This is a genomic window from Metapseudomonas resinovorans, assembly GCF_002003485.1.
GTDB classification, from domain to species: Bacteria; Pseudomonadota; Gammaproteobacteria; order Pseudomonadales; family Pseudomonadaceae; genus Metapseudomonas; species Metapseudomonas resinovorans_D.
In genome coordinates this window covers 114351-169736 of the sequence record NZ_BDMA01000027.1, presented here as the reverse complement: position 1 = coordinate 169736, position 55386 = coordinate 114351, and the positions used below count along the sequence as shown (strand labels likewise).

54 protein-coding genes (2 of these 54 running past the window's edge) are annotated in these 55386 nt (G+C 64.2%); 22 read left to right on the top strand and 32 right to left on the bottom strand.

Annotated features, from left to right (window positions below; all coding sequences use genetic code 11):
- The 5 genes from MnOB_RS09330 to MnOB_RS09310 form a co-directional block, all read right to left on the bottom strand.
- Positions 1-470, bottom strand: the beginning of a protein-coding gene (locus MnOB_RS09330) for an ABC transporter ATP-binding protein (protein WP_077523941.1). Its footprint begins 520 nt before the window's first position; the window shows 470 of its 990 coding nt (coding positions 1-470); it begins with the start codon at positions 468-470; its stop codon lies beyond the left edge, outside the window.
- Positions 467-1264 (bottom strand): ABC transporter permease, encoded by a 798-nt coding sequence (locus MnOB_RS09325; protein WP_077523940.1) that lies wholly within the window; start codon positions 1262-1264, stop codon positions 467-469. Before MnOB_RS09325 ends, MnOB_RS09330 begins: the two co-directional genes overlap by 4 nt.
- A complete protein-coding gene (locus tag MnOB_RS09320; RefSeq protein WP_077523939.1) occupies positions 1251-2093 on the bottom strand; it encodes an ABC transporter permease in 843 nt (280 codons plus the stop codon). The genes MnOB_RS09325 and MnOB_RS09320 overlap by 14 nt, the downstream gene beginning before the upstream one ends.
- Complete coding sequence (locus tag MnOB_RS09315) at positions 2090-2893, bottom strand: alkaline phosphatase family protein (protein ID WP_077523938.1); 804 nt, start codon at positions 2891-2893, stop codon at positions 2090-2092. The genes MnOB_RS09320 and MnOB_RS09315 overlap by 4 nt, the downstream gene beginning before the upstream one ends.
- Positions 2894-3045: 152 nt before the next feature.
- A complete protein-coding gene (locus tag MnOB_RS09310) occupies positions 3046-4104 on the bottom strand; it encodes an ABC transporter substrate-binding protein (protein ID WP_077523937.1) in 1059 nt (352 codons plus the stop codon).
- A 301-nt stretch (positions 4105-4405) separates the two neighbouring features.
- Here MnOB_RS09310 and MnOB_RS09305 point away from each other — a divergent pair, with 301 nt between their 5' ends.
- A complete protein-coding gene (locus MnOB_RS09305) occupies positions 4406-5122 on the top strand; it encodes a UTRA domain-containing protein (RefSeq protein ID WP_077523936.1) in 717 nt (238 codons plus the stop codon).
- A gap of 380 nt (positions 5123-5502) precedes the next feature.
- Here the strand turns inward: MnOB_RS09305 and lpcA are convergent, their stop codons facing one another.
- From lpcA to minC, 7 genes are all read right to left on the bottom strand, one after another.
- Entirely contained in the window at positions 5503-6090 is a 588-nt protein-coding gene (lpcA, locus tag MnOB_RS09300) for a D-sedoheptulose 7-phosphate isomerase (protein ID WP_077523935.1), read from the bottom strand.
- Between the two features lie 17 nt (positions 6091-6107).
- Positions 6108-7397, bottom strand: coding sequence for a M18 family aminopeptidase (locus tag MnOB_RS09295; protein WP_077523934.1), 1290 nt, complete (start codon positions 7395-7397; stop codon positions 6108-6110).
- A 227-nt stretch (positions 7398-7624) separates the two neighbouring features.
- Positions 7625-8200 (bottom strand): class I SAM-dependent methyltransferase, encoded by a 576-nt coding sequence (locus tag MnOB_RS09290; protein ID WP_077523933.1) that lies wholly within the window; start codon positions 8198-8200, stop codon positions 7625-7627.
- A 38-nt stretch (positions 8201-8238) separates the two neighbouring features.
- Entirely contained in the window at positions 8239-8874 is a 636-nt protein-coding gene (locus tag MnOB_RS09285; protein WP_077523932.1) for an RluA family pseudouridine synthase, read from the bottom strand.
- Positions 8875-8937: 63 nt separating this feature from the next.
- Positions 8938-9192, bottom strand: a complete 255-nt coding sequence (gene minE, locus MnOB_RS09280) for a cell division topological specificity factor MinE (protein WP_016491219.1) — start codon at positions 9190-9192, stop codon at positions 8938-8940.
- Positions 9189-10004 carry a septum site-determining protein MinD gene (gene minD, locus MnOB_RS09275; RefSeq protein WP_077523931.1) on the bottom strand — a complete coding sequence of 272 codons (816 nt, stop codon included), beginning with the start codon at positions 10002-10004 and terminating at the stop codon, positions 9189-9191. Before minD ends, minE begins: the two co-directional genes overlap by 4 nt.
- A gap of 101 nt (positions 10005-10105) precedes the next feature.
- Entirely contained in the window at positions 10106-10852 is a 747-nt protein-coding gene (gene minC / locus MnOB_RS09270; protein WP_077523930.1) for a septum site-determining protein MinC, read from the bottom strand.
- 121 nt (positions 10853-10973) lie between these two features.
- Between minC and MnOB_RS09265 the strand changes: the two genes are divergently transcribed.
- A complete protein-coding gene (locus MnOB_RS09265) occupies positions 10974-11894 on the top strand; it encodes a lipid A biosynthesis lauroyl acyltransferase (RefSeq protein ID WP_077523929.1) in 921 nt (306 codons plus the stop codon).
- 43 nt (positions 11895-11937) lie between these two features.
- The gene (locus MnOB_RS09260) at positions 11938-13140 is read left to right on the top strand and encodes a patatin-like phospholipase family protein (RefSeq protein ID WP_077523928.1); all 1203 of its coding nucleotides are present in this window, start codon (positions 11938-11940) and stop codon (positions 13138-13140) included.
- A 243-nt stretch (positions 13141-13383) separates the two neighbouring features.
- On the opposite strand, the gene MnOB_RS09255 is transcribed toward MnOB_RS09260, so the two are convergent.
- Together MnOB_RS09255 and MnOB_RS09250 are read right to left on the bottom strand one after the other, a co-directional pair.
- Entirely contained in the window at positions 13384-14127 is a 744-nt protein-coding gene (locus MnOB_RS09255; protein WP_371579284.1) for an MlaA family lipoprotein, read from the bottom strand.
- Between the two features lie 13 nt (positions 14128-14140).
- Entirely contained in the window at positions 14141-15436 is a 1296-nt protein-coding gene (locus MnOB_RS09250) for an alpha/beta fold hydrolase family protein (protein WP_077523926.1), read from the bottom strand.
- 267 nt (positions 15437-15703) lie between these two features.
- On the opposite strand from MnOB_RS09250, the gene MnOB_RS09245 reads away from it, so the two are divergent.
- Positions 15704-16087 (top strand): hypothetical protein, encoded by a 384-nt coding sequence (locus MnOB_RS09245; RefSeq protein ID WP_077523925.1) that lies wholly within the window; start codon positions 15704-15706, stop codon positions 16085-16087.
- 160 nt (positions 16088-16247) lie between these two features.
- On the opposite strand, the gene MnOB_RS09240 is transcribed toward MnOB_RS09245, so the two are convergent.
- Complete coding sequence (locus tag MnOB_RS09240; protein WP_077523924.1) at positions 16248-17798, bottom strand: glycoside hydrolase family 17 protein; 1551 nt, start codon at positions 17796-17798, stop codon at positions 16248-16250.
- A gap of 113 nt (positions 17799-17911) precedes the next feature.
- Positions 17912-18136, bottom strand: a complete 225-nt coding sequence (locus tag MnOB_RS09235) for a DUF2061 domain-containing protein (protein WP_077523923.1) — start codon at positions 18134-18136, stop codon at positions 17912-17914.
- A 224-nt stretch (positions 18137-18360) separates the two neighbouring features.
- On the opposite strand from MnOB_RS09235, the gene MnOB_RS09230 reads away from it, so the two are divergent.
- Both MnOB_RS09230 and MnOB_RS09225 read left to right on the top strand, forming a co-directional pair.
- Complete coding sequence (locus tag MnOB_RS09230) at positions 18361-18669, top strand: DUF485 domain-containing protein (protein ID WP_077523922.1); 309 nt, start codon at positions 18361-18363, stop codon at positions 18667-18669.
- Entirely contained in the window at positions 18669-20327 is a 1659-nt protein-coding gene (locus MnOB_RS09225; protein WP_077523921.1) for a cation acetate symporter, read from the top strand. The genes MnOB_RS09230 and MnOB_RS09225 overlap by 1 nt, the downstream gene beginning before the upstream one ends.
- Positions 20328-20501: 174 nt before the next feature.
- Here MnOB_RS09225 and MnOB_RS09220 read toward each other — a convergent pair whose 3' ends face one another.
- Complete coding sequence (locus MnOB_RS09220) at positions 20502-20657, bottom strand: DUF3309 family protein (RefSeq protein WP_107504050.1); 156 nt, start codon at positions 20655-20657, stop codon at positions 20502-20504.
- 135 nt (positions 20658-20792) lie between these two features.
- On the opposite strand from MnOB_RS09220, the gene MnOB_RS09215 reads away from it, so the two are divergent.
- The 6 genes from MnOB_RS09215 (at position 20793) to cls (ending at position 26033) form a co-directional block, all read left to right on the top strand.
- Complete coding sequence (locus MnOB_RS09215; RefSeq protein ID WP_077523920.1) at positions 20793-21161, top strand: DUF2784 domain-containing protein; 369 nt, start codon at positions 20793-20795, stop codon at positions 21159-21161.
- A 104-nt stretch (positions 21162-21265) separates the two neighbouring features.
- Complete coding sequence (locus MnOB_RS09210; protein WP_077523919.1) at positions 21266-22075, top strand: SDR family oxidoreductase; 810 nt, start codon at positions 21266-21268, stop codon at positions 22073-22075.
- 304 nt (positions 22076-22379) lie between these two features.
- Entirely contained in the window at positions 22380-23534 is a 1155-nt protein-coding gene (locus MnOB_RS09205) for an MFS transporter (RefSeq protein ID WP_077523918.1), read from the top strand.
- Between the two features lie 75 nt (positions 23535-23609).
- Complete coding sequence (locus MnOB_RS09200; protein WP_077523917.1) at positions 23610-24038, top strand: hypothetical protein; 429 nt, start codon at positions 23610-23612, stop codon at positions 24036-24038.
- 39 nt (positions 24039-24077) lie between these two features.
- Complete coding sequence (locus MnOB_RS09195) at positions 24078-24410, top strand: YnfA family protein (RefSeq protein ID WP_077523916.1); 333 nt, start codon at positions 24078-24080, stop codon at positions 24408-24410.
- Between the two features lie 327 nt (positions 24411-24737).
- A complete protein-coding gene (gene cls, locus MnOB_RS09190; RefSeq protein ID WP_234358226.1) occupies positions 24738-26033 on the top strand; it encodes a cardiolipin synthase in 1296 nt (431 codons plus the stop codon).
- Positions 26034-26045: 12 nt separating this feature from the next.
- Here cls and MnOB_RS09185 read toward each other — a convergent pair whose 3' ends face one another.
- On the bottom strand, positions 26046-27131 hold the full coding sequence (locus MnOB_RS09185) for an alpha/beta fold hydrolase (RefSeq protein WP_234358225.1): 1086 nt from the start codon (positions 27129-27131) through the stop codon (positions 26046-26048).
- A gap of 156 nt (positions 27132-27287) precedes the next feature.
- Positions 27288-27650: a hypothetical protein gene (locus tag MnOB_RS09180; protein WP_234358224.1), complete on the bottom strand. Its 363-nt coding sequence runs from the start codon at positions 27648-27650 to the stop codon at positions 27288-27290.
- Between the two features lie 528 nt (positions 27651-28178).
- On the opposite strand from MnOB_RS09180, the gene MnOB_RS28795 reads away from it, so the two are divergent.
- Positions 28179-28481 carry a hypothetical protein gene (locus MnOB_RS28795; protein ID WP_158713785.1) on the top strand — a complete coding sequence of 101 codons (303 nt, stop codon included), beginning with the start codon at positions 28179-28181 and terminating at the stop codon, positions 28479-28481.
- Positions 28469-29938, top strand: a complete 1470-nt coding sequence (locus MnOB_RS09175) for a multiheme c-type cytochrome (RefSeq protein ID WP_077523914.1) — start codon at positions 28469-28471, stop codon at positions 29936-29938. The genes MnOB_RS28795 and MnOB_RS09175 overlap by 13 nt, the downstream gene beginning before the upstream one ends.
- Before the next feature lie 210 nt (positions 29939-30148).
- Here MnOB_RS09175 and MnOB_RS09170 read toward each other — a convergent pair whose 3' ends face one another.
- The 7 genes from MnOB_RS09170 to mnmC all read right to left on the bottom strand — a co-directional run bounded on the left by MnOB_RS09170 (position 30149) and on the right by mnmC (position 41025).
- Entirely contained in the window at positions 30149-30379 is a 231-nt protein-coding gene (locus tag MnOB_RS09170) for a YheU family protein (RefSeq protein ID WP_077523913.1), read from the bottom strand.
- A gap of 49 nt (positions 30380-30428) precedes the next feature.
- The gene (locus MnOB_RS09165) at positions 30429-33206 is read right to left on the bottom strand and encodes a hybrid sensor histidine kinase/response regulator (protein ID WP_077523912.1); all 2778 of its coding nucleotides are present in this window, start codon (positions 33204-33206) and stop codon (positions 30429-30431) included.
- A 160-nt stretch (positions 33207-33366) separates the two neighbouring features.
- The gene (locus MnOB_RS09160; RefSeq protein ID WP_077523911.1) at positions 33367-34560 is read right to left on the bottom strand and encodes an osmoprotectant NAGGN system M42 family peptidase; all 1194 of its coding nucleotides are present in this window, start codon (positions 34558-34560) and stop codon (positions 33367-33369) included.
- 81 nt (positions 34561-34641) lie between these two features.
- Positions 34642-36381, bottom strand: a complete 1740-nt coding sequence (ngg, locus tag MnOB_RS09155; RefSeq protein ID WP_077523910.1) for an N-acetylglutaminylglutamine synthetase — start codon at positions 36379-36381, stop codon at positions 34642-34644.
- 4 nt (positions 36382-36385) lie between these two features.
- On the bottom strand, positions 36386-38155 hold the full coding sequence (locus tag MnOB_RS09150) for an N-acetylglutaminylglutamine amidotransferase (protein WP_077523909.1): 1770 nt from the start codon (positions 38153-38155) through the stop codon (positions 36386-36388).
- Positions 38156-38302: 147 nt separating this feature from the next.
- The gene (locus MnOB_RS09145) at positions 38303-39052 is read right to left on the bottom strand and encodes a sulfite exporter TauE/SafE family protein (protein WP_077523908.1); all 750 of its coding nucleotides are present in this window, start codon (positions 39050-39052) and stop codon (positions 38303-38305) included.
- Between the two features lie 2 nt (positions 39053-39054).
- A complete protein-coding gene (mnmC, locus tag MnOB_RS09140; protein ID WP_077523907.1) occupies positions 39055-41025 on the bottom strand; it encodes a bifunctional tRNA (5-methylaminomethyl-2-thiouridine)(34)-methyltransferase MnmC2/FAD-dependent 5-carboxymethylaminomethyl-2-thiouridine(34) oxidoreductase MnmC1 in 1971 nt (656 codons plus the stop codon).
- Between the two features lie 200 nt (positions 41026-41225).
- On the opposite strand from mnmC, the gene pap reads away from it, so the two are divergent.
- Positions 41226-42713, top strand: a complete 1488-nt coding sequence (gene pap, locus MnOB_RS09135) for a polyphosphate:AMP phosphotransferase (RefSeq protein WP_077523906.1) — start codon at positions 41226-41228, stop codon at positions 42711-42713.
- A gap of 104 nt (positions 42714-42817) precedes the next feature.
- Positions 42818-44002 carry a thiolase family protein gene (locus MnOB_RS09130; protein ID WP_077523905.1) on the top strand — a complete coding sequence of 395 codons (1185 nt, stop codon included), beginning with the start codon at positions 42818-42820 and terminating at the stop codon, positions 44000-44002.
- A gap of 178 nt (positions 44003-44180) precedes the next feature.
- Here MnOB_RS09130 and MnOB_RS29190 read toward each other — a convergent pair whose 3' ends face one another.
- Positions 44181-44390, bottom strand: a complete 210-nt coding sequence (locus MnOB_RS29190; protein ID WP_077523904.1) for a DUF6316 family protein — start codon at positions 44388-44390, stop codon at positions 44181-44183.
- A gap of 221 nt (positions 44391-44611) precedes the next feature.
- Here MnOB_RS29190 and MnOB_RS09120 point away from each other — a divergent pair, with 221 nt between their 5' ends.
- Positions 44612-45580, top strand: a complete 969-nt coding sequence (locus MnOB_RS09120) for a DMT family transporter (protein WP_077523903.1) — start codon at positions 44612-44614, stop codon at positions 45578-45580.
- A gap of 190 nt (positions 45581-45770) precedes the next feature.
- On the opposite strand, the gene MnOB_RS09115 is transcribed toward MnOB_RS09120, so the two are convergent.
- The 3 genes from MnOB_RS09115 to MnOB_RS09105 form a co-directional block, all read right to left on the bottom strand.
- On the bottom strand, positions 45771-46394 hold the full coding sequence (locus tag MnOB_RS09115) for an NAD(P)H-dependent oxidoreductase (protein WP_077523902.1): 624 nt from the start codon (positions 46392-46394) through the stop codon (positions 45771-45773).
- On the bottom strand, positions 46387-47781 hold the full coding sequence (locus tag MnOB_RS09110; RefSeq protein ID WP_077523901.1) for a class II fumarate hydratase: 1395 nt from the start codon (positions 47779-47781) through the stop codon (positions 46387-46389). The genes MnOB_RS09115 and MnOB_RS09110 overlap by 8 nt, the downstream gene beginning before the upstream one ends.
- Positions 47782-47853: 72 nt before the next feature.
- Positions 47854-48864, bottom strand: coding sequence for a DUF2804 domain-containing protein (locus tag MnOB_RS09105; RefSeq protein WP_077523900.1), 1011 nt, complete (start codon positions 48862-48864; stop codon positions 47854-47856).
- A gap of 342 nt (positions 48865-49206) precedes the next feature.
- On the opposite strand from MnOB_RS09105, the gene MnOB_RS09100 reads away from it, so the two are divergent.
- The 5 genes from MnOB_RS09100 (at position 49207) to MnOB_RS09080 (ending at position 53596) form a co-directional block, all read left to right on the top strand.
- Complete coding sequence (locus tag MnOB_RS09100) at positions 49207-49716, top strand: DUF2059 domain-containing protein (RefSeq protein WP_077523899.1); 510 nt, start codon at positions 49207-49209, stop codon at positions 49714-49716.
- A gap of 13 nt (positions 49717-49729) precedes the next feature.
- Positions 49730-50035, top strand: coding sequence for a BolA family protein (locus tag MnOB_RS09095; protein WP_077523898.1), 306 nt, complete (start codon positions 49730-49732; stop codon positions 50033-50035).
- Positions 50036-50245: 210 nt separating this feature from the next.
- Positions 50246-51181 (top strand): oxygen-dependent tRNA uridine(34) hydroxylase TrhO, encoded by a 936-nt coding sequence (gene trhO, locus MnOB_RS09090; protein WP_077523897.1) that lies wholly within the window; start codon positions 50246-50248, stop codon positions 51179-51181.
- Positions 51182-51210: 29 nt separating this feature from the next.
- The gene (locus MnOB_RS09085) at positions 51211-51822 is read left to right on the top strand and encodes a DsbA family protein (protein WP_077523946.1); all 612 of its coding nucleotides are present in this window, start codon (positions 51211-51213) and stop codon (positions 51820-51822) included.
- Complete coding sequence (locus tag MnOB_RS09080; RefSeq protein WP_077523896.1) at positions 51815-53596, top strand: ABC transporter ATP-binding protein; 1782 nt, start codon at positions 51815-51817, stop codon at positions 53594-53596. The genes MnOB_RS09085 and MnOB_RS09080 overlap by 8 nt, the downstream gene beginning before the upstream one ends.
- Before the next feature lie 164 nt (positions 53597-53760).
- Here MnOB_RS09080 and MnOB_RS09075 read toward each other — a convergent pair whose 3' ends face one another.
- Both MnOB_RS09075 and MnOB_RS09070 read right to left on the bottom strand, forming a co-directional pair.
- Positions 53761-54657 (bottom strand): class I SAM-dependent methyltransferase, encoded by an 897-nt coding sequence (locus tag MnOB_RS09075; RefSeq protein ID WP_077523895.1) that lies wholly within the window; start codon positions 54655-54657, stop codon positions 53761-53763.
- 153 nt (positions 54658-54810) lie between these two features.
- A protein-coding gene (locus tag MnOB_RS09070) for a helix-turn-helix transcriptional regulator (protein ID WP_077523894.1) crosses the window boundary here: on the bottom strand, positions 54811-55386 show its 3' portion. 522 nt of this gene lie beyond the right edge of the window; the window shows 576 of its 1098 coding nt (coding positions 523-1098); its start codon lies beyond the right edge, outside the window; it ends in the stop codon at positions 54811-54813.

Here is a 55386-nt window from a genome sequence, read left to right as displayed (position 1 = left end):
AGCAGCAACAGGCGCGGGCGGGTAACCAGCGAACGGGCCAGGGCCACGCGTTGGCACTGGCCGCCGGAGAGTTGGTGCGGGTAGCGCGTGGCGAAGTCGGACAGCTCCACCATGGCCAGCACTTCGTCGACCCGCCGCTTGCTGTCGGTGGCGCTGACTTTCTGCATGCGCAGGCCGAACGCGACGTTCTGCTGCACGTTCATGTTGGGAAACAGCGCGTAGCTCTGGAACACCATGCCGATGCCGCGCTTCTGGGGTGACACGGGCACCAGGTCCTGGCCGTCCAGCAGGATCTGCCCGCCATTCACGTCGGTCAGGCCGGCGATGCAGCGCAGCAGGGTGGATTTGCCGCAGCCGGAGGGGCCGAGCAGGGTGACGAATTCGCCCTTGCCTATCTCGCAATCGATGTCGGTGAAAATGGTGGTCTGGCCGTAGTTCTTGTGCAGGCCACGGATGGAAAGAAAACTCATGCGTTGTCCTTGTTCAGGCGGTTGGCTGCCCAGGTGAACAGCAGCACGAAGAAGAAGTAGGAGATCACCAGGGCGCTGTTGAAATGGCCGCTGCTGTTGCGCATGTTGTTCAGGTAGACCTGCAGGGTCTCGTAGCGGGTGCCCACCAGCAGGTTGGCGAAGACGAACTCGCCGAAGAGGAAGGAGAACGACAGGAACAGCGACACCATCAGGCCCTTGCGCAGGTTGGGCAGCACCACCAGGAAGGCCGCCTTCCAGGTGCTGGCACCGAGCAGTTGGGCGGCGTCCATCAGGTCGCGCAGGTTGATCGCCTGCAGGTTGTTGGTGATGGCGCGGTACATGAAGGGCAGGGCGATGGTGAAGAAGCAGCCGATCAGGATCCACGGCGTACCGACCATGGCCAGCGGGCCTGAACCGTAGATCTGCAACAACCCCACCGAGGACACCACCGGCGGAACCGCGAAGGGCAGCAGGATGAGGATGTTCATCAGCCCGTCGAGCCGTGGGAAGTGGTAATGCACCACGAACAGCAGCGGCAGGATCAGCACCACCGACAGCGCCAGGGCACCGAAGCACACCAGAAGCGACTGGCCGAAGGCGGTGAGAAACCGCGTGTCGCTCCACAGCGCCAGGTACCACTTGAGGGTCAGTCCGTCGGGGAGGATGGTCGCCGACCAACTGGTGGAGAGCGAGTAGAGCAACGTGCCGGCCAGCGGCAGCAGCAGTATCAGGAACAACAGCCAGACCACCACGCGATGATAGAGATCGCCGTTGCGGGATTCAGCGCGCGACATGGTAGCTCCTCTTCAGCAGCCACTGATGGACCACGGTGATCAGTGCCATCAGCCCCACCAGCACCATCGCCAGGGCGCTGGCCAGGTTGGGATTCAGCGCGATGTCACCGGCGACCATGGCGGCGATGCGGATGGTCATCACGTTGAAGTTGCCGGTGGTCAGGGCGTAGACGGTGGCATAGGCGCCGAGGGCGTTGGCCAGGAGGATGACGAAGGTGCCCAGCAAGGCGGGCGTCAGCACCGGCAGGCCGATGTGCCGCCAGAACTGCCAGGCGCTTGCCCCCAGCAGGGAGGCGGACTCGCGCCAATCCTCGCGCAGGGCGTCGAACGCCGGATAGAGCAGGAGCACGCCGAGGGGAATCTGGAAGTAGGTGTAGAGCACGATCAGGCCAGTCTTGGAGTAGAGGTTGAAGTCCTCGATCACCCCGGATTGCTTGAGCAGTATGGTCAGCGCACCGTTGAAGCCCAGCAGGATGATGAAGGCGAAGGCCAGCGGCACGCCGGCGAAGTTGCTGGTCATGTTGGAGAAGGCCATGACGAAGTCGCGCAGCTTCGAGTCCACCTTGCGCAGCGAGTAGCTGCCGATCACCGCGATGACGATGCCGAACAGGCTCGACCAGAACGCGATCTGCAGGCTGTGCTTGATGGCCTGGAGGTAGAACTTCGAGCTGAACACCTTGGTGTAGTTGGCCAGCCCCCAGCCTTCGGGCGTGTTCAGGCTGTGGATGGCGACCCAGGCCAGCGGCGCGATCTGGAACAGGATGAAGAACAAGGCGAAGGGCAGCAGGCAGAGGAGCGCGAGCCATTTGCCCCGGTTGGTTGAATTCACTTCAGCAACTCCCGGCAGACCGCCTTGTCGTGGGCGGCGCCCAGCAGCTCGCAAACGGTGCCGCACAGTTCGGTCTGCTTCGGCTGCGCCGTGGCGTCCAGGCTGAAGGCATCGCCCAGCACGAACAGCGGTACTTCACGTTCCTCGGGGAGCAGGCCGTTGTGGGAGCGGTCGTTGTTCATGCCATGGTCGGCGGTCACCAGTACCTGGTAACCGGCGTCCAGCCAGCGCTGCAGGTATTCGGCCAGCAGAATGTCGGCGACCCGCGCGCTGTTGCGGTACTGCGGCGAGTCCAGGCCGTGCTTGTGGCCGGCGTCGTCGACGTTCATCGGGTGCACCAGGAGGAAATTCGGGTTGTGGCGCTGGCGCAGACTTTCCGCGTCGGCGAACAGGTGCGAGTCCGGGTAGTGGTCAGCGTAATAGAAGTGGCCGTGCTGGATCGGCAGCTGCGGCGCTTCGGTGTGGCGGTCGCGGGCGGCGTTGAAGGGCGAGGTGTTGTACAGCTCGCTGACCCAGTGGTACGCGGCGGCGGCGGTGCTGAGTCCGGCGGCGCTGGCGTAGTGGAAGATGCTGCGTTCCTTCGACAGGCGCGACACATCGTTGTGGACGATGCCGCTCTGGATCGGTGGAACACCGGTGAGGATGCATTCATAGAGCGGACGGGACAGTGCCGGCAGCTCGCACTGGAGCTTGTAGAGCACCGCCTTGCCGGCTCCGCACCAGGCCTGAAGGTGGCCCAGCGCGTGCCGGGCCACCTCGTAGTTCAGGCCATCCAGCAGGACGAGGATGACTTTGTTCATTTTTCCTAGCCTCAAAATCGATCAAGTGCTGAGCGAGCGCAGTTCAGGCAAGGCGAACACGGGCGAGGAAGCGGAGTTTACGTCTGTAAATGAGCATTCCGAATCCGTGTTCAACGCAGCATGAGCAAGCGCAGCCAGCAATTGGGCGATTTTTATTCCATCTCGATGATCACGTGCTCTTGCCACAGCTGCGGCAGTGCCTTGGAGGTTTCTTCCCAGGCCTTGGCATCCTTGATCGGCTGGACCTTGGCGTACTGCTCGTTGGGCAGCAGCTTGGCCTTGACCTCGGCGGGCAGGGTCAGATGCTCGGCACGGATCGGACGGGCGTTGCCCTTGGCCAGGTTGATCTGGCCGGCATCGCTGAGGATGTACTCACGGGCCAGCTTCGCCGCGTTGGGGTTCTTCGCGTACTTGTTGATGATGGTGGTGTAGCCGGAGATCACCGAACCATCCGAGGGGATCAGCACGTCGAAGCGGCTGGGATCGATCTGGTCGCGGTAGGACAGGCCGTTGAAGTCCCAGACGATGCCCACTTCCACTTCACCCTTTTCCAGGGTCTGGATGGTCGGGTTGGACAGTGACAGGCGACCCTGCTTGGCGATCTCGGCGAAGAAGTCGAGACCCGGCTGGATGTTCTTCTCGTTGCCACCGTTGGCGATTGCAGCGGCGAGCACGCCGTTGACGGCCTGGGCGGCGGCGCTGACGTCACCGATGGCGACCTTGTACTTGCCCTGCTTCAGGTCGGCCCAGGACTTGGGCGACTCCTTCACCAGTTGCTTGTTGACGATGAAAGCAATGGAACCGGTATAGGCCAGCATCCAGTGGCCGTCGGCGTCCTTGGCCCAATCGGGGATCTGCGCGAAGGTGCTGGGCTTGTAAGGCTGGGTCACGCCCTGCTGGACGGCGATGGGGCCGAAGGCTGCGCCGACGTCGCCGATGTCGGCGGTGGCGTTGTCCTTCTCGGCGGCGAACTTGGCGATTTCCTGGGCCGAGCTCATGTCGGTGTCGACATGCTTCAGGCCGTACAGCTTGTTCAGGTCAACCCAGGTGTCCTTCCAGTTGGCCCAGCTGTCGGGCATGCCCACGCTGTTCACCGCGCCTTCCTTGCGAGCGGCTTGTTCAAGACTCTTCAGATCTGCATCGCTTGCCATCGCCTGGGTTCCCAGGGCGATGGCCGTTCCCATCAGTGAAGCCAGCAACAGGCGTTTCATGTGAAGCTCCTTAGCAGGTTTGGAGGTTGGTCTAGATCAGCAAGACCCAGGCCAAATCTAAAAGCCTTGGATGACGGTTTGATTTCAGGGTCACCACCCGATATGGCAGCGGCAGACGCCTGAAAAGCGTAGACCATGGCTAAGTAGCTGATTCGCGGGGCTGTCGCGATTGGCGATGGCATGACGCATGCAGGCGTTCCTGGCTGTCATCCCACAGTCATCTAGGCTGCCTAGGATGGCCGGCAAGCCCGGCCATGACGCACCCAAGTGGTGCTGGTCTATTCCAGATTGGAGTTTTTCGATGCGCGATGAGGCGCCCCGCACCCTGACCGCCATCTGTAGCGCGCTGCAGGACCAGATCGAACACGGCCTGCTGCCCCAGGGCAGCAAGTTGCCGGCTGAGCGCAAGTTGAGTGAGCTGTTCGATACGACGCGCATCACCTTGCGCGAGGCATTGGGGCAACTGGAGGCCCAGGGGCTGATCTACCGCGAGGAGCGTCGCGGCTGGTTCGTCTCGCCACCCCGGCTGCTCTACAACCCGCTGGTGCGTAGCCACTTCCACGCCATGGTGGCCGGGCAGGGCAGGGTGCCCGCAACCGAAGTGCTTGGGGCACGGCTGATTCCGGCCAGTGTGGAAATCTGCGAATTGCTGGAGCTGCCGGCGCTGTCCAGCGTCTACCAGATCCGTCGCGTGCGCCGCATCGACGGGCGCCTGGTGCTCTATGTGGAGCACTACCTGAATCCGGCCTACTTCCCCGGCATCATCGACTTCGACCTGACCCGTTCGCTGACCGAGCTGTATGACGACCAGTACGGCATCCGCTATGGCCGGGTGCGCTTCGACATGGTGCCCACCGCCCTGCATCCGGAAGCGGCGGCGCCGTTGAAGGTGTCAGCCGGAAGCCCGGCGCTGAAGATCACCCGCATCAACCGCGACCAGCATGGCCGTCTGATCGACTGCGACCTGGAGTTCTGGCGGCACGATGCGATCCACGTGAGCGTCGAAGTGCCGGAGTGATCGGGCGGCTGCGCCGCCCTTGGCGAATGAATTCGCCCCTACAGAGAACGGCGGCACTTGTAGGTTGGGTAGAGGAACGAAACCCAACGCTTCGCGGCTGATGCCGGGATTGTTGGGCCTCGCTACGCTCGGACCAACCTACGGGATCCCACAGGAAACGGAGGCATTTGTAGGTTGGGTAGAGGAACGAAACCCAACGCTTCGTGGCCGATGCCAGGATTGTTGGGCCTCGCTGCGCTCGGACCAACCTACGGGATCCCGCAGGAAGCGGAGGCATTTGTAGGTTGGGTAGAGGAACGAAACCCAACGCTTCGCGGCCGATGCCGGGATTGTTGGGCCTCGCTGCGCTCGGACCAACCTACGGTGGAGCGAAAGCAGATCTAGGCGTAGTTCTCAGGGCTGAGCTTGCGTTCCACCAGTTCGATGAGGATATGCACGACCTTGATGTGCAGTTCCTGCACGCGGTCGGCGAAGTCGCCGCCGGGTGCGCAGATGCATACGTCGGCCAGGGCTTCCAGGGCGGAGCCGGGCTTTCCGGTGAGGGCCACTACCTTCACGCCGAGGGCGCGGGCGGCTTCGGCGGCCTTGATCACGTTGGGGCTCCTGCCGCTGGTGCTGAAGGCGAGCAGCACGTCGCCTGCGCGGCCGTGGGATTCGATGTAGCGGGAGAAGATGTGGTCGTAACCGAAGTCATTGGCCACACAGCTGATATGGCTGGCATCGCTGATGGAGATGGCAGCGATGCCGGGGCGGTTCTTGCGGTAGCGGCCGGTCAGTTCTTCGGCGAAATGCATGGCATCGCACATTGAACCGCCGTTACCGCAGGAAAACGCCTTGCCCTTGTTTTCGAAGCTCTCGACCAGGAGCTCCGCCGCACGCTCAATGCTTTGCAGCGCTTGCTCGTTGGCGATGAAGTTGTCCAGCGCGGTCCTGGCTTCCTCCAGGCTGTTGCGAATATGGCTGAGCATGCGGGTTTCCTTCCTGCTCAGGGCAGGTCGTGGCTGGAGTAGAAGGCGGCCAGTACCTTCACCAGATGGGCCAGGTCATGGCTGCCGGCCAGTTCGCGGATGGAGTGCATGGCGAAGGTGGGCAGGCCGATGTCGACGGTGCGCACGCCGAGCTGGCTCGCGGTGATCGGACCGATGGTGGAGCCGCAACCCATATCGCTGCGGGTCACGAAGCTCTGTACCGGTACTTCGTTTTCCAGGCAGAGGTGGCGGAAGAAACCGGCGGTTTCGCTGTTGGTGGCGTAGCGCTGGTTGCTGTTGACCTTGATCACCGGGCCGGCGTTGAGCTTCGGGCCGTGGTTGCCGTCGTGCTTGTCGGCGTAGTTCGGGTGCACGCCATGGGCGTTGTCGGCCGATACCAGCAGCGAGCGCTGGATGACGCGGGCGAAGGCATCGCCTTCCGGCAGCACGCGGCGCAGCACCTGTTCCAGCATCGGGCCGTCGGCACCGCAGGCGGAGCAGGAACCCACTTCCTCGTGGTCGGTGCAGACCAGCACGCAGCTTTCGTCGGCCTCGGCCGCGAGCAGGGCTTGCAGGCCGGCGTAGCAGGACAGCAGGTTGTCCAGGCGCGCGCCGGCGATGAAGTCGCCGTCCAGGCCGATGACGGCCGCGCTCTGGGTGTCGTAGAAGGACAGTTCGTAGTCCAGCACCGCATCGGCGGCGACGCCGTGTTCCAGGGTCAGCTGTTCGGCCAGCAGGTCGCGGAATTCGCGGGCCTGGCCGACGGCGAGCTGGGCCAGGATCGGCGGCAGCTCGGTCTGGGCGTTGATGGCCCAGCCCTGGTTGGCTTCACGGTTGAGGTGGATGGCCAGGTTGGGGATCACGGCGATGGGCGCCTGGAAGTCCACCAATTGGCTTTCCACCATGCCGGCGGCACGGTAGGTAACGCGGCCGGCGAGCGACAGGTCGCGGTCGAACCAGGGGGCGAGCAGGGCGCCACCATAGACTTCCACGCCCAGTTGCCAGAAACCTTGCTTGTGCAGCTCCGGGTTCGGCTTGACCCGCAGGCAGGGGCTGTCGGTGTGGGCGCCGACCAGGCGCAGGCCGCCTTCCAGCACCGGGCGCTTGCCCAGCTTGATGGCGACGATGGAGGAGTCATTGCGGGTGACGTAGTAACGGCCGCCGCTTTCGATACGCCAGGCCTCACGTTCGTCGAGGCGCACATAGCCGGCGGCTTCGAGGCGCTTGGCCAGGCTGCGGGTGGCGTGGAAGGGGGTGGGCGAGGCCTTGAGGAAATCGATCAGGCCCTGGTTCAACTCTTCGCGCATTGGGGGACTCCAGACAGCAGTGGCGGGAGTTTATCCCATAGCCCCCGAGGATTAGGAGGCCGACCAGCGGTGAATTTTCCTAACAGGCCGATAGGTGGGGGGGCTACTGGCGTGTGTGAGCGATTTCAATCGCGAATGAATTCGCTCCCACAGGAAAGTCGGGCCCAGCGCACTTCGTGTCAGATGACTGCCAAGGTCAAGTAGGGTGCGCCGCGCGCACCGCTCGGTTACAGGCGTCGCGCTACCACTGAGAACAGGTGCCAGTGCTTGTTGCGGCCCTTGGCGGTGACGCCATCTTCTTCTTTCTCTTCGAGCATCAGCACATCCCAGCCCGAGAGCAGTTCTTCCAGTTGCCGGCGGCGCAGGATGGTGATGCCGTTGTTGGCCCAGTCGTCCCGTTCGCCGAACAGGTGGCCGGCGAACAGGCCGCCGGTCGGCAGGGCGCCGCAGATCGCCTGCCAGAGGGAGGGAAAGGCCTCGGGCGGACAGAGGGGCAGGGCGAAACTCGAATTGACCAGCTGAGCTGCCGGCAGCGGCATGGTTTCGAAACGGCAGCAGCGGCTCTGCAGTCGCTGGCGCTTCTCTTCGTCCACCTGGGCTTCCAGGCGGGCGAGCGCTTCGGGTTCGGCGTCCACGGCCAGCACCTGCCAGCCACGCCTGAGCAGTTCCAGGGTATCGCGTCCGGCGCCGCAGCCCAGGTCCAGCGCGTGGCCGGGCGGCCCGTCCCAGCATTCCAGGGCGGTGCGCAGGGTGACGCGTGCAGGTTGGCCTTCTGTGGCGTTGTAGAAATCGGTGAAGCTCATGGTTTTCCCGGAACTGCAGCCTTTTTCTTGAGCCTAGGTCAGAACGGCGCCGGGCACTCGAATCTCAGGCGTTCACCTGTCTGCGGATGGGTCAGGCACAGCATGCTGGCGTGCAGGCACAGACGATCATGGGCGGCCAGTGCTTCCGGGTTGGCATACAGACGGTCGCCCAGCAGCGGATGGCCGATGGACAGCATGTGCACGCGGAGCTGGTGCGAACGACCGGTGATGGGAGTGAGCTCGACGCGACTGTAATGGCCGCAACGCTCGATCACCTGCCAGAAAGTCAGGGCATGGCGACCCTGCTCGAAGTCCACCACGTGGCGCGGCTTGGTCGGCGGGTCGTAGCGCAGGGGGAGTTCGATGCGGCCGCTGTCCAGTTCCGGTTCGCCCCAGCAGAGTGCCGTGTAGGCCTTCTCGGTCTCGCGGTCGTGGAACTGGCGGGACAGTTCGCGGTGGCTGTCGGCGTCGCGGGCCAGCACGATCAGGCCGGAGGTCTCCCAGTCCAGCCGGTGGACGATGCGCGCCTCCGGGTAACCGTTCTCCTGCAGGCGCGTGATCAGGCAGTCCTTGTTGTCGTCGGCCCGGCCGGGCACGGAGAGCAGCAGGGTCGGCTTGTTGACCACCAGCAGGGCGTCGTCCTTGTGGATGAACTCGATCTGGGAAAGCGGCATGGATTGGGATGTCCGAAAAAGCAAACGGCGGCCGAGGCCGCCGTTATTGCACAACTGCGTCGATCAACGATCGGGCAGGGTGATGTTCAGCTCGAGAATGGAGCAGCTGCCCTGATTCTCCAGCAGGACCTGAACCTGCTCTTCGTCGATGTCGACGTATTTGCGGATCACGTCCACCAGGTCTTTCTGCAGGGCAGGCAGGTAGTCGGGTTGGCTACGTTGGCCACGTTCGTGGGCAACGATGATCTGGAGTCGTTCCTTAGCGATCGAAGCGCTGTTCTGCTTCTTCCGCTCGCGAAAGAAGTCGAAAATGTTCATTCACGGCCTCCGAACAGGCGTTGTAAGAGTCCTTTCTTCTGCACGTCGAGGAAGCGATGGGGCAGCTCCTTGCCGAGCAGGCGGTCGACGGCATCGCTGTACGCCTGGCCGGCGTCGCTCTGGTCGTCGAGGATGACCGGAATGCCCTGGTTGGAGGCCTTGAGTACCGCCTGGGATTCCGGGATGACACCGAGCAGGTTGATGGCGAGGATTTCCTCGACGTCTTCGACGCCGAGCATTTCGCCCTTGGTGACGCGCTCGGGGTTGTAACGGGTCAGGAGCAGGCGTTCCTTGATCGGATCTTCGCCCTTCTCGGCGCGGCGGGACTTACTGGCCAGCAGGCCGAGCATGCGGTCCGAGTCACGCACGGAGGAGACTTCCGGGTTGGTCACGACGATCGCCTCGTCGGCGTAGTACATGGCCAGGTGGGCGCCTTTCTCGATACCGGCCGGCGAGTCGCAGACCACGTACTCGAAATTCTGCTTCAGTTCCTCGATGACCTTGCCGACGCCTTCGAGGGTCAGCGCGTCCTTGTCACGGGTCTGGCTGGCGGCCAGCACGTAGAGGTTCTCAAGGCGCTTGTCCTTGATCAGGGCCTGGGTGAGGCTCGCTTCGCCATTGATGACGTTGACGAAGTCGTACACCACGCGGCGTTCACAACCCATGATCAGGTCGAGGTTACGCAGGCCGACGTCGAAGTCGACGATGACAGTCTTGTGACCACGCAGTGCGAGACCGGTACCGATTGCGGCGCTGGTGGTGGTTTTACCCACTCCACCCTTGCCGGACGTGACAACGAGGATCTTGGCCAAGGTGATTCACCCCAAATGAATAAGTAAAACCGGGAAGTTATCGGTTCGACCGAACCGTCCTTCTTCCCTTTCAGTTCCCTGAAATTTCGCGGCAGTATCCGTTAAAGGCGGGTGATGTTCAACACGTCTCCCGACAGGCTGACCTGCACTTGCTGACCCCACAGCGGATCACGGCGCAAGTCGTCCGCAACCTTGTATTGGCCGGCTACGGAGACCAGTTCGGCGGCCAATTGGCGACAGAAAATCCGCGCCTTGGTATCGCCCTTGATACCGGCCAGCGCGCGACCGCGCATCGGGCCGTAAACATGGATATTGCCGTCGGCGAGAAGTTCCGCGCCGGGGCTGACCGCGGCCAGAACTACCAGGTCGCCGCCGGGAGCATAGACCTGCTGGCCGCCGCGCACCGGAGTGGTGATGACTTTGGTCGGTTGCACCTCGGGTTTCGGCGGCTCTGCCGGTTTTTCGACTTTCTTCTTCGCCTCGGGTTCTACCGGATCGATGCGCCGCTCGCGGGCGCCGGACGGCGGCAGGACCGGGATGTCCAGGGCATCGGCGGCGGCGATGTGCTCTTCGCGGCTGGCGCGGATGGCCAGGGTGCGCAGGCCATGGCAGCGGCAGATTTCCAGCAGCGCGGGCAGGTCCAGGGGCGGTTCGCCCTCGGGCAGCTTGTCCAGCGCCATGACCAGCGGGGTGTTCTGGAAGAAATTGGGGGCCTGGGCGACTTTCTCGTCCAGTTGCCGATTGAGTCGTTCGAGGTCGTTGTGCGCCAGTTCCATCACGGTGATGGCGAGCATGCTGCCCTTGAGCTGGAACACGGGTTCTTGGTCGAGAAGGTCGGCTTGGCTCATGGTCTGCCTGCAGTCGTGAATGGCGAGGACTTATAGCGAGATCGTCCGGCGCTAGCAAGCCGGAAGGGGGCGGCGCATTTGGAGTAGAATGCGCGGTTTTCTCGCTCAAGCGGATTCAGAGATGGATAGACCTCAATTTCGCCCACAGTTCCTCCACCCGCGTTTTTGGCCGCTGTGGCTGGGACTTGGCGTGCTGTGGCTGATCACCCTGCTGCCCTATCGGGTGCAGCTGGGGATGGGGCGCGCACTGGGGGCGCTGATGCTGCGGGTGGCCGGGTCGCGGCGCAAGATCGCCCGGCGCAACCTGGAGTTGTGCTTCCCGGAGCTGTCCAGCACCGAGCGGGAAGCTCTGCTGCGGGAGAATTTCGCGTCTACCGGCATTGCCTTCTTCGAAATGGCCATGAGCTGGTGGTGGCCCAAGCCTCGTCTGGCGCAGCTCTCCCATATAGAAGGGCTGGAGCACCTGCAGAAGGCCCAGGCCGACGGGCAGGGCGTGATCCTCATGGCCCTGCACTTCACCACGCTGGAGATTGGCGCCGCACTGCTCGGACAGGTGCACACCATCGACGGCATGTACCGCGAGCACAAGAACGCGCTGTTCGACTTCATCCAGCGTCGTGGCCGCGAACGCCATAACCTGGATGCCTCCGCCATCGAGCGTGAAGACGTGCGCGCCATGCTCAAGGTGCTGCGCGCCGGCCGCGCGATCTGGTACGCACCCGACCAGGACTACGGCCGCAAGCAGAGCCTGTTCGTGCCGCTGTTCGGCATCGAGGCCGCCACCGTTACCGCCACCACCAAATTCGCCCGTCTGGGCCGTGCCATCGTGCTGCCCTTCACCCAGCGCCGCCTGGAGGATGGTTCCGGCTACCGATTGGTGATCCATCCACCGCTGTCGGACTTCCCTGGCGAAACCGAGGAGGCCGACTGCCTGCGCGTCAATCAGTGGGTGGAAGGTGCTGTCCGCGAATGTCCCGAGCAGTACCTCTGGGCCCATCGCCGCTTCAAAACCCGGCCGGAAGGCGCACCGAAGCTTTACTGATAGCTGAACCTATACTCGGAAAATCCCGCCCGGAGAGCAGTCCATGGATGCCAGCGCCGCCACCACGAAGCCCGTGACCGGGCTGATTCTTTCTGGGGGTGGTTCGCGGGCGGCCTATCAGGTGGGCGTGTTGGGTGCCATCGCCGATCTGCTGCCGGATGCGGCCCGCAATCCCTTCCCCGTGATAGTCGGCACCTCGGCCGGCGCGGTGAATGCCGTCGGCCTGGCTTGTGGCGCGCTGCACTTCAGCCAGGCCATTCGTCGCCTGAACGATGTCTGGAAAGGCTTTCGTTGTGGGCAGATCTATCGCAGCGACTGGCCCGGTGTGTTGCACCAGAGCTCGCGCTTCTTCGGCCATAGCCTGCTGGGCCTTGGCCGCGACATCCCCGCGGCCCTGCTGGACAACGCCCCCTTACGTGAATTGCTGGAGCGCGAACTGGACTTCTCCGGCATCTCCGCCGCCGTGCGCACCCGCCAACTCCGTGCGGTGGCGGTGACCGCTTTCGGTTACGAATCCGGGCAGGCGGTGACCTTCTACCAAGGCCGCGCCACCATCGATCCCTGGTTCCGCCATCGTCGTGTCGGCGTGCCGACCCGGCTGGGCGTCGAGCACCTGATGGCCAGCGCGGCCATTCCGCTGCTGTTCCCCGCGGTGCGCCTGGGCCGTGAATACTTTGGCGACGGCGCGGTGCGGCAGACAGCACCGATCAGCCCGGCCCTCCACCTGGGGGCCAACCGGGTGCTGGTGGTCGGGGTAAGTGGCAATCCGCTGGGCATGAACCCCAATCAGGAAATGCCGTTGCCCCAGAGCGGACGTCCGCCGACCCTGGCGCAGATCAGCGGGCATCTGCTGAACAGCACCTTCATCGACAACCTGGAAAGCGATATCGAACTGCTTGAGCGGATCAACCGCATGAGTCGGGCGATTCCGGCCGAGGTGCGTCCGCGAAACCTCAGTTCGGAACAGGTGGAAGTGCTGGTGATTTCCCCCAGCCGGCCACTGGATGAAATCGCCGCCCGCCATCGACGCGAGATGCCCCGCGCCATCCGCACCTTCCTGCGCGGCCCGGGTGCGACCCGGGCGAGCGGGGCAGGGGTGCTCAGTTACCTGCTGTTCGAACCGGGCTACTGCAACGAGCTGATCGAACTGGGCTACCAGGACGCCATGGCCAAGCGCGCCGAACTGCAGAGCTTCCTCGGCCTGGAGATGGCGCCGGCCTATCCCCACACCGTTCCTGCCATCTAGCCGTAGGGTGGACGTCGCTCTCTGCGCCTGGCTCATCGCCGAACGTGTAGGAGCGAGCTTGCTCGCGAACAGTCTGGGCGGGATCCTTTCGCGAGCAAGCTCGCTCCTACAGTAAATCCGACTTCAACCTGCCAATCGGAGCATTTCGATCGTCACAGGCAGAGCCGATGACTCATGACCACGTCCTAAGGACGTGGTTTCCCACGTTCAAATGAATTCGCCCCTACAAGTGCGCGTAAGGCCTTACTCGGCAACCTGCAATCTGCGTGATTCGGTGTAGACGTAGCGCAGTTTCTCGTACTCGAAGGGAGTGTTGAGCTGGCCGTAGCGGAAATTGGTGGTGTGGCGCTTGTCCACCATGCGCAGCACCGTGATTTCCGGATGATCGCTGCTGACTTCCGGCACGTTGAGGAAGTTGATCTGGTAGTCGGCCACGTAGTCCACCACCAGCCCACCGGTGTCCCGCAGGTTGGAAGGGCCGAGGATCGGCAGCATCAGGTAGGGACCATCGTTCACGCCGTAGTAGCCGAGCGTCTGGCCGAAGTCCTCGGTCTGCTTGGGCAGCCCCATGCGCGTGGCAGGGTCCCAGAGACCGACGATACCGATGGTGGTGTTCAGCAACAGGCGGCCGGTGACTTCCATGGAGCGTTGGCCCTTGAGCTGCAGCATGCTGTTCAGCAGGTTGGGCACGTCACCCAGGTTGCTGAAGAAGTTGCTCACGCCGCTGCGCACGAATCCCGGCGTGACATACCGGTAGCCGCGCACCACAGGCAGGAACACCCATTCATCGAAGCGGTAGTTGAAGTGGTAGACGCGCCGGTTCCAGGCCTCGTAGGGGTCGTAGACATTCAGCGCGTCCAGGGTCGAGCGCTCGAACTCGCGCTGGTCGAGTCCGGGGTTGAACTTCAGGTCTTTCAGCGGTTCGGTGAATCCGTCCTGATCGGGCTCCTGGGCCCAGCTCAGGCCGCTGGTCAACAGCAGGGCGATGAAGAGTGCTTTCTTAGCCACGGAAGAACTCCAGCATGGCGTCGCCGTTGACGCGGTAGTTGAGGTTGCCGCAGTGGCCGCCGTGGGGGTAGACGGTCAGGCGGTCGCCGATGGTGCGGCGCAGGAAGCCCAGGTCGCCCGGACCGAGGATGAGGTCGTCGGCGTTGTGCATCACGGCGATCTTGCTGTTGCCCTTCAGGTAATCCTCCAGCGCATAGAGGCTGACCTGGTTGATCAGCTGGGTCAGGCTGCCGCCGTCGTAGCGGGCGCGCCAGTAGGGAATCAGCTGTTCCGTCATGTAGCAGTCGAAGTCGCACTGCAGGGCACGTTTATAGAAAGGCGTCAGGCTGGTGCCTTCGCTGATCGGGTAACTCACCGGCGTGATCAGGCCGCGATGGTTGATCAAGTCCGAGGTGAAGGCGATATCCGACGAGGAGAAGCGGAACGAGGTGCCGATCAGCATCGCCATCTGCTCGTTGGACAGCCGCTGCTTGGATTCCTGGAAGTCGAACATCAGAGCGTCATTGAGATCGATGTAGCCCTTCTGCTGGAAGTAGCGGGTCAGTTTGCCGAGCACCACCTGGTAGAAGGTCGTGTTGTCGTCGACGCCTTTCACGCGGGTCTGCACCAGGCGGTCGAGGTTGGTCACCGACGTGTAGAGATTCACCGGCGGGTTCAGCAGCAGGACGCGCTTGAAGTTGAAGCTGCGGCGGGTTTCATCCAGGTGGCTGACGAAGGCGGCCTGCAGGGCGCCAAGGCTGTAGCCGGTGAGGTAGAAGTCGCTGACCTCCAGCCCCGGATGCTGCGCGCGCACCGCCTGCATCACCCGGTAGAGGTCGTCGGCATCTTCGGCCGACAGTCCGGGTGTGGCGTGGCGCGAGGCGGCGGCCATGAAGTCGTAGCTGGTGGGCGAGGAGAGCTGCACCACGTGGTAGCCGGCGCCATAGAACAGCTTCTTGAGGCTTTCGGCATGGGTGCTGGCGTAATTGCCGCCGGTGCCGGCGATGACGAACACCAGTGGGGCTGTTCCCTTCTGCTGGGCGAGGCGGTAGCGCAGCTTCTTCACCGACCAGAAGTTGTCGGGCAAATCGGCCTCGCGCTCGGGGCGCAGTTTCAGGTCGTAGTCGGCCTGGTTGATGTCTTCGTCCGCCGGCACTTTGCTGCGCAAGTCGGGCGGCGTCGTGGCGATGGTCGCTTCGAAGGGGTTGCTGATCGGAAAGCCGTAGCTTGCCGCATCCAGGTCCGTGGCCAGCGCGTGGGCACAGAAGGTCAGGCTGCCCAACAGGGCAGCGAAGCGAAGACGGAGCATAGGAAAGGTCCCTGTTCAGTTTCTGCGGAGGCCGTGCCGCAGTCGCTTGCAGGCTCCAGCCTCTCCCCCGGTCCCACCCCGTTCAGGGGCCACCAGGCCGTGTTCCTTATAAGAGAACGTGATGAGTGAATACCGAGCCTATGACAACTGCAAGTCCCGTGAGTGCGGGCCGTATGTCAGGCCAGGTTGTTACCGATGGTTGGAAGGTCCTTGCATAGCCTGGGCTTGGGGGTATCCTTGGCGCCGCTTACCCATTCGGAGATCACCATGTCCAGCCGTTCGTCCCTCATCCTGCTGCTGATCCTGCTGCCACTCTGGCTGGCCGCCAGCTACGGCGTTCGTTTCGCCCTGATGGAGGACGGCCAGTGGGTCGGCTTGTGCGTCGATGAAGCGCAGCGCTGGGAATGCCAGGTTCGCGCAGGCCTGGGGCTGTTGATTCATTTCCGTGTGATTGCCTGGATCGGCCTGGGCGCCGCCCTCGCCGCGTTCTTCATTCCCGGCCGCGCGGGTTGGGTTCTCGCCCTGCTGGCCCTGCTGTTCGCCTTGCCGGCCCTGGTGCTCTACACCGCCAGCCTCGCCGTGTTCGCCTGCGTGATCGCCGGCCTGCGCCTGGTGCGCCGTGAAGGGGAACTGACTGCAGCCACCGCCTGAGTTTCCAGCGAGCAATAAAAAAGGACGCCTTGTGCGTCCTTTTTTTGTCCGGCGAATCTGCTCTGTAGGGTGTGCTGCGCGCACCGAGAACCTCGTGCGCAGCCCATTGGTGCGCATGGCGCACCCTACGGTCGAAGCCTTCGGTGAATGGCACACACCTCTATGCGCGAACCCGCAGGCTGCGCCACAGGGCGGCCAGCAGCAGGACGCTGACGACGGCCCAACCGATCGCCTGGACGTTGCCCAGGGTTTCTTCGTAGAGCTGCGGCACGATGCCGGCGCCGACCAGCACCGCCATCAGGGCGACTTCGCGGCGCGGGGCTGCAACCGGGCGGAACAGGTAGACCAGGGCCGGCAGCAGCAGGGCGGCGCTGGGGAAACTGCGGTAGCGAGCGTCGAACACCAGGGCCAGCATCAGCACCGCGCCGGCGAAGCCGGACGCCAACAACCACCAGCCGCCGCGGGACTCCAGCCAGTCGAACAGGCGGCTGCGTACGCCGCCGCGAGCTGACAGCGCCAGGGCGCCGTGGGCCAGGACCATCAGGTTGAGGCCAACCAGGAAGGCTGCCCACGCCCATTCACCGACGAAGCGGCTGGTAACCCGCGCCATCTCGCCCCACAGGCCGATGCACGCCGCGCCGGTTGCCGCCAGCAGCGGCAGCACCAGGGCTGCGCGCGTGGAAGCGGGACGGCCGGCAAGCACCAGGGTCGCGAGGAAAATCAGGCCGGAAATCCCCAGCCACATGGGCCAGTAGGGCAGGTTGGTGACCGGGCCGGCGAGCACGCCTTTCTCCTGGCGGTCGGCGTCGAACAGACCCCAGTAGCCGCCCACGGCGCCTTCGCTCGCGCGCTTCCACGGCTGGTCGAAGGCTTCGATCAGGTTGTAGCCCCAGCCGTTCTGCTCGGCCATGGCGACGAAGCCACGGATGAACTTGGCCTCGTTGACGCGGCTCGGTAGAGCGGTTTCACGCTGGCGGCCTTCGCTGGGCCAGCCGGTTTCGCCGATGAAGATGTCCTTGGGCGCGAACTTGTTGCCGAACACCTGGCGGATTTCGGCGACGTGACGCAGGGCCTGGTCGATGCCGGCAGGATCGTCTTCCCAGTAAGGCAGCAGGTGAATGGTGAGGAAATCCACCGCTGGCGCGACTTCCGGATGGCGCAGCCAGAATTCCCACACGTCCGCGTAGGTGACAGGCTGCTTCACCTGAGCCTTGACCTGCTCGATGAGCTTGGCGAGTTGGGCGCCGGTGACTTCCTTGCGCAGCAGGGTCTCGTTGCCCACGATCACCGATTGCACAACATCGGGGTTGGCATTGGCAGCCTTGACCAGGGCGTCGATTTCTTTCTGGGTGTCCACCGGGTTGCCGTTCACCCAGGCACCCAGCATCAGCTTGAGGCCGTGCTTACGGGCGAGTTCCGGGATGGCTTCCAGACCGGTCATCGAATAGGTGCGCACGCAGTGGAAGCGGGTCGCCAGCAGGGCCAGGTCGGCGTCCATGCGCTCGGGGCGCAGCACGAAAGGCTGGTCGAACGGCGATTGGTCCTTGTCGAACGGGCTGTACGACGCGCACTGCAGCTTATGGCTGGGAGTGGCGGCATCCGGCAGGATCACCGGCTTGCCGAGGCCGTACCAGAGGCCGGCAAGGGCGAGCGCGGCGATCACGAAGGAAAGCAGGTAGGGGAGTGCAGGAAAGCGGTCGTTCTGACTCATGGCTAAGGGTGCTTGCGTTGGGGGCAAAGCCGCGCATCTTAGCGGATTAGCCCCCCGCGCTCCTACGGCCAGGAAGGGGAAATTCCTGACAGCGCATTTCGGTCCCGAGCCCGTTACGCGTGGTGATGCAGCCAGGCGTGCTTCGGTATCTCCTGGGCCGGCTTGTCGGCCTTCTCGAAGCGCTTCCAGAACTTCTCGTGGAAGTAGAAACCGACCGAGTTGCACAGCGGCTCAACCGCCGCGACCAGGCCGCCGACCGTCACGCTGCCGGTCAGGGCATAGGCCACGCTGAAGGCGATGCAGAAGTGCATGAGGGTGAAGGTCACGGTCTTGAGCATGGCGCACCTCGGGAATGAGAATGATTATTCGGTGTGCTCAGGCTAGGCCCATCACGTGATACAGGGAAATGTTCATCCAGCATGGCGCTGATAGTTTCGCTGCATGGACGGAGTACGACCTTGGTCGAGAATCGCCCCGAGTAAGACTAAGGTCGTCTGTTGCGCTTGTACCGCCGTTCTATTGTTGGCTTCACCAGCAACCCGCGCTGTGGAGGACAACAATAATGAACGACAGCACCTACAAGCGGATTCAAGAGAATCCGCGTTTTCAGGAACTGGTTTCCAAGCGAGAGCGCTTCGCCTGGATCCTCTCCGCAATCATGCTCGGCCTTTACCTGGCCTTCATTCTCCTGATCGCTTTCGAGCCGCAAGTGCTCGGTACCCGCATCAACCCTGATTCTCCTGTCACCTGGGGTATCCCGATCGGTGTCGGTCTGATCCTGTCCGCCTTCGCGCTGACCGGCATCTACGTCCGTCGTGCCAACGGCGAGTTCGACCGTCTCAACGTGGAAATCCTCAAGGAGGTCCAGTAATGATCGCGCGCATCCTTGCCGTGCTCGGCCTCATGGTCGTGGCACCCGCCCTCTGGGCCGCCGGCGCCATCGAGGGCGATGTCCAGCGCCAGCCGCTGAACACCTCGGCCATCGTCATGTTCGTCGCCTTCGTCGGCGCCACGCTGTACATCACCTACTGGGCGTCCAAGCGCAGCAAGTCGGCCGCCGACTTCTACACCGCCGGCGGCAGCATCACCGGCTTCCAGAACGGCCTGGCGATTGCCGGTGACTACATGTCCGCGGCGTCCTTCCTGGGTATTTCCGCCCTGGTGTTCACCTCCGGCTATGACGGCCTGATCTATTCCATCGGTTTCCTGGTGGGCTGGCCGGTGATTCTCTTCCTGATCGCCGAACGGCTGCGCAACCTCGGCAAGTACACCTTTGCCGACGTAGCCTCCTACCGTCTGAAGCAGAAGGAAATCCGCACCCTGTCCGCCAGCGGTTCCCTGGTGGTGGTGGCCTTCTACCTGATCGCCCAGATGGTGGGTGCCGGCAAGCTGATCGAGCTGCTGTTCGGCCTCAACTACCACGTGGCCGTGGTCCTGGTCGGTATCCTGATGGTGCTCTACGTGCTGTTCGGCGGCATGCTGGCGACCACCTGGGTACAGATCATCAAGGCCGTGCTGCTGCTCTCCGGCGCATCCTTCATGGCGGTCATGGTACTCAAGCACGTCAACTTCGACATCGCGACCCTGTTCAGCGAAGCCATCAAGGTCCACCCGAAAGGCGAGGCCATCATGAGCCCCGGCGGCCTGGTGAAGGACCCGATATCCGCGATCTCCCTGGGCCTGGCGCTGATGTTCGGCACCGCTGGCCTGCCGCACATCCTGATGCGTTTCTTCACCGTCAGCGATGCCAAGGAAGCCCGTAAATCGGTGTTCTACGCCACCGGCTTCATCGGTTACTTCTACATCCTGACCTTCATCATCGGCTTCGGCGCCATCCTGCTGGTCAGCACCAACCCGGCCTTCAAGGACGCCACCGGCGCGCTGCTGGGCGGCAACAACATGGCGGCGGTGCACCTGGCCAACGCTGTGGGCGGCAGCCTGTTCCTGGGCTTCATCTCCGCCGTGGCCTTCGCCACCATCCTGGCGGTGGTTGCAGGCCTGACCCTGGCCGGTGCATCGGCCGTGTCCCATGACCTCTACGCTTCGGTGTACAAGAAGGGCAAGGCGAGCGAGAAGGACGAGCTGCGCGTATCGAAGATCACTACCGTGGTGCTGGGCTTCGTGGCCATCGGCCTCGGCATCCTGTTCGAGAAGCAGAACATCGCCTTCATGGTGGGCCTGGCCTTCTCGATTGCCGCCAGCTGCAACTTCCCGGTGCTGATCCTCTCCATGTACTGGAAGAAGCTGACCACCCGTGGCGCCATGATCGGTGGCTGGCTCGGCCTGATCACCGCCGTTGGCCTGATGATCCTCGGCCCGACCATCTGGGTACAGATCCTCGGCCATGCGACCGCGATCTATCCCTACGAGTACCCGGCGCTGTTCTCCATCCTCGTGGCCTTCGTCGGTATCTGGTTCTTCTCCATCACCGACAAATCCGCTGCCGCCGACGAGGAACGCGCGCGCTTCTACCCGCAGTTCGTACGTTCCCAGACCGGCCTGGGCGCCAGTGGTGCAGTAGCCCACTGATCCCGGCCCATCACGCAAGACTAAGGGGCGGCCTTCGGGCTGCCCCTTTTCATTTGAAACTTCGGAAACCGACATGGCACTTTGTGTAGGGGCGAGCTTGCTCGCGAAAGATCGTGCTCGGACCATTCGCGAGCAAGCTCGCTCCTACAAGTTCAGCAGGCGCGGAACGGCCGGCTAGATCATCCCTAACAATAGAAGCACGACCACTATGACCAGCAGTACACCGACCATGCCAGATGGGCCATAGCCCCAGTTACGGGAGTGGGGGAAGACTGGCAGGCCGCCAATCAGCAGCAGGATCAGGATGACGAGCAGCAGAATGGTGATCATGGGCAATGGTTCCTCGGTAACTGGGATTGCCAAGGGCACGTCGCGTTATCGTTGGTGGCAGATTGACGTGCCTGTAATAACCGACGACCACCTTTCGTGATGGTTCAAGGAAAACGACCCTGTGGATAACCCGCCATGAGCTACCGGATCGCCGCCGACGCCGTACTGCTGCTGCATCTGGCCTTCATTCTCTTCGTGGTGACGGGCGGGCTGCTGGTATTGAAATGGCCGCGCCTGGCGCTGGTGCATCTTCCGGCGGTGGCCTGGGGGGCCACGGTAGAGTTCTTCCATCTGATCTGCCCGCTGACCCCTCTTGAAAATCGCCTGCGTCGGGCTGCGGGGGAGCAGGGTTACAGCGGGGGATTCATCGAGCACTACCTGGTGCCGATGATCTATCCGGCGGGACTGACACCGGCCATCCAGCTCTGGATCGGGGCCTTCGTACTGTTGCTCAACCTGGTGCCCTATGGGCTGCTGGCGATGAGGCTGATGCGGCGCCGCTAGCGGCGTTTGCCCTCATCATTCAGCGCCGTGATTCACGGGTGGCGGGACTATGGCCTTCGCTACACTGCGGCTCATCTACCGCACAAGCAGAAAGGCACCTCACCATGCATAACCGCATCATGATCACCGGCGCTGGTTCCGGACTCGGTCGCGAAATCGCCCTGCGCTGGGCGCGCGAGGGCTGGAAGCTGGCCCTGTCCGACGTCAACGAAAGCGGCCTGGCCGAAACCCTCAAGCTGGTCCGCGAAGCCGGTGGCGATGGATTCACCCAACGCTGCGACGTTCGCGACTATAGCCAGCTCACCGCCTTCGCCCAGGCCTGCGAAGAGAAGCTGGGCGGCATCGACATCATCGTCAACAACGCGGGCGTCGCCTCGGGCGGCTTCTTCGAGGAGCTGTCCCTGGAGGACTGGGACTGGCAGATCGCGATCAACCTGATGGGCGTGGTCAAGGGCTGCAAGGCCTTCCTGCCGCTGCTGCAGAAGAGCAAGGGACGGATCGTCAACGTCGCCTCCATGGCCGCGCTGATGCAAGGCCCGGCCATGAGCAACTACAACGTCGCCAAGGCTGGCGTGGTGGCCCTGTCCGAGAGCCTGCTGATCGAGCTGAAGGAGGAGGGCGTCGGCGTGCACGTGGTCTGCCCATCGTTCTTCCAGACCAACCTGCTGGACTCCTTCCGCGGCCCGACCCCGGCCATGAAGCAGCAGGTGGGCAAGCTGCTGGAAAGCTCGCCGATCAGTGCCACCGACATCGCTGACTACATCTTCCAGGAAGTCACCGCCGGCACCTTCATGATCCTGCCCCACGAGCAGGGCCGTATGGCCTGGGCCGTGAAACAGAAGAACCCGCAGGCGCTCTACGACGAGATGGCCAGCATGGCGGCCAAGATGCGCGCCAAGCATCACAACGCCTGATATGACCTGCTGCGCGTCGGAATAACTGCGTTGAGAATGGCTTCGGGTTTGCTCATTTACAGCACGTAAACTCCGCACCCTCAGCCATGACGCGCTGCGCTCGCCCTGCGGGCCAGCCTTCGGCAGTTACTCCGCTTCGCTACGTTTCCCGCCTTGTTCTTCTCTAGCTCGCTAGGTCATGGCTGATTGTTTGGAAGTTGGCTGTCCAATCGGTCAGCTTTCACCGCGTTCGGGGTTGCCCGGCGGCGGATCGGGGGAGTAGGGTTGCTCCCCCGGCCTGCCCGCCAACCCGGATGGTTCCACCGTGAAACCCCTTTCCCGCGCGCTGCTGATGCTGGCGCTGGTACTGGCCGCTATCAACTTGCGGCCCGGTATCACTTCCCTTGCCCCCTTGATCGAACGCATCGCCGATGAGCTGGCGCTCAGCCGCAGTCTGATCAGCCTGACCACCGCCCTGCCGGTGCTCTGCATGGGCCTGCTCGCGCCCCTGGCACCTCGCCTGGCAATACGTTACGGCCTGGAACGGGTGATCACCGTTTGCCTTGGCCTGATCGGCGTTGCCTTGCTGGCGCGCCTGGGCAGCCATGCCAGCAGCGTGCTGATCGGGAGTGCCGTGGTGATGGGAGCCGGTATCGCCGTCGCCGGCCCGCTGCTGTCCGGTTTCATCAAGCGCCATTTCCATGACCAGGTCGGCCGGGTGGTGGCCTGGTACTCCCTGAGCATGACGATTGGCGGCGCTGCCGGCGCGGTGCTGACGCCGCCGGTTACCCAATTGCTGGGGGACCAATGGCATCTCGGACTGGCCTTCTGGGCCGTGCCAGCACTCGGCGCACTGTTGCTCTGGCTGATGGTGCCGAATCGCGCCGAGACCGCCAGCGAAGCGGGGCAGGGCGGACTGCCCTGGGGCGAGCCGCGAGCCTGGCTGATCACCGCTTTCTTCGCCCTCCAGGCCGGGCTGTTCTATGCCCTGACCACCTGGCTGGTGGCGCGCTACCACGAGGCTGGGCTCAGCCTGCTGCGCAGCAACAGTCTGTTCAGCCTGTTCATGCTGGTGGGCTTGCCCAGCGCATTCATCCTGCCCTGGCTGGCCCAGCGCTTCGACAACCGCTACCAGTTGCTGCTGGTTTGCGGCCTGGTCAGTACGGTCTGCCTGGGGATGATCTGCTTCCAGCCGACGCTGCTGCCGGAAGTCTGGGCGGGTTTCCTGGGACTGGGCCTCAGCGGCTCGTTCGCGCTGTCCCTGGTGCTGCCGCTCTATGAAGCGCACACGCCGCTGGCGGTGAGTCGCTGGACTGCGATGATGCTGTTCGCCGGCTACGGAATGGCCAGTTTTGCGCCAGTCCTGGCCGGTTTCGGCCGCGATCTGGCGGGGAGTTACCAGGCGCCTTTCATGGTCATCACCGGGCTTGCCCTGGTGATGTGCGCATTGGCCTGGTTGCTCGGTCGCAGGCCGGCCTGAAGACTTCGACGCAATTCCTTTCTCCCGTGGCAGTCCTGTGTTAGAAGGCTGCCACTGTTTTACTGGAGTGCCCGCGTGGAGTCCGAATCCATCGTCTATGGTTGCATCCGCGACTGGCCGTCGCTCGACGATCAGGAACACCGCCTGCGCCGCGAGACCAACCGTCGAGTGCTCGACAACCTGCCCAGCGGAGAGGCTTGGCCGTTCCTCGGCCGCGAGATGTTTTCCTGTTGCGAGCACCCCGGCGAAGGGCTCTTCCGCACCCAAGTGATCCATTTCGGCGCCAGCTACCCGGCGGTTGAGTACGAGTGGAGCCTTTGGGTGAAGGCGTTCGAAGGCCTACTCAAACAGCTCTATTGGAGCAGTGCGGTGGTTCATCTGGAAACCGAGCTCAACGGCATCCATACCTTCCGCTGGGAAAGCGAGCAGGGCTTCCACAGTCCCCAGGAAGACAACCTGCGCGTGCGTTGCGCCTGGGAACGTGAAGGCGGCGTGCACGGCTGACACCGGAGCGTCGGGCTCCACCTCGTAGGGAATACATCGATGCTCAACTACCTCTGGTTCTTCCTCGCCGCGCTCTTCGAGATCGGTGGCTGCTACGCCTTCTGGCTCTGGCTGCGAATGGGCAAGAGCGCCTGGTGGGTCGTGCCCGGCCTGCTCAGCCTGACCCTGTTCGCGCTGCTCCTGACCCGTGTGGAAGCCGCCTACGCAGGCCGCGCCTATGCGGCCTACGGCGGCATCTACATCGTCGCCTCGCTGCTCTGGCTCGGAATCGTCGAGCGCACCCGGCCGCTGGCAAGCGATTGGTTGGGGGCCGCGCTCTGCGTCATGGGCGCAACCATCATCCTGCTGGGGCCGCGCTTCTCGCAAAGCTGATGGACGGCCGGGCGGCGATTCGCGGGATGAACGCTACCTCCCTGACGACCTGCCGACGCCGGAAGCGCTACTGCGTTTCGTTCCGGACAACTGCGTCCAGGTGTGATTCCCGCGACGCAGATTTTGCCAACCTTTTCCCAGCAGGCACTGTCGAATCGCTCAAGGATCGTCTGGAAAACAACCATTGCGATGTCTTCCAGGATCGACCGTCCTTCAGATGGAGGATGCTGAATGAGATTGTCGTCATCAGGGACAGTGGCGTGCGTCCTGGTGGTGCTTTCATCGCTCCTCCCGGCGTGCACTTCACTGCCTCGTATCAATCCCGACATGGCCCACTCACCGGAGACGCAGGTGCAGGTCGACGGTGCCCATGGCCCGCTTTCGGAGGCCCGCAGCAAGGCCGTTCTGGAACGGCTCAAAGCCTCCGGGATGGAGACCAATATCTTCGACTTGCACCTGGCGATCGAAGAGGCTCTGGTCGGGAGCCCGCTGACCGCCGGTAACAAGGTGGAGCTATTGCAGGATGGGCCGGACACCTATAAATCCATGTTCGAGGCCATAGAAGGCGCTCGCGACCACATCAACATGGAGACCTACATTCTCGAAGGCGATGAGGTGGGGCAGCGCTTCGCCGACAAGCTGATCGCCAAGCAGCGCAGTGGCGTGCAGGTCAATCTCATCTACGACAGTGTCGGTAGCCTGGGCACTTCGCCGGAGTTCTTCGACCAGTTTCGCCAGTCCGGCATTCGCCTGGTGGAGTTCAACCCGGTCAATCCCATGACCGCCAAGGCAGGCTGGGAACTGAACCAGCGGGACCACCGCAAGTTGCTCATTGTCGATGGGCGCATCGCCATCCTCGGCGGCATCAACATCAGCGGCGTGTATTCCGGCGGCTCCTTCGGTTCCGGTACCGAACCGCCACCGAGCGGTGAGCTGCCCTGGCGCGACACTGACCTGCGCATCGAAGGCCCGGTTGTCTCCGACCTGCAGAAACTCTTCATTGCCACCTGGGACGGGCAGAAAGGGGGCACCCTGGTGCCCAGGCACTACTTCCCGCCCATCCAGCCGTCAGGCAAGGAAGTGGTGCGTGCCATCGGCAGCTCGCCGGATGAACCCTACAGCCAGATCTACGCCACCCTCATCTCCGCATTGCACAGCGCGCAGAGTGAGATCTGGCTCACCAGCGCCTACTTCGTGCCGGACCCGCAGTTGCTCGACGCCCTCAAGGCCGCGGTGAATCGCGGCGTCGACGTGCGTCTGGTGGTGCCCAGCAGTACCGACTCCTGGCTGGTGTTCCATGCCGGTCGGGCCTATTACAAAGAGCTGCTGGAGTCAGGCGTACGCCTTTACGAGCGCAAGGACGCCCTGCTGCATGTGAAGGCGGGGGTGATCGATGGTGTCTGGTCGACCGTGGGCTCCACCAACCTGGACTGGCGCAGCTTCCTGCACAACCAGGAAGTCAACGTGGTGGTGCTGGGGGCGGATTTCGGCGAGCGCATGCGCAAGGCCTTCCTGGAAGACGTGAAAGGTTCGCAGGAGCTGACCCTGGATTCCTGGAAGCGTCGTCCCATCCGCGCCCGCGTCAGCGAACGTATCGGGCGCGTCTGGGAGTACTGGCTTTAGCCGGGATAGCGGTCAGGGCTGCTGGCTTGAGGGTTCGACCGCTTGCTGCCAGGCACAGATGTCAAGGCTGGCGCCGCGCTGCAACAGGCGTGGGGCCTGATCGGAATCCACCAGCTGGGAACGGCCCTTGCTGCAGACCAGGATGCGTCGCCCCTGATACGCCAGGTCAGTGAGGATCTGGCCCCAGTGCCGGTACTGCACGTCGTGGCCTTCTCCGGGATAGAGACGTTCGGCGGCTACATTGGGGAAGCGGCTTTTCCAGAATTCCGCGTGTGCCGGGGTCACCGTGGCATCGGCGAGTCCGTAGTACAGGAACACGGGCGCGTAGACGGCGGAAAGGTCCGCTACCGGCTGGTCGCAGTACAGTCGGAGTTCGTGGGTCAGGGGCGCCATGTCGAAGCCCTTCGAGCCTTTGGCGTAGTAGAACCGCGCACCTTCATCAGCAGCTTCGTCGAGGAAACCATGGATGCGGTTCACCGCGGTGTTCGGTCCCAGGTCCCACCAGACCGAGGGCACATCGTAGCGACCGGCGAGATAGGCGTCGGCCACCTGCTGATCGCTCAGGGCGCAGCGGGCGGGAGTCGCCATCACGCCTTCGGTCTGCGAGAAGGCTGCGGCCATGTGCACCGAGCGCACGCGAGACGCCAGGCTGGAGGCGATCTGCGCCACATAGGGACCGCCGCCGGAGATCGCCACCAAAGAGAAACGCCCCACATCAAGGTGGTCGAGCAGGGCGGCTACATCATCGGCGTATGACTGGTAATTGCCTGCGGGGTCGAACGCGGTCTGGCCAAAACCATTGCGTTCCAGGGTGATGAAGCGCAGGTCCAATTGCTCGCGCAGGCTGCGCAGGAAGTCGGTGAGGGCAAGCACCCGTCCACTGGTGCCATTACCGCCGACCAGCACCACGGGTAGGCCATCGCGCGGGCCTTCATCGAGGTAGTGGAGCGTCTTGCCCTTGCCATCGACCCAGCTCTGCATCGCTGGGCCCATGGAGTCGAAGCTGTTCTGGACCTGAATGGGCCCGGATGCCTGCGCGGCCCCAATGGCCAGCACCCAGGAGAACGCCAACGCCAATCCATTTCGGTAAACGCTCATGTGCACCTTCCTTCTTGTTGTTGGTGGTCCTGCCCGCATCGCCACGGTTGGGAGTGCGAGCAGGCCAAGTCTAGGGAAGGTCGCGTGATGGTTTTTGATGCGGTTCGACGCTTTGTTGAAGTGGACCGACCTTTTCAGCGGGTCAGTTCGGGGCGGTCAGGCAGACGATTCGCCCGGCCGGCGCTGTTCTTCGCGCACGCGCTGGAAAGCGGCTTCGTGCAGGGCCTGGGCGTCCGCCAGGAGCAGGCCGAGGGCGGAGGCCAGTCGTGCCGTTTCCTGGGCCAGGGCGCTAGTGCGGCTACCGGATTCGATGATCCGCAGCAGTTCGCCGAGGGCGCTCATGCGCTGGTTGGCAGCTTCGAGCAGATGGGTGGAGGGCGCCCGCCCGTTAATGAACAGGACGTCTTCGTAGGGCTGGGATTGTGGCAGGAGCGGCGTGAAGCTGGCGGTTGGCAGTCTTCGGGGCGGGAGATGGGCAGCCGTGCGGGTATCTGTCTGCGTTGCGTGTGGGGTGTGCATATCCTTGCTTCCTCGCGTGCTAGAGGTGCCGACCTTGTTGTCACGACTCATTTAAGGGCGGCGGGCCGTGCAGGGGTCGCAACCGGTTACGCGAGGAAAACCCGGTAAGGCCTAAGCCTTCCCTACACGGCCCACCATGGACGCTTGCGCTTGAGGTGGGACGTGGCCTGCGTGAAGTTCGGGTTGCGACTCCCGGTCGCGGTTCCAACCGCGATGGCCGGGGACTTTAGCCATGGCCTTTGTAGGCGCTCAAGGCCAATGTCCTGTGCGAAATTTCTTATCGAAAGTGCCTGATGGGCGGCGCGGCACCTGCAGGAATGGGCCTCATCGAGCCAGCGCATGGCCGGGCCGCAATCTAGAGCGGTTCTTCGAGGGTTCGACGATTTTGCCGACGAAATGCCCCGCATTTTTTCGCGTTCTGTCATCTTTTCGTAGCAAAGCTTCTACACTCTGACATCAGAGCTAATTGGTGCTCTGCTTTGTTTTAGGTCGCCCCGTGGCGGCCTTTTTTGTGCCCGCCGTTCAGGCGTGACCGACCTGTCGCTGGTACGGGATAAACGCCACTTCATCGCCTTCTGCGTCATCTTCAGATGCAGATCACTTCATATAGATCAATCAGATAGCTCGTTAGGTCGAGGGTTTTTGGCAGTTGCCAGTCCTTTGACGCTGTCCCGCGCGCCATCTACTACTGACTTACGCCCCCAAATGCGGGGAGAAATTGAAATCCGGCAGAAGTTTGCTGAAAGAGACGGCTATTGCCGTGATTCTGCTGATTTCGCACGCTCTTTTGATGGATCAGGTGCAGGCGAGGCAGCGCAATGGGCGATCTGACAAAGAAGTCGTTCACCTCAGCGCCCTCCGCGCGCCGTGGAACTCCGTTTCTTCAGCTGGCGGTCTGCGTCCTGCTCGCATTGCTGGCCACGTTTGTCGCCGTCGCTGAAACCCCCGGGCCCAATGACAAGTGGCTGGAGCCGGCACGCTCACGGTTGCTGGAAGACAAGCAGGGGATGCCGTTCTTTCCACATCGGGCCAACACGACGAACAATGCCGTGCTCAGTGCAGGCGACTTCGATGATGCGCAGGTCTGCGGCGCGTGCCATGACGAGATCTACCGACAATGGCGTTCATCGATGATGGCCCATGCCTGGGAGGAACCCATCTACCGGGCGCTGCTGCGACACGCCAGCGAGGCCACCGAAGGACGTGTGGATAACTTCTGCACCGGCTGCCATACCCCCATCGGCCTCACCACGGGTCAGATCAACTCGACGGTCAATCGCGCATCCGTGGAATTCACCGCCGAGCACAACCCCATGCCCGGCGTGGACTGCGAGACCTGCCACAACATCAGCGCCCGCACCGGCCTGGATAACGGTGCCTACGTCCTCAGTCCGCGCGCCCACGGCAAACCGACCAAGTTCGGCCCGCGCAGCGACGCCACGTCGCCCTATCACGACACCGTTTATTCCGACCTGCACACCCGTTCCGACTTCTGCGCCACCTGCCACAACGTCACCCATCCGTTCAGCACGGTGGCCGTCGAGCGGACCTATGACGAATGGCTCGAAAGTCCCTACAGTTTCAACGGCCAGACCTGCCAGAGCTGCCATATGCCGGGCTTCGCCGGCAAGGCGGCGATCATGGGGCCGGAGCGCGCGGACGTCGCTTCCCACTGGTTCACCGGCGCCAACGCAGCGGTGCTGGAGTACCTGGGCCAGAAAGAGGCGGCGCAGCGCGCCCGCGAGTACCTGGCCAAGGCTGCCGAGATCAGTTTCGAGTCGATTCCTGAGCAACTGGTGCCGGGGCAGGAGGTTTCGGTGCGGGTGAAGGTCGCCAATGTCGGGGCAGGGCACAAGCTGCCTACGGGTTTCCCCGAGGGCCGTGAAGTCTGGATCGACTTCCATGCCGTGGACGCAGCCGGTCACGAGTTCTACCGGCTGGGCGCGGTTCGCGACGGCGCCACGGAGCCCGACACGCGCAACTTCAAGGTTCATCTGGGCGACAAGGATGGCAAGGAACTGGACATCGAGGTCTGGAACGCCACCCAGATCCTCTCGGACAACCGCATCCTGCCCAAGGGCTACGATGTTCGCGAATTCTCCTTCGTGGTGCCTGCGGATGCGGTTGCGCCCGTCACCCTGACGGCAGAGCTGAACTACTGGCCATTCCCGCAGCGCCTGGTGGATTACCTGCTGGGCGAAGGCAAGCTGAAGGTGGAAGTGACGCGGATGGGCCAGGTGGAACGCAGCTTGCCGTTGGGCGCAGCCGTGCAGGCGGCGAAGTTGTGATCAATCAGCGTGATTGCATTAAGGCCGATCAGGTAGGGTGCGCCGCGCGCACCGGTGGTTTGGCCTGGCGCCGAAGCTGGTCCTGAAGTCGGTGCGCATGGCGCACCCTACGGTCGGCCAACTGCGAATAACAGGCTCTGTAGGGTGGGCCGGGCGGCGTTCCGCTTCAGCCCACCAGCTATTGAAATCGCCTCCTGCCGCCCCCTGGGGTCACTCCTCCAGCCACTCCTTCGGCACGTCCAGCTTGAGCATCAGTTGGCAGAGCTGGCTGTCGGGGTCGTAGACGATGACCGCCTCGCCTTTCTTCAGCGCCTTGCGCACAAGCTCGACGCGGGTTTCCAGCGGGGTGTCGTCGCCATTGTCGGTGCCTTCGCGGGTGACGAAGTCCTCGATCAGGCGGGTCAGGGTGTCGGCTTCGAGCAGGTCAAAGGGGATGAGCATCGGGGTATCTCCGGCGGGGGCGGAATGCTAACGCCGCCGCCGGACGCCGTCATCCATCCACGCTCTGGCGCTGGATGAAACGTTCGAGGGTGGCGAACAGCAGGGCGCTGTCCAGGGGTTTGCCGAGGAAATCGTCCATGCCGGCGTCAGCGCCGGCCTGGCGATGTTCCTCCAGGATATGCGCGGTCAGGGCGACGATGGGCACCGGCAGCCAGTTGCGGGCGTGTTCCAGCCGGCGGATCTGCCGGGTGGCCTCGAAACCGTCCATTTCCGGCATTTCGCAGTCCATCAGGATCAGCTGGATACCCTCCGGGTCGCGCTGGTACTCGTCCACTGCCGCCACGCCGTTGGCGACGGTGCGCACCAGATAGCCGCGCTTCTTGAGGAAACCCTGCACCACCATCTGGTTCACCGGATTGTCTTCGGCCACCAGGATGCAGGGCGTCGCGCTCACCCGGCGGCGCTCCTCCTGCTGCTGGGTTCGTTCTTCCAGGCGCCGCTCGCGGTACAGCTCCTGCAAGGTCTCGCGCAACTGCGCCAGGGTCAGCGGTTGGGCCACCGCCCGGAGCCGCAGGCCGGTGCCCGTAGGCAGGTTCTGGCAGTACTCCGGCGGGCAGATCAGCAAGATGCGCTGGCCTTGTTCCAGATGCGGGCGCAGCCGGTCCATCCAGCGTTCCGGGTCGCCGGGCCAGGGCGCCTGCAGCACGAGCAAGGGCGGTACGGCGAAATCCTCCAGATGCTGGAGCAGCCTCTCCGGGTCCTGGCAACGTTCGCAGCGCATGCCCCAGCGCCCGAGCAGGCGCCCCAGGGCATCCAGGCCGAGGGTGTCCTGGCAGGCGATCAGGGCGGTACGGCCATCGAGCAGCTGGTTCAGCTCATCGGTCCTGAATTCTCCGGGCTGCAACGGGATGTCGAAGCTGAAGCGGGTACCCACGTGGAGCGTGCTCTGGACTTCGATGTGGCCACCCATCATTTCCACCAGCTCCTTGCTGATGGCCAGGCCCAGGCCGCTGCCACCAAAGCGACGGGTGGTGCTGGAGTCGCCCTGGGCAAAGGAGACGAACAACTGGGTCAGGGCTTCGGGGCGGATGCCGATGCCGCTGTCACTGACGTTGAACACCAGGCGCGAATGGCCGTCGGCTTTTCGGCGCAGGGACAGATGGAGGGCGACATGGCCCTCGGCGGTGAATTTGAGGGCGTTGCCCAGCAGGTTCATCAACACCTGCTTGAGCCGTGTCGGGTCACCGAGGACGCGTCGCGGCACGCCGGCGTCCAGGCTCAGGTGCAGGCCCAGGCGCTTGTCCATGGCCTGGGCGGTGAACAGCCCGAGGGTTTCCGAAACCAGATCTTCCAGGTCGAACTCGATGTGCTCCAGCTCCAACTTGCCGGATTCGATGCGGGCGAAGTCGAGGATGTCGTTGATCACTGCCATCAGCGCGGTGCCGGAGCTGGAAATGGTGTCGACATAAAAGCGCTGGCTGCGGTCGAGCGGCGTTTCCTTGAGCAGTTGCAGCATGCCCAGCACGCCATTGAGCGGAGTGCGGATCTCATGGCTCATGGTGGCCAGGAAGCGGCTCTTGGCCTGGTTTTCGAAGTCCGCCTGCTCGGCGGCCTGGCGTGAACGGTACCCCTCTTCCTTGAGCGTGTTGATGCGGTCCGCGAGGCCGATAGACAGGGTGATCAGCTCGATGGTGACGCCGATCTTCACCACCGTGGCGCCGAACAGCCCGAGCACTTCGATGCCGAGGGAGCCGGTGGTGATCTGGATGAAGGCGAACAGCAGCACGCCCCAGGCCAGCGTGTAGTAGGAGCCGTAGCGCAGGCCCTTGCGCCAGACATACAGGCCGGTGAGCAGCAGGAAGGCGGAGATGGCCGAGACGGTGAGGCTGGCGAGGATGTTCCAGTTCTGCAGGCCGATCAGGGGCGCGCTCAGCAGCGCCACCAGGGTCGCGATCATCAGCCCCCGCAGCACCTTGTCGAGGCGCGGGAAGTGCAGGCCGGTGTGGAGGAAGTGACGGCTGAACTGCAGCGCTGTCAGGCAGTGCAGGTACATGAATATGTAGATCGCCACCGATTGCAGCACGACGTGGTCGGGCAGCAGCTTGAACAGCATGCCGTCGAAGCAGGCGGCGAGCAGGCCGACGTTGAGGTTGTAGGCCAGATACCAGAGGTAGGCCGGTTCCCGCAGCGACAGGTAGAGGAACAGGTTGTAGAAGAACATGGCGAAGAGCACGCCATAGAAGGCCCCGTTGAACCCCATGAGGTTCTCCTGGGCCGCAGCGCTGGCATCGAAGGTGCTGAACACCAGCGGGACGAAGATGGTGCTGGTGCTTTCCACCCGCAGGATCAGCGTGCTCTGCCCGGGTTCGACGTGCAGGGGGAACCAGAAGTTGCGCACCTGCACCGGGCGCTGGGAGAAGGCGAAATGGTCGCCGGTCTCCTGCGTCTGCACCTGGCCGTCGGGCGTGAGGTAGTAGAGGCGGAGGTTGTCCAGCAGCGGGTAGTTGGCTTCCAGGTAGCCGTCCAGCGCATGGGTGCGGCGGTTGTCCAGGTGCACCTTGAACCACCAGACCGAACCGTTCTTGCCGAGGTTGGCCTGCTCGCCACGAACCTGCTGGAAGGCCGGGTCGGGGAGTTTGCGGACCTGTTCCAGGTCGAGTTCGCCCCTGGGGTCTTCGAGGTAGCCGACCCAGTGGCCGAGGGAAAGGCGCAGTTGATCCTGATCGAGGGGCACGGCCTCCAGCGCGGAGGCGGTCCGGCAGACCAGGAACAGGAGCAAGGCCAGACCGAGTGCGACAGTTTTCACACAGCCTGAGAGGTGAAGCATGGGTGACCACCCGCGTTGTTATTCGTCCTTTGTCTCTCTACGAAAGGTAGCCGAGGAGCAGTGAAACCAGGCAGAAACCGATGTTCGACATGGTTTCACTGCACCCGCGCAGCCTTCGTAAAGAGCATAGGTGGCACTTTGCTCTTGGCGGGGTCGCCCTTCAAGGGCCGGCGTCACCCTTTCCCACAAGACTTTCCACGGTCGGGACGCGCGTCTCGCTCTCCATCTGCGCGTCGTGTTCCAACTGGTGGCTGAAGGGTTCGAGGGATTGCTGGCGGGTCACCGCGTCGCTGGCGAACACCGGCGGGCTCATCAGGTAGGCGCCGAGCAGTCGGGTCAGGGCCTCCAGACTGTCGATATGGGTGCGCTCGTAGCCGTGGGTCGCGTCGCACCCGAAGGCCAGCAGGGCGGTGCGGATGTCATGCCCGGCAGTGACCGCCGATTGTGCATCGCTGTGGTAGTAGCGGAACAGGTCGCGGCGCAGCGGGATGGAATGCTCGTCGCCCAGCTTCAACAGGTGCCGGGAAAGGTGGAAATCGTAGGGGCCACCGGAATCCTGAAGGGCCACGCTGACCGCATGTTCGCTGGAATGCTGGCCGGGGGCGACCGGTGCGATGTCGATGCCGACGAATTCGCTGACGTCCCACGGCAGTGCAGCAGCGGAACCGGAACCGATCTCCTCGGTGATGGTGAACAGCGGATGACAGTCGATGGGTGGCACCAGGCGTGCTTCGGCGATGCCCTTGAGCGCGGTGAGCAGGGCGGCGACACCGGCCTTGTCATCCAGGTGACGGGCAGTGATATGCCCACTTTCGGTGAATTCCGGCAAGGGGTCGAAGGCGACGAAATCGCCGATCGAAACACCCAGGCTTTCGCAGTCGGCCCGGGTGGCGCTGTAGGCGTCCAGGCGCAGTTCGATGTGGTCCCAGCTGATGGGCAGGCTGTCCACCTGCGTATTGAACGCGTGCCCAGACGCCAGCAAGGGCAAGACGCTGCCGCGCAACACGCGGCTGTCGCAGAACAGGCTCACGCGGCTGCCTTCGGCGAAGCGGCTGGACCAGCAGCCAACGGGGGCCAGGGCGAGCCGGCCGTTGTCCTTGATCTCGCGGACGATGGCGCCAATGGTGTCGAGGTGCGCCGATACGGCGCGGTCCGGGCTGTTCTGGCGGCCTTTGAGCGTGGCGCGGATGGTGCCGCGCCGGGTCAGTTCATAGGGAATGCCGATTTCGTCGAGGCGCTCGGCCACGTAGCGCACGATGGTGTCGGTGAATCCTGTGGGGCTGGGAATGGCGAGCATTTCCAGCAGCACTTGTTGCAGGTAGGCGAGGTCGGGTTCGGGGAGTCTCTTGCTCATGACATCTCCTTGGCGTGGACCTTGGGACTTGGTGGGCTGAAGCCCACCCTACATGGCACACAGCTTCAGCCCACCAGCCGGTCAGGGCGCTCGCGTCAGCGGGAACAGCAGGTCGATGAAACGCTCCGCCACGGGTTGCGGCTGGTGGTTGGCCAGGCCGGCTCGCTCATTGGCTTCGATCAGCACGTAGTCCGGCTGTTCGGCGGACGACACCAGCAGGTCCAGGCCGACCATCGGGATTTCCAGCGTGCGTGCCGCAAGGATCGACGCTTCGGCCAGGGCCGGGTGCAGGGTCGCGGTGGCGTCCTCCAGGGTGCCTCCGGTGTGCAGGTTGGCGGTGCGGCGCACGACCAGGCGGGTACCGGCGGGCAGGACATCGTCATAGGTGTAGCCCGCCGCCCGCAGGGCGCGCTCGGTTTCGGCGTCCAGCGGGATACGGCTTTCGCCCTGGGTGGCGGCCTGGCGTCTCCGGCTCTGGTGCTCGATCAGCAGGCGCAGCGTTTGCTGACCGTCGCCCATGACCTCGGCGGGGCGGCGGATGGCGGCGGCCACGATTTCATAGTTGATTACCACCACGCGCAGGTCGAAGCCCTGTTGGCAGCTTTCCAGCAGCACACGGCTGTCGAAATGCTCGGCGGTGGCGATGGCGGTCTTCACTTCGTCGAGTGTGCGCAGGTCGACGGCCACCCCGTGGCCCTGCTCCCCGTTCACCGGCTTGACGACGATGCTGCCGTGTTCGGCCAGGAAGGCGGCATTCGCCTCGTCGCTGCTGGCCAGGCACTGGAACGGCTGCCTGATCCCCACGCGGGCCAGCGCGCGGTGGGTGAGCTGCTTATCCTGGCAGAGGGTCATGCTCACGGCGCTGGTGAGGTCGCTGAGGGATTCGCGGCAACGGATGCGCCGGCCACCGTGATTGAGGGTGAACAGCCCGCCCTCGGCATCGTCCACCTGCACTTCGATGCCCCGGCGCAGGGCTTCGTCGACGATGATGCGCGCGTAGGGGTTGAGCTTCTCTTCCGGGCCGGGGCCGATGAACAGCGTCTGGTTGATGCTGTTCTTGCGCTTCACGGCGAAGGTCGCCAGCTCGCGGAAACCGAGCTTGGCGTAGAGCGCCTTGGCCTGGCGGTTGTCGTGCAGCACCGACAGGTCGAGGTAGTTGAGCTCGCGGCTCATGAAGTGTTCCACCAGATGGCGCACCAGCGCCTCGCCGACGCCGGGACGGCTGCACTGCGGGTCCACCGCCAGGCACCAGAGACTGGAACCGCCTTCCGGGTCGTGGAAGGCCTTGCGGTGGTTCAGGCCCATGACGGCGCCGATCACCTGGTTGTCGCGTTCGTCCTCGGCCATCCAGTAGACCGGTCCGCCGAGATGGCGTGGGGTGATGGCGTCCTGGTCCACTGGCAGCATGCCGCGGCAGCGGTAGAGCTGATTGACTGCCTGCCAGTCGGCCTCGCTCTGCGCGCGACGGATGCGGAAACCACGGAACCCCCGGCGCGCCGGGCGATAGTCGGGGAACCAGAGACGCAGGGTGTCGGACGGGTCGAGGAACAGTTGCTGGGGTGCCAGGGCCAGCACTTGCTGGGGCGCGGCGACGTAGAGGGCGATATCGCGCTCGCCGGGCTGCTCGGCCAGCAGCTCACGGGCCAGGCTGGACGGGTCGGGGAAGGTATGGCCGAGCAGCAGGCGGCCCCAGCCGCAGTGGAGTATCTGCGGTTCCTCGTGAGGTTGCTGGTGGCCTTCGGCAAGCTGGGCCTGAAGGCGCTGATAGGAGGGCGCCTGGCCGCGCAGGAGGCGCTGGCTGTGCAGGGTATGGGCTTTCATCGATTCAGAGTCCCTGTTGGTTGAGCCAGAGATTGAGAGCGGCCATCTGCCAGAGCTTCGAACCTCGTAGCGGGGTGATGTCTTCCGTGGGGCTGGCGAGCAGGCGCTCGAGCATGGCCGGCTGGAACAGGCCGCGGTCCTGGCTCGGGTCCAGCAGCAGTTCGCGTACCCAGTCGCGGGTCCGGCCTTCCAGGTGCTTGAGGCCCGGCACCGGGAAATAACCCTTGGGCCGGTCGATCACTTCATGGGGAATGACCTTGCGCGCAGCGGCCTTGAGTACGGCCTTGCCGCCATCGCCGAGCTTGAAACGGGAGGGAATGCGCGCCGAGAGTTCGGCCACCCGGTAGTCGAGGAAGGGCACCCGCGCTTCCAGGCCCCAGGCCATGGTCATGTTGTCCACCCGTTTCACCGGGTCGTCCACCAGCATCACGGTGCTGTCCAGGCGCAAGGCCTTGTCGACGGAGTCGAGGGCACCGCGCTGCTCGAAGTGCTGGCGCACAAAGTCGCCGGCCAGGTCATCGGTGAGCCAGGCAGATTGCACCGCAGCCTGGTATTCGGTGTGGGCGCGATCGAAGAAGGCTGCGCGGTAGCTGTTGAACGGGTCACGGGTATCGGCCAGGGGCGGATACCAGTGGTAGCCGCCGAACAGTTCGTCCGCCCCCTGGCCGCTCTGCACCACCTTGCAGTGCTTCGACACTTCGCGGGAGAGCAGATAGAAGGCGATGCAGTCATGGCTGACCATGGGCTCGCTCATGGCCGTGAAGGCCGCCGGGAGCTGTTCCAGCACCTCACGCTCGTCGATCCGCAATTGCTGGTGGCGAGTGCCGTAATGGCGGGCGATAAGGTCGGAGTACTCGAACTCGTCGCCGCGCTCGCCGCCGGCATCCTGGAAGCCAATGGAGAAGGTCGCCAGTTGCTCCACGCCGGTCTCGGCCAGCAGACCCACCAGCAGGCTGGAGTCCACCCCGCCGGAAAGCAGCACGCCCACCTCGCGGGCGGCGCGCTGGCGGATCGATACGGCATCGCGCAGGCTGGTCAGCAGCCGGTCGCGCCAGTCATCCATGCCAAGGCCTTGTTCGTCCTCGTGCGCGCCGTACTCCAGTTGCCACCAGATGCCCTGGCTGCAATTGCCGTCGGCGTCGATCTGCATCCAGCTGGCCGGGGGCAGTTTCTCCACGCCCTTGACCAGCGTGCGGGGTGCGGGCACCACCGCATGGAAGTTGAGGTAGAAGTTCAGCGCTTGCGGGTCCAGCCCGGTGTCCAGGTCGCCGCCCTTGAGCAGGGCCGGCAGGCTGGAGGCGAAGCGCAGGCGTTGATCCGTGCGCGACAGATACAGCGGCTTGATGCCGAGGCGGTCGCGGGCGAGGAACAGGCGCTGCCTGTCCCGATCCCAGATGGCCAGCGCGAACATGCCGTTGAGCCTCGGCAGCATGTCCTTGCCCCAGGCGTGCCAGGCCTTGAGCAGCACCTCGGTGTCACCGTCGGAATGGAATCGGTAACCCAGGGCCAGCAGTTCCTTGCGCAGTTCGGGGTAGTTGTAGATGGCGCCGTTGAACACCATGGCCAGACCCAGTTCGGGGTCCAGCATGGGCTGCCCGGAGGCTTCGGCCAGGTCCATGATCTTCAGTCGTCGATGACCCAGGGCGATCGGTCCCTGGCTGTGCAGGCCCCAGGCGTCGGGGCCTCGGGGGGCGAGATGGTGGGTGATCCTGTCGAGGGCAGCCAGGTCGGCCGGTTGTTTGTCGAAACGAAGTTCTCCAGAAATGCCGCACATAAGTCCTTACCGGTGTTGCCGTTGGGGAATTCGTGCCGCCTTTTGCAGCAGGCACTTAAGGGTCCGACCCCTGTGCACTTCTGTGAGTTTTATATCGTTTGGTTATGAAACCGTGGCATCGGAACCTCTCCGCGATCGCGGAGAGGTTCAGGAGAGGAGTTTCTGTGCCGCCAGGGACAGGCTCACGGCCACCAGCATCAGGGCGAACAGCCGTTGCAGGGTGGCGCCGCGCAGGCGCGTCGCCAACCGGTTACCCCAGAGGACGCCGACGGCACCGCCGGCCGCCAGTCCGCCGAGCAGGGCCATGGGGGGCTGGGCGCCGGTGAGATAGAGCAGGAAACCGCCGCCGGAAACCAGCGCGATCACCGCCATCGAGGTGGCCGTGGCAGCCAGCATCGACAGCGGTGTGTACCAGAGCAGCGCCGGCACGACGAGGAAACCGCCACCGACGCCCATCACCCCGGACAGCAGGCCGACACCGGCACCGATCATCACCAGTGGCGCGCTTCGCAACGGACCGTCATGGATCTTCGGCAGCGCCGCACCGCGCCACATGCGCCATGCGGACCAGAGCACCAGCAGGCAGAAACCGAGGATCAGCGCCGTTTCCGGAATGAAACGGCCCACCCACTGGCCGACGGCGTTGCCGGGCAGCCCGCTGATGGCCAGCAACAGCACCGGACGCCAGGCCACCATCCCTTGTCGGGCGCGGGGAATGGCGCCAATGGCGGCGGACAGGGCAACCGCGCCCAGGCTCACGCCGATGGCATCGCGCAGCGGCAGGTGCAGGCTGAGGAGCAGGGGCAGGGCCACCAGCGATCCCCCGGCACCGGTCAGACCCAGCAACAGGCCGAGCACGCCGCCGATGACCAGGGCTTCGATCAGGAGCAGATCCATGCTCAGGCGCTCCTGCCGCGAATCAGACGGCGCAGGGCAAAACGGTTGGGATGGCAGGCTTCGGCCACCGCGCGGGGCACTGGCAACGGTTCGTCATCCAGCCAGGCGGCCAGCAGTTCGCCCGATAGCGGCGCGGTAATCAGTCCGCGCGAGCCGTGGGCACTGTTCACATAGAGGCCGTCGAGCCACGGCGCCGCCACATCCGGCACCTGGCGCGCGTCCTTGGCCAGCACCGCGTAGGTTTCGGCGAAGGCTTCGGCATCGGCCAAGGGACCGACGATGGGCAGGTAGTCCGGCGTGGTACAGCGGAACGCGGCGCGGCCTTCCAGGCGCGCGGGTTCCAGATCGGCGACGCGCAGGCGGCGTCCGAGGTCGGGGGAAATTTCTTCCAGCAACTCCAGGTTGCCTGCATGTTCCGCGGCGGTCGGCGTGACGTCCGTGCTGTGGAAGTCGAAGCTGGCACCCAGGGTGTGTTCGCCATCGCGCGGCGGCGCCACGTAGCCCTCGGCACAGAGCACCGTGCCCAGGCCCGCGCTCTCGGCGGTGGCCGGCAGGCAGCTGATCTGCCCACGGATGCGCTTGAGTGCGAGCTCGGCAGCCTGGGGAAAACGGAGCACCTCAGCGGCACCGGCCAGCACCACGACGGGCGCTGAAGCCAGGGTGACGTCGCCGGCGCGGGCGTGCCAGCGGCCCTCTTCCCGGAACAGCTCCAGCGCTTCGGCGTGGCTGGCCAGGTGGATGTTCGGATGCCCGGCCAGCAGTTGGCACAGGGCCGGAGGATGGACCCAGCCGGCGTCGGGATAGAACAGGCCGCCAGCGGGCAGGGCGACGCCGGACAGGGCTTCGGCCTCGCTCCGGTCGAGTCTGTGCAGCAGGTCGGCGGGGAAGGCCTCGGCCAGTTTCGCCTGGCGCTGTGCTTCCTTGTCGTCGAAGGCCAGCTGCAGCACGCCGCAGGCCTGCCAGTCGCGGCCTTGCTCCAGCCGCTGCAGCAGCCGGCGGGTATGCCCGAAGCCACTGAGGATCAGCCGGGAAAGTGGCGTGCCATGGGCAGAAAGCTTGAGATAGAGGACCCCTTGGGGGTTTCCCGAAGCCTCGCGGGCGGGGGCGTCATGACGCTCCAGCAGGGTCACCTGCCAACCACGGGCTGCCAGGCTGGCGGCACTGGCGCAGCCGGCGAGCCCCGCGCCAATCACCAGGGCCTCACGGCGCTCCGGCACGAAGCGGGGACGGGCGAACCAGGGTTTGCTGGCATCGAGGCAGGCCTGACCCTCGAAGCGGCCCTGGCTCATCTCCCATTTCTTGCCGAAGCCCGGCGTGCGCTTGATGGCGAAGCCTGCCTCCTTCAATGCGCGCCGCACGAAACCGGCGGAGGTGAAGGTGGCGAGCGTGGTGCCGGGGGCGGACAGACGCGCCAGTTGGGCGAAGAGGGTGGGGCTCCACATTTCCGGGTTCTTCGCCGGGGCGAAACCGTCGAGGAACCAGGCGTCGATACGTGCGTCCAGTTCCGGCAGGCAGTCCATGGCATCCCCCACCAGCAGGGTCAGCACCACCCGGCCGTTGTCCAGGCTGAAACGCTGGAAACCGGGATGCACGGCCACGTACTGACCGATTAACTCGGCGGTGAGCGGCGCCAGTTGCGGCCAGAGGGCCAGGGCGCGCTGGATGTCGTCGCGGGAGAGGGGGAATTTTTCCACGCTGACGAAGTGCAGACGGGCGTCGGCCGGTGCGTGTTGCACGAACAACTGCCAGGCGCAGAGGAAATTCAGCCCGGTACCGAAACCGGTTTCGCCAATGCAGAAACGCCCGCCGGCCGGCAATTCGCCAAAACGCCGGGTCAGGTCGTTGCCATTGATGAACACATGATGGGTTTCGTCGATGCCCGATGTCGGGGAGAAGTAGACGTCGTCGAATTCCCGCGACAGCGGTTGGCCCAGTTCGTCCCAGTCGAGTTGGGCGTGGTGGAAGTCGGACATGGAGGTTTCCGAGACTGCGAAGCGCGAATAGTAGCTGATCGGAAGGCCGCTTCGGTTTGATCCGAAACAGGGGAGCACGTCGATACAAGGGTAGGAGCACGCTCTGCTCGCGAATCGGTTCAGCGAGATTTTCGCGAGCAGAGCTCGCTCCTACCTGAGTCTGTCCGCTACCTTTTCTCCATCACGCCAAGGAGGTCTGCATGTTTGAATCCGCCGAGATCGGCCACTCCATCGACAAGGAAACCTACGAGAAGGCCGTGCTGGAACTGCGCGAAGCCCTGCTGGAGGCTCAGTTGGAGCTGAAGGAAAAGGCGCGCTTCCCGGTGCTCATCCTGATCAACGGCATCGAAGGCGCCGGCAAGGGCGAGACGGTCAAGCTGCTCAACGAATGGATGGACCCGCGCCTGATCAACGTCGAGAGTTTTATGAGTCCTACCGATGAAGAACTCGCGCGGCCGCCGCAGTGGCGTTTCTGGCGCAAGCTGCCGCCCAAGGGGCGCATCGGCATCTACTTCGGTAACTGGTACAGCCAGATGCTCCAGGCTCGGGTCGAGGGCGATATCAAGGATGCCCGCCTGGACCAGGCCATCAATGATGCGGAAGGCTTCGAGCGCATGCTTTGCGATGAGGGTGCGCTGGTCCTCAAGTTCTGGTTCCACCTTTCCAAGAAGCAGCTCAAGGGGCGCCTCAAGGCCCTGGAGAAGGACCCCCAGCGCAGTTGGCAGCTCAATCCGCTGGACTGGAAACAGAGTCAGGTCTACGACCGCTTCGTGCGCTTCGGTGAGCGCGTCTTGCGCCGTACCAGCCGCGACTACGCGCCGTGGTACGTGATCGAAGGTTCCGACGAGTACTACCGCAGCCTCAGCGTCGGCCGCATCATCCTCGAAGGGTTGCAGGCGGCACTCGAACAGGACTCCGGCCGCAAGCCGCACACCCGCGCCGCGCCGCTCATGTCCAGCCTGGACCGGCGCAGCCTGCTGGACAGCCTCAACCTCCAGCTCCAACTGGAAAAGGACGCCTACAAGGAACAACTGGCCATCGAGCAGGCCCGCCTGAATGGCCTGATGCGCGACAAGCGCATGCGCGGCCACGCACTGATGGCGGTGTTCGAGGGCAACGATGCGGCCGGCAAGGGCGGTGCCATCCGCCGCATCACCGGCGCGCTGGACCCACGGCAGTACCGCACCGTGCCGATCGCCGCGCCCACCGAAGAAGAACGTGCCCAGCCCTATCTCTGGCGTTTCTGGCGGCATGTGCCCGGTCGCGGCCAGTTCACCATTTTCGACCGCTCCTGGTATGGCCGCGTGCTGGTGGAACGGGTCGAGGGCTTCTGTGCCCAGGCGGACTGGCTGCGTGCCTATGGTGAAATCAACGACTTCGAGGAGCAACTGCATAACTTCGGCATCGTGCTGGTGAAGTTCTGGCTTTCCATCGACAAGGACACCCAGATGCAGCGTTTCAAGGAGCGTGAGGAGGTGTCCTTCAAACGCTACAAGATCACCGAGGAGGACTGGCGCAATCGGGACAAGTGGGATCACTACGTCGACGCCGTGGACGACATGGTCGACCGTACCAGTACCGAGATCGCGCCCTGGACCCTGGTGGAGGCCAACGACAAGCGCTATGCGCGGGTGAAGGTTCTGCGCACCATCAACGACGCCCTGGAGGCTGCCTTCAGGAAGGATTGAGCAAAGGATGGGCGCGCATACGCGGGGTGAATGATCGTGGTGCCTGAATATGGGCCGCAACTATGCTCGCCCCACTATCCCTCCCAACTGGAACGAGGTGCGTCATGCGTGAAGTGGTGATCGTCGACAGCGTGCGGACTGGCCTGGCCAAGTCCTTCCGCGGCAAGTTCAACATGACCCGGCCGGACGACATGGCCGCCCATTGCGTGAACGCGCTGCTGGCGCGCAACGATATCGACCCGGCGCTGGTGGACGATTGCGTGGTCGGTGCCGGTTCCAACGAAGGCGCCCAGGGCCACAATATCGGCCGCAACGTCGCCGTGCTTTCGGGGCTGGGCGTCGGCGTCGCCGGCATGACCCTCAACCGTTACTGCTCCTCGGGCCTGCAGGCCATCGCCATCGCCGCCAACCAGATCGCTTCGGGTTGCAGCGACGTGATGGTGGCCGGCGGCGTCGAGTCCATCACCCTGACCCTGAAGAGCATCAACCAGGACAACTTCGTCAACCCGCGCCTGAAGCTCGAACACCCCGGCATCTACTACCCCATGGGACAGACCGCCGAGATCGTCGCGCGCCGCTACAACGTCACCCGCGAAGCCCAGGACCTCTACGCCCTGCAGAGCCAGCAGCGCACCGCTCGCGCCCAGGCCGAGGGGCTGTTCAACGACGAAATCGTGCCGATGAGCGTGAAGTACTTCGTTGAAGACAAGGCCACTGGCGAGAAGAAAATCGTGGACGGCGTGGTCGACCGCGACGACTGCAACCGCGCCGACACCACCCTGGAAGGCCTGTCTTCCCTGAAACCGGTGTTCTCCGAGGATGGCTCGGTGACCGCCGGTAACTCCTCGCAGCTGTCCGACGGCGCTTCCATGACCCTGCTGATGAGCCTGGACAAGGCGCTGGAGCTGGGCCTGAAACCGATCGCGTACTTCCGTGGCTTCACCGTTGCCGGTTGCGAGCCTGACGAAATGGGCATCGGCCCGGTGTTCTCGGTGCCGAAGCTGCTCAAGGCCAAGGGCCTGTCCATCGACGACATCGACCTCTGGGAACTGAACGAAGCCTTTGCCTCCCAGTGCCTCTATGCCCGTGATCGCCTGGGCATCGACAACGAGAAGTACAACGTCAACGGCGGTTCCATCTCCATCGGCCACCCGTTCGGCATGACCGGCTCGCGCCAGGTCGGCCATCTGGTGCGCGAACTGCAGCGTCGCGACAAGCGCTTCGGCATCGTCACCATGTGCGTAGGCGGCGGCATGGGCGCCACCGGGCTGTTCGAGGCGTATCGCTGAGACACGTGTCTGTAGGGGCGAATTCATTCGCCAACCGGACCGCAGGTTCGGCCTTCAGGGCCCTGGGGGCAGCTGCGCTGCCCTTGGCGATTGAAATCGCCCCTACAGGCTCAGAGGGTTCCTGTACCTCGTAAAAGAAAAACCCGCGCCTGGCGCGGGTTCTTTCATTGCGGGGCACTCATCGGCCTCGGAGCGCGAGGATGGCGTTGGATTGATGAATGCGGCGAATGTAAAGAGCGATCTCCCGCTCTGCGTCCACACGGGTGAAGAAGGGTCCCTCCAGCGTCCCTTCGCGGGTGGAAAAGAAGTACTGACCGTTCACGGCGCTGACCCGCTCACTCCGATAGTGGGTGTTTGAGGCCACGTCGCACGCACGTCGACCGAACATCGGACCACCTCCGTCTTTCATTGGCAATATCAGTCTAACCAGCGCTGACGAGCGTGCTCTGGGGCTCGACGGGCGGCTATCGGCGATGATTCCGGTGCGATAGGTACAGTTGTGCCGTCGACAGAGCGGAAACTGTTCCTGTGCCCTGATACCGGACGCTCCTAGAATGGCCGCTCCCTTTTCGCACGCCGCCAGGCGGGCGCGCTCCTCCTGAGGTCTCCATGCATATCTCCTCCGGCCGTTGGGTCTACGGCCTGTTCCTCGCCCTGGTCACGGCCGTGCTCTGGGGCGTTCTGCCTATCTGGCTGAAGGAAGTCCTGCAGACCATGGACCCGGTGACCGTCACCTGGTACCGGCTGGTCATGGCGGGCTCGCTGCTGTTCCTCTACCTGGGCGCCAACCGCAGGCTGCCCGCGATCCGTCCGCTGGGCGCGCGGGGGCGCTGGCTGGTGGTGCTTGCGGTGTGCGGATTGACCGGCAACTACGTGTGCTACCTGATCGGCCTGCGCATGCTCAGCCCCGGCACCACGCAACTGGTGATCCAGGTGGCGCCGATCCTGTTCCTGCTCAGCAGCCTGTTCGTATTCAAGGAGAGCTTCAGCCTGGGCCAGGCATTTGGCCTGGTGGTGACGGTGCTGGGCTTCGGCCTGTTCTTCAACCAGCGGCTGGAGGAGCTGCTGACCTCCATGAGCGAATACACCCTGGGCGTGCTGGTGATCCTGCTGTCTGCCTTCGTCTGGACCTTCTACGGCCTGGCGCAGAAGCAACTGCTGAGCCACTGGAGTTCGGCGCAGGTGATGATGGTGATCTACCTCGGCTGCGCGGCCTTGCTGACGCCCTGGGCGCACCCCATGGAACTGCTCAACCTCAGCCCGCTGCAGGGCTGGCTGCTGCTGGCCTGCGGCCTGAACACCCTGGTGGCCTACGGCGCCTTCGCCGAAGCCCTGGCCCACTGGGAAGCCTCGCGGGTCAGCGCCACCCTGGCCATCACCCCGCTGGTGACCTTCGCCAGCGTCGCCGCCTGCGCAGCGCTCTGGCCGGACCATGTGCAGCCGGAGGAGATCAACCTGCTCGCTTACGCCGGTGCGGTGTTCGTCGTGCTGGGCTCGGCCCTCACCGCGTTGGCCCCGTCGCTGATGCGCAGCTGGCGGGCACGTCGTGAGGCAGCTGCATTGGCCGGTGGTGAATAGACGCCTGTGACGATTCGCATGCCCGGGCTAACAGGATTAAACCAGTAGGGTGCGCCGTGCGCACCGGCGGTTTGGCCTGGCGCCTAAACGGGTCGTGAAGTCGGTGCGCACAGCGCACCCTACGGTCCAGACCGAGCTAAAGAGGGTGGGCTTCAGCCCACCGTTCAGGTTCGGTGCCCCGACGTTTGTCCTAGCAACGGGTTCCGAGCGTTTCCGCCTTGCGCAGCCAGGTCTGGCGTTGTTCCTCGGAGGAGGGGCGTACCGGGGAGAACTCGGTGAGGCGGCGGGTCTTGATGCCGCAGAAGCCGAGAATGGTCCGCACCATCTGCCGGTGCGCGGGCGCGCCGTAGATCCAGCGGAAGTACCAGGGCGGTGTATCCAGGGTCACCAGCAGGTCGGCCGTGCGCCCGGTCAGCAACTTGTCCCAGGCCTGTGTCTGCTGGCCGCGATAGCGGAAGGCGAAGCCGGGCAGGAAGACGCGGTCGAAGAAGCCCTTGAGCAGTGCCGGAAGGCCGCCCCACCAGACCGGATAGACGAACACCAGGTGCTCGGCCCAGTGGATCTGCCGCTGCGCTTCGAGCAGGTCTGGCTCCAGGTTCTGGCTCTGGTCATACCCCTCGCGCAGCACCGGGTCGAACTGCATTTCGCCGAGCTTCAGCAGACGCACCACATGGCCCTCACTGCGTGCGCCCTGGGCATAGGCTTCGCTCAAGGCATGGCACAGGCTGCCGCCTTTCGGGGTGCCGAGGATCATCAGGATGCGTTTGCCATCGCCTTCCAGCGGTGTGGCGCCGTGCTTGACCGTCTCAACCATGTTGACCGGCCTCCAGCATGCTTTCCGGTCGCACCCAGGCGTCGAACTCATCCTCCGTCAGGTAACCAAGCGCGAGGGCCGCTGCGCGTAGGGTGGTGCCCTCGGAGTAGGCCTTCTTGGCGATCTGCGCGGCCTTGTCGTAACCGATGTGTGGGTTGAGCGCGGTGACCAGCATCAGTCCGCGTTCCAGGTGTTCGGCCATGCGCGCTGAATCCGGCTCCATGCCGGCCACGCAGTGCTGCTGGAAGTTGCGGCAACCGTCGCCGAGCAGGCGGATGGACTGCAGCAGGTTGTGCACGATCACCGGCTTGAACACGTTCAATTGAAGGTGTCCCTGGCTGGCGGCGAAACCGACGGTGGCGTCGTTGCCCATCACCTGGCAGGCCAGCATCGACAGCGCCTCGCACTGGGTGGGGTTGACCTTGCCCGGCATGATCGAGCTGCCCGGCTCGTTCGCCGGCAGGCGTACTTCGGCCAGGCCGCCACGCGGGCCGGAGCCCAGCAGGCGCAGGTCGTTGGCGATTTTCATCAGGGCCACGGCCAGGGTCTTGAGGGCACCGGAGAGGTTCACCAGCGGCTCATGGCCGGCGAGGGCGGCGAACTTGTTCGGCGCCGAGACGAAATGCAGGCCCGACAACGCTGCCAGTTCGGCGGCCATGGAATCCGCGAAACCGTGGGGGGCATTAAGGCCGGTGCCCACGGCCGTACCGCCCTGGGCCAGTTCCAAGACTCCGGGCAGGGCGGCGCGGATGGCCTTGTCGGCGTAGTCGAGTTGAGCGACGAAGGCGGAGAGTTCCTGGCCGAAGGTGATGGGCGTGGCGTCCATCATGTGCGTACGGCCGGTCTTCACCAGATGGGCGTGACGAGCGGATTGCTCGGCCAGGCCGCCGGAGAGTTCGGCTATGGCTGGCAGCAATTCCTGCTGTACCGCCTTGGCGATGGCGATATGCATCGCGGTGGGGAAACAGTCGTTGGAACTCTGGGCGAAGTTCACATGGTCATTGGGGTGGACCGGGTTCTTGCCGCCGCGTTGTCCGGTGGCCAGTTCGTTGGCGCGGCCGGCGATCACCTCATTGACGTTCATGTTGCTCTGGGTGCCGCTACCGGTCTGCCAGACCACCAGCGGGAAGTGCTCATCGTGCTTGCCGGCCAGCACCTCGTCGGCAGCCTGTTCGATCAGCCTCGCGACATCCGGCGGCAGGTCGCCGTCGCGCCCATTGACGCGGGCGGCGGCCTTCTTGATCAGGGCCAGGGCGTGCACCAGCGCCAGGGGCATGCGTTCGCCGCCAATGGCGAAGTTCTCCAGCGAGCGCTGGGTCTGGGCGCCCCAATAGGCGTCATCGGCGACTTCGACTGGCCCCAGGCTGTCGGTTTCTGTGCGGCTCATTTGGGTTGGCTCCGGCTATTGATTCCGCAGTTTAGGCTCTCTCTCCCGCACTCGGTTCAACCGTTCGGGCAATTACCAGCGCGCGTGGGTGGCCCCCAGCCAGCCGAGGGCGTTGGTCACCGGCACGCATTCACCATCCGGGCTGCGCAGCACGCCGTCGAATCGACCGAACCACTGGCGCGTGTCGGCATAGAACGGCCCCAGGCGCGGACGGGCCTGGTGCAGCTGGAGCGGCGTGAAGGTCAGTTCCACCCGGCGACAGGCGGTGGACAGGCGCCAGGGCGCGAGCGGGTTATTCGGGGCCTGTTCGATTTGCACCGGGCGGTCGAGCTTGGACAGGCTGCCGCCGAACCACAGGGCGTTCTCGGTGAGGCCGCTGGAGTCGGTCCAGCCGGCGCCGAAATTCCCGGCGATGCCGCCCGGAGCGGCGAAGGCAGCGCGGGTCCAATGACTATTGAAGGGCCAGATGCCGCGACCGAAGTCGAGGGCGGCGAAGCTCTGGCCCGTGGTGCAGTGATACTGGCGATTGCCCAGCTGTACGCTACCGCTGGCGGGCAGCCCGAGCTGACGGCTGCTGGCATGGAAGCAGTGGCCGGGCAGGGGAGCGACCAGGTTCACCGAATCCAGGTGCGCTGGACGCTGTACATCCAGCGCGACGTGCAGCGGCTGGCCGCCGAGGTCCGGGGCTTCCACCCGCAGGCTCAGGCGGCCGGGATGTTCGTCAATGCGGATCTGCAGGAGCGGGTGGTCGAAGCTGTGGCTTTCCAGCGGCGTATCCGGCAGCCGGCAGCCGCGAGCGAACAGCCGCAACTGGGTATGGGCCACGGCCTTGCCGGTGTCGAGATCGAGGAAATAGGCGGCGCCGAAGCCCAGCAGGTCGAGGTCTGCGAGGGTCAGCGAGAGCATCCAGCGCGGGGTGGTGATGCACCAGTGGTTCCAGCGCTTGCGACGTCCGAAGTTACCGGGGATTGCGCAGTTCAGACGCGGTCGGCTGGACCAGCCGACGGCGGCGGGCTCGAGCTTGCCGCGGGCATCGCAGAGCGCGGGAACTCCCGGCGGCAGGGTGGATATATGGCTATTCATCGGGCACGTCCATGTGTGTGCGAAGCCTGGGCACTTCAGTCTCCGTACGAAGTCAGTCTGCGCTTGACGACTTTTCGTACGGCGCTTGTGGAAACTGATTGCACCTCATCGGAAATTCCGTCGACGCGTGCGGCAGATTTCCTAGTCGCCAAAGCATGCCCAGTGGGCGGAAGCATGAGCAAGTGATGGCATTTTGACAACAGCTTCGTGGAGTGCGGCATTGCACATTTTCGCTACATGGTTGTCGAAAAAAACCGTCGCTTGAGCCCGATCTCCGCTTGAGCGCAGAATGACCAGCCCCGGGGCCATCCCCCGTCATCCGTGCCCAGACAAGGATACCCAATGACCAAGCTTCGCATTCTCTGCACCGCCGTATTGCTGGCTTGCGCCAGTGGCCAGGTTCTGGCCGATGCCGCCAGCCATGCCGCCGATGCCGAACGTTTCCTCAAGCTCGCCCGTGCCGACAAGCTGACCGTGCCGGTCTACGCCCAGGTGCAGCAGATGTTCGAGCAGCGTTTCCAGCAGACCCAGGCGCCGGCCAGCAAGAAGGCCACCCTGGAGAGCTACCAGGCCAAGGCCAATGCCGCCCTGGACAAGGCCGTCGGCTGGGACAAGCTGAAACCTGAACTGGTGAAGATCTACACCAGCAACTTCAGCGAGAGCGAACTGAAAGAACTGATCACCTTCTATGAATCCCCGCTGGGCAAGAAGGTGCTGGAAAAGATGCCGGCCCTGACCCAGCAATCCGCCCAGCTCACCCAGAGCCGCCTGGAAGCCGCCGTACCCGAGGTCAACAAGTTGCTCAGCGACATGACCACCGAACTGGCGCCCCAGGACAAGAAAAAGCCGTAAGCGGAGTCGATCGATGTCCATGCGTGACCGCATCCTGACCGCCTTGCAGAGCCTCGAACCCCAGCACCTCGACGTGCTGGACGAGAGTCACATGCACAGCCGCGGCCTGGAAACCCACTACAAGGCGGTGATCGTCAGCCCGGTGTTCGCCGGCCTGAATGCCGTCAAACGCCACCAGAAGGTCTACGCCAGCCTCGGCGAGCTGATGGGGCAAGTCCATGCCCTGGCCCTGCACACCTACACCCCCGAGGAGTGGGCAGCGCAGGGCGCAGCGCCGGATTCGCCGACCTGCCGTGGCGGCAGCAAGCACGATCACTGAGTAAAACTGTCTGAGTTGCCAATGGCACGTTGCGTCTGATCCTTGGCCTTTCCGGTGGCTTCTAGCTTCCATTCGGCGCCTGGGACCATTTCACGCAGCGTCCGGCCCGCGGCTTTTTGATAGACTTCGCACCGCGCCGGCCTAGCCGGCGCAGTCGTTTCTATCACCCGGTCCGCCCTTTACGCGGGCGACCACTGGAGGAAGTACCGCATGACCCAGATCGTTGTTGCGGCGCTGTACAAGTTCGTCACCCTGAAGGACTACGTCGCGCTGCGTGAACCCCTGCTCAAGACCATGCTCGACAATGGCGTCAAGGGCACCCTGTTGCTGGCCGAAGAAGGCGTCAATGGCACCGTGTCCGGCACGCGTGAAGCCATCGACGCGCTGATCGACTGGCTCAAGGTCGATCCGCGCTTGGTGGACCTGGACCACAAGGAATCGTACTGCGAGGAGCAGCCCTTCTATCGCACCAAGGTCAAGCTGAAGAAGGAAATCGTCACCCTGGGCGTGCCCGGCGTCGACCCCAATCAGAGCGTCGGCACCTACGTCGAACCCAAGGACTGGAACGCCCTGATCAGCGATCCCGAAGTGCTGCTGATCGATACCCGCAACGACTATGAGGTGGCCATTGGCACCTTCGAGGGCGCGATCGACCCCGCGACCAAGTCGTTCCGCGAGTTTCCCGATTACATCAAGGCCAACTTCGACCCGGCGGTGCACAAGAAGGTCGCGATGTTCTGCACTGGCGGCATCCGCTGCGAGAAGGCATCCAGCTACATGCTCGGCCAGGGCTTCGAAGAGGTCTTCCACCTCAAGGGCGGCATCCTCAAATACCTCGAGGAAGTGCCCCAGGAAGACACCCTCTGGCGCGGCGACTGCTTCGTCTTCGACAACCGCGTCACCGTGCGCCACGATCTCTCGGAAGGGGATTTCGACCAGTGCCACGCCTGCCGTAACCCGATTTCCGTGGAAGACCGCCAGTCGGAGCATTACGCGCCCGGCATCAGTTGCCCGCTCTGCTGGGACAGCCTGAGCGAGAAGACCCGCGCCAGCGCCATCGAGCGGCAGAAGCAGATCGAGCTGGCCAAGGCCCGCAACCTGCCTCACCCGATCGGCCGAGACCCGCGCCAAGCCCTGGAGGATTGAGCTTGCCCAACGCCCGCCTGCTCTATGTGATGGACCCGATGTGTTCCTGGTGCTGGGGCTTTGCCCCGGTGGTCACGGCGCTCGCCGAGCAGGCTGCGGCAGCCGGCGTTCAGCTGCATCTGGTGGCGGGCGGCCTGCGTACCGGCCAGGGCGCCGCGCTGGATGCGCATACCAAGCGCTACATCCTCGAGCATTGGCAGGCGGTCAGTCAGGCCACCGGGCAGCCTTTCCACTTCGAAGGCGCGCTGCCTGATGGCTTCATCTACGACACCGAGCCGGCCTGCCGCGCACTGGTGGTCGCCCGTTCGCTGGCGCCTGAACTGGCCTGGCCACTGGTGAAGCGAATCCAGCACGCCTTCTATGCCGAAGGTCGTGATGTGACCCAGGCCGCCGTCCTGGTGGAGCTGGCCGAGCAGATCGGCATTCCACGCATCGAGTTCGCCGCCGCCTACGATGCCGCTGCCAGTCACGAGGCGACGGCCGCCGATTTCACCTGGGTGCAGGACCTCGGCATCGCCGGTTTTCCCACCCTGCTGGCCGAGCGTGACGGACAGCTCGCGTTGCTGACCAACGGCTACCAGCCGCTTGAACAACTGTCGCCCTTGCTGGGCCGCTGGCTGGAGCGGGGTGCCCATGCCTGATCGTTTGAGTTGGGCGGAAATCCGTCGTCTGGCCCTGCGCCACAAGAAAGCCCTCTGGCTGGCCAACCTGGTCGCCGTGCTGGCCACTCTCTGCAGCGTTCCGATTCCGTTGCTGCTGCCCCTGCTGGTGGACGAAGTGCTGCTGCAGCGGGGCGACGGCGCGCTGCGCTTCATGGACCACTTCCTGCCTCAGCCCTGGGAAAGCGCCGTCGGCTACATCGGCCTCATGCTCGTCGTGACCCTGCTGTTGCGTGGCATGGCACTGGTGTTCAACGTCTTGCAGGCGCGCCTGTTCGCGCGGCTGGCCAAGGACATCGTCTACCGCATCCGTACCCGCCTGATCGAGCGCTTGAAGCGCATTTCCCTCGGTGAATACGAGAGCCTGGGCGGCGGTACCGTCACCGCCCATCTGGTGACCGACCTGGACACCCTGGACAAGTTCGTCGGCGAGACGCTCAGTCGCTTCCTCGTAGCCGTGCTGACCCTGACCGGCACTGCAGCAATCCTGGTCTGGATGCACTGGCAACTGGCGCTGCTGATTCTGCTGTTCAACCCGCTGGTGATCTACGCCACGGTGCAGCTCGGCAAGCGCGTCAAACACCTGAAGAAGCTGGAAAACGACAGCACCTCGCGCTTCACCCAGGCGCTGACCGAAACCCTGGAAGCCATCCAGGAAGTACGCACCAGCAACCGCCAGGGCTTCTTCTTCGGCCGACTCGGTCAGCGTGCCCAGGAAGTCCGCGACTATGCCGTGGCTTCCCAGTGGAAGAGCGATGCGGCAGGGCGCACCAGCGGCCTGCTGTTCCAGTTCGGCATCGATTTCTTCCGCGCCGCGGCCATGCTCACGGTGCTCTTCTCCGACCTCTCCATCGGCCAGATGCTGGCGGTGTTCAGTTATCTCTGGTTCATGATCGGTCCGGTGGAGCAGTTGCTCGGCCTGCAGTACTCCTACTACGCAGCCGGTGCCGCACTCACCCGCATCAACGAACTGCTGGCCCGTGCCGACGAGCCCCAGTACACGCCGAGCGTCGATCCGTTCCGCGGCCGCGAGACCGTGGGGATCGAAGTGAAGGGATTGCGCTTCGCCTATGGCGAGGAGCCGGTACTGGATGGCCTCAACCTGTCCATCGCCCCCGGCGAGAAGGTCGCCATCGTGGGTGCGAGCGGTGGTGGCAAGAGCACCCTGGTGCAATTGCTGCTGGGGCTCTACCAGCCCCAGGCCGGGCAGATCCGCTTTGGCGGCAGCCGGCTGGACGAGATTGGTCTGGCCGAAGTGCGTGACAACGTCGCGGTGGTCCTGCAGCACCCGGCGCTGTTCAACGACAGCGTGCGTGCCAACCTGACCATGGGCCGCGAGCGCAGCGACGAGGCCTGCTGGCGGGCCCTGGAAATCGCCCAACTGGCCGAAACCATCCGCAACCTGCCTATGGGGCTGGACAGCGTGGTGGGTCGATCCGGTGTGCGCCTTTCCGGCGGCCAGCGGCAGCGACTGGCCATCGCCCGCATGGTGCTCGCCCAGCCGAAGGTGGTGATCCTCGACGAAGCCACCTCAGCCCTGGACGCCGCCACCGAATACGCGTTGCACCAGGCGCTCGGTACCTTCCTCAACGGTCGTACCACCCTGATCATCGCCCACCGCCTTTCGGCGGTTAAGCAGGCGGATCGGGTACTGGTATTCGACGGCGGCCACATCGCCGAGGACGGCGATCATCAGCAGCTCATAGCCGAAGGCGGTCTCTACGCCAAGCTCTACGGGCATCTTCAGCAGGGCTGAGGGCGGACTGGACAAGCCCTGTCGGAACGCACGTTTCCTGTAGGGGCGAATTCATTCGCCAAGCTGTCCGCAGGACTGCTCGGCGAGGTCATTGGGGCGGCTGCGCCGCCCTTGGCGAATGAATTCGCCCCTACAAGAGGAGCAACGCGGGGGTGAGGGTTGAGTCAGCCGTGCTTCACCGCTTCCAGGAACACCACGCGCTGGCCGATATCGTGGAATACCCGCGCCGAGGCGATCTGCTTGTAGTCGACGCCGTCCAGCAGGCTGAGCATCTGCACGTCGTGGCGGTAGTGCGGGCGCCAGTCCAGCAGACCCTCGAGGAAGCCGATGCCGTTGACCCCGGGACGGAAGTTGGCCAGCAACAGACGCCCACCCGGTCGCACGGCCTGGAACAGCCTGTGGACAAGTCGTTCGCTGCGGCGGTCATCCAGCAGCTCCGTGACGCCGGCGGAATACACCAGGTCATAGCCGTCGAATCCGCATTCGCCTGCCAGCAACTCGTTCAGGCTGCCATGACGCGTGAGTACGCCAAGCGCGCCGTAGCTGTTGCGCACGGTTTGCAGGCGTGCCGCGTCGTCATCGAACACCAGCATTTCGCCGAAGCGCCCATGACGCAGTTCGCGGGCCAATTCCGCCTCGCGGAAATGACCGCCGGAAATGCACAGGATGCGTGCGGCCTTGCCGGCGCGCTGGCAGGTTTCATCCAGGGCGCGGGCCAGCATGCGCCGCCGGCAACGCAGGGCGCGCGCCGCCGGTGCGCTGGTGGCGAAGTCGAATAGCTGGCGGGTGCGCTCTTCGGGCAGGGTGTGCAAGGCGTCGGATTCCACGCCATAGAGATAGTCCTGCAGCAAGGCGTTGCCACAGCGCAGGCCCGGGCTGGGCAGCTGGCGGCAGGGGAATGGCAGGATATTGCTCGGTGGCGGCGCTTCCTCGCGGACAGGCGCCGGTTTCTCGAATCGCAACTGCTCACGTTCGGTCTTGATCTGTTGCAGTTCGTCGTGGAGTTGCCGTTGTTCTTTTATGCCTTTGCTCAATTCTTCCGGATCACTGATCTCTTCCACATGCCACCTCGTCTGGCCAGTCGTGGATTCCTAGACCCGTCACGCGGGATGGAGGCAGGTATTCGCTTCGAGTTGAACCTTAGTTGATGGCTATCTGCCTGCAATCATCCAGATAGATGAAATCGCGCTTTCGAAAAGGCGCGACTGCACGATTCAGAGCCCTTGCAGTCGGGTGAGCAGGGTGATCAGTTCGGCCTGGCGTTCCGTTTCAGTCTTGCGGAACAGTGCGCGCAATTGCGTACGTACCGTGTTGATCGAGACATTCAGCCGCTCGGCGCAGGCTTCCGGCGTCAACCCCTGGAGGAGCAGTTCGGCCAGACGCTGCTCCGCCCGGCTGAACTGGAACAGATCGGCCAGCCACGGGCTTCCTGGCTGGTGTTCCAGCAGTGCCAGCAACACCAGGGGACCGCTGTGCTGGGGCGCCAGCCCGGACGCTTCGGGAACCGGGGTGACCATCAAGCGAGCGGGCGGGTCACCGGCCAGGCTCAGCCAACCAGCACGGTGCTTGCCCTCACTGCCGGTGGCCTGGCGGATGAGTGCCTGCAGGCGTCCGTCCAGGGCCTTGCCATGCAAGCGTCCCTGGCGATCCTGCAGGGCGAAGGCCGCCTGGCTCATGCGCCGTTCCGCCTGGCGGTTACAGAACAGGACGCGCCCTTCGCCATTCAGCAGCCAGACCGGCGCAGGGTGGCGCTCCAGCAGCAGGTCGCGGCGGGCCACGTCCAGCTTCAG

What these genes read in the sequence shown, in the direction of transcription:
- MnOB_RS09325 (WP_077523940.1), bottom strand. Translation starts at nt 1,264, where the DNA reads ATGTCGCGCGCTGAATCCCGCAACGGCGATCTCTATCATCGCGTGGTG.
- MnOB_RS09315 (WP_077523938.1), bottom strand. Translation starts at nt 2,893, where the DNA reads ATGAACAAAGTCATCCTCGTCCTGCTGGATGGCCTGAACTACGAGGTG.
- MnOB_RS09310 (WP_077523937.1), bottom strand. Translation starts at nt 4,104, where the DNA reads ATGAAACGCCTGTTGCTGGCTTCACTGATGGGAACGGCCATCGCCCTG.
- MnOB_RS09305 (WP_077523936.1), top strand. Translation starts at nt 4,406, where the DNA reads ATGCGCGATGAGGCGCCCCGCACCCTGACCGCCATCTGTAGCGCGCTG.
- lpcA (WP_077523935.1), bottom strand. Translation starts at nt 6,090, where the DNA reads ATGCTCAGCCATATTCGCAACAGCCTGGAGGAAGCCAGGACCGCGCTG.
- MnOB_RS09295 (WP_077523934.1), bottom strand. Translation starts at nt 7,397, where the DNA reads ATGCGCGAAGAGTTGAACCAGGGCCTGATCGATTTCCTCAAGGCCTCG.
- MnOB_RS09290 (WP_077523933.1), bottom strand. Translation starts at nt 8,200, where the DNA reads ATGAGCTTCACCGATTTCTACAACGCCACAGAAGGCCAACCTGCACGC.
- MnOB_RS09285 (WP_077523932.1), bottom strand. Translation starts at nt 8,874, where the DNA reads ATGCCGCTTTCCCAGATCGAGTTCATCCACAAGGACGACGCCCTGCTG.
- minE (WP_016491219.1), bottom strand. Translation starts at nt 9,192, where the DNA reads ATGAACATTTTCGACTTCTTTCGCGAGCGGAAGAAGCAGAACAGCGCT.
- minC (WP_077523930.1), bottom strand. Translation starts at nt 10,852, where the DNA reads ATGAGCCAAGCCGACCTTCTCGACCAAGAACCCGTGTTCCAGCTCAAG.
- MnOB_RS09265 (WP_077523929.1), top strand. Translation starts at nt 10,974, where the DNA reads ATGGATAGACCTCAATTTCGCCCACAGTTCCTCCACCCGCGTTTTTGG.
- MnOB_RS09260 (WP_077523928.1), top strand. Translation starts at nt 11,938, where the DNA reads ATGGATGCCAGCGCCGCCACCACGAAGCCCGTGACCGGGCTGATTCTT.
- MnOB_RS09250 (WP_077523926.1), bottom strand. Translation starts at nt 15,436, where the DNA reads ATGCTCCGTCTTCGCTTCGCTGCCCTGTTGGGCAGCCTGACCTTCTGT.
- MnOB_RS09245 (WP_077523925.1), top strand. Translation starts at nt 15,704, where the DNA reads ATGTCCAGCCGTTCGTCCCTCATCCTGCTGCTGATCCTGCTGCCACTC.
- MnOB_RS09240 (WP_077523924.1), bottom strand. Translation starts at nt 17,798, where the DNA reads ATGAGTCAGAACGACCGCTTTCCTGCACTCCCCTACCTGCTTTCCTTC.
- MnOB_RS09235 (WP_077523923.1), bottom strand. Translation starts at nt 18,136, where the DNA reads ATGCTCAAGACCGTGACCTTCACCCTCATGCACTTCTGCATCGCCTTC.
- MnOB_RS09230 (WP_077523922.1), top strand. Translation starts at nt 18,361, where the DNA reads ATGAACGACAGCACCTACAAGCGGATTCAAGAGAATCCGCGTTTTCAG.
- MnOB_RS09225 (WP_077523921.1), top strand. Translation starts at nt 18,669, where the DNA reads ATGATCGCGCGCATCCTTGCCGTGCTCGGCCTCATGGTCGTGGCACCC.
- MnOB_RS09220 (WP_107504050.1), bottom strand. Translation starts at nt 20,657, where the DNA reads ATGATCACCATTCTGCTGCTCGTCATCCTGATCCTGCTGCTGATTGGC.
- MnOB_RS09215 (WP_077523920.1), top strand. Translation starts at nt 20,793, where the DNA reads ATGAGCTACCGGATCGCCGCCGACGCCGTACTGCTGCTGCATCTGGCC.
- MnOB_RS09210 (WP_077523919.1), top strand. Translation starts at nt 21,266, where the DNA reads ATGCATAACCGCATCATGATCACCGGCGCTGGTTCCGGACTCGGTCGC.
- MnOB_RS09195 (WP_077523916.1), top strand. Translation starts at nt 24,078, where the DNA reads ATGCTCAACTACCTCTGGTTCTTCCTCGCCGCGCTCTTCGAGATCGGT.
- cls (WP_234358226.1), top strand. Translation starts at nt 24,738, where the DNA reads ATGGCCCACTCACCGGAGACGCAGGTGCAGGTCGACGGTGCCCATGGC.
- MnOB_RS09185 (WP_234358225.1), bottom strand. Translation starts at nt 27,131, where the DNA reads ATGAGCGTTTACCGAAATGGATTGGCGTTGGCGTTCTCCTGGGTGCTG.
- MnOB_RS09180 (WP_234358224.1), bottom strand. Translation starts at nt 27,650, where the DNA reads ATGCACACCCCACACGCAACGCAGACAGATACCCGCACGGCTGCCCAT.
- MnOB_RS09175 (WP_077523914.1), top strand. Translation starts at nt 28,469, where the DNA reads ATGGGCGATCTGACAAAGAAGTCGTTCACCTCAGCGCCCTCCGCGCGC.
- MnOB_RS09170 (WP_077523913.1), bottom strand. Translation starts at nt 30,379, where the DNA reads ATGCTCATCCCCTTTGACCTGCTCGAAGCCGACACCCTGACCCGCCTG.
- MnOB_RS09165 (WP_077523912.1), bottom strand. Translation starts at nt 33,206, where the DNA reads ATGCTTCACCTCTCAGGCTGTGTGAAAACTGTCGCACTCGGTCTGGCC.
- MnOB_RS09160 (WP_077523911.1), bottom strand. Translation starts at nt 34,560, where the DNA reads ATGAGCAAGAGACTCCCCGAACCCGACCTCGCCTACCTGCAACAAGTG.
- ngg (WP_077523910.1), bottom strand. Translation starts at nt 36,381, where the DNA reads ATGAAAGCCCATACCCTGCACAGCCAGCGCCTCCTGCGCGGCCAGGCG.
- MnOB_RS09150 (WP_077523909.1), bottom strand. Translation starts at nt 38,155, where the DNA reads ATGTGCGGCATTTCTGGAGAACTTCGTTTCGACAAACAACCGGCCGAC.
- MnOB_RS09145 (WP_077523908.1), bottom strand. Translation starts at nt 39,052, where the DNA reads ATGGATCTGCTCCTGATCGAAGCCCTGGTCATCGGCGGCGTGCTCGGC.
- mnmC (WP_077523907.1), bottom strand. Translation starts at nt 41,025, where the DNA reads ATGTCCGACTTCCACCACGCCCAACTCGACTGGGACGAACTGGGCCAA.
- pap (WP_077523906.1), top strand. Translation starts at nt 41,226, where the DNA reads ATGTTTGAATCCGCCGAGATCGGCCACTCCATCGACAAGGAAACCTAC.
- MnOB_RS09130 (WP_077523905.1), top strand. Translation starts at nt 42,818, where the DNA reads ATGCGTGAAGTGGTGATCGTCGACAGCGTGCGGACTGGCCTGGCCAAG.
- MnOB_RS29190 (WP_077523904.1), bottom strand. Translation starts at nt 44,390, where the DNA reads ATGTTCGGTCGACGTGCGTGCGACGTGGCCTCAAACACCCACTATCGG.
- MnOB_RS09120 (WP_077523903.1), top strand. Translation starts at nt 44,612, where the DNA reads ATGCATATCTCCTCCGGCCGTTGGGTCTACGGCCTGTTCCTCGCCCTG.
- MnOB_RS09115 (WP_077523902.1), bottom strand. Translation starts at nt 46,394, where the DNA reads ATGGTTGAGACGGTCAAGCACGGCGCCACACCGCTGGAAGGCGATGGC.
- MnOB_RS09110 (WP_077523901.1), bottom strand. Translation starts at nt 47,781, where the DNA reads ATGAGCCGCACAGAAACCGACAGCCTGGGGCCAGTCGAAGTCGCCGAT.
- MnOB_RS09105 (WP_077523900.1), bottom strand. Translation starts at nt 48,864, where the DNA reads ATGAATAGCCATATATCCACCCTGCCGCCGGGAGTTCCCGCGCTCTGC.
- MnOB_RS09100 (WP_077523899.1), top strand. Translation starts at nt 49,207, where the DNA reads ATGACCAAGCTTCGCATTCTCTGCACCGCCGTATTGCTGGCTTGCGCC.
- MnOB_RS09095 (WP_077523898.1), top strand. Translation starts at nt 49,730, where the DNA reads ATGTCCATGCGTGACCGCATCCTGACCGCCTTGCAGAGCCTCGAACCC.
- trhO (WP_077523897.1), top strand. Translation starts at nt 50,246, where the DNA reads ATGACCCAGATCGTTGTTGCGGCGCTGTACAAGTTCGTCACCCTGAAG.
- MnOB_RS09085 (WP_077523946.1), top strand. Translation starts at nt 51,211, where the DNA reads ATGGACCCGATGTGTTCCTGGTGCTGGGGCTTTGCCCCGGTGGTCACG.
- MnOB_RS09080 (WP_077523896.1), top strand. Translation starts at nt 51,815, where the DNA reads ATGCCTGATCGTTTGAGTTGGGCGGAAATCCGTCGTCTGGCCCTGCGC.